Here is a 57,671-nt window from a genome sequence, read left to right as displayed (position 1 = left end):
CCACACCGATCCGGGCAAGGTCGTCCGGGTGGTGTTCGCGCTGAACGAGCGGGAGGACCGCGCCCGCCGCGAGGCGGCCTGGGACGCCGCCGGGGAGCGGGTCGCGGCGCTGCTGCGCGAGGCGGGCGAGGACGGCACCGTGGCGTTCGCCACCATCGGCGACCCCAATGTGTACTCGACCTTCACCTATCTGGCCCAGACGGTGCGGCAGGCCGTCCCGGACACCGTGGTGGAGACCGTCCCCGGCATCACCGCCATGCAGGACCTGGCCGCGCGCAGCGGCACCGTGCTGGCGGAGGGCGTCGAGCCGCTCACCCTGGTGCCGGTAACCGCCGGCGCCGCCGTACTGCGGCAGGCGCTGGCCGGGCCGGGCACCGTGGTGGCGTACAAGTTCGGCCGGATCGCCGCCGAGGTCGCCGCCGCGCTGCGGGAGACCGACCGCACCGAGGGCGCGGTGTGGGGCTCCTCGCTGGGCCTGCCGGAGGAGTCGATCCGCCCGGCCGCCGAGCTGGACGGCGCCCCGCAGCCGTATCTGTCCACCCTGATCTGCCCCGCCCGGCGGGACTCCCGAGGGGGAAAGCTGTGACCGGTACGACCAGCGGCAAGGTGACCTTCGTCGGCGCCGGTCCCGGGGCGGCCGACCTGCTGACCTTCCGGGCCGCCCGAGCGATCGGCGCGGCCGACGTGGTGGTCTGGGCGGCCAGCCTGGTGCAGGCCGAGGTGCTGGAGCACGCCCGCCCGGGGGCCCGGGTGCTGGACTCCTCGCTGGTGCCGATGGAGGACGTCCTCGCGGTGTACGAGGAGGCCGCCCGCGACGGCCTCCAGGTGGCCCGCATCCACTCCGGGGACCCGTCGCTCTGGGGCGCGGTGCAGGAGCAGCTGGAGCGCTGCCGGGAGCTGGGCCTGGAGACCGAGATCGTGCCCGGCGTGTCGTCGTTCTCGGCGGTGGCGGCCATCGCGCAGCGGGAGCTGACCGTGCCCGAGGTGGCCCAGTCGGTGATCCTGACCCGGCTCGGCGGCGGCAAGACGCCGATGCCGCCGGGCGAGGAGGTGCGGGAGTTCGCCCGGCACGGCACCACCATGGCGATCTTCCTGTCGGCGGCGCGCAGCGGCCAGCTGGCCGCCGAGCTGCGGGAGGGCGGCTACGCCGAGGAGACCCCGGTGGTGGTCGCGCACCAGGCGACCTGGCCGGAGGAGCTGGTGCTGCACTGCACGGTCGGCACCCTGGAGGCCACCGTCAAGGCGCACAAGCTGTGGAAGCACACCCTGTTCCTGGTCGGCCCGGCGCTGGGCGCCGAGGGCACCCGCTCGCACCTGTACCACCCGGGGCACTTCCACACCTTCCGCAAGGCCGACCGGCGGGCCCGGCGCACCCTGCGCACCGAGGGCGCCGCCGCCCCCGCCCAGCCGGAGAGCTGACCCCGCGCGCCCACACCTCCCGCGCGCCCGCACGCCCGTAGGCCGCACGCCCACCCCCGCCGCTCCCCCGAGAGGAGGGCCGCCCCCGCATGACCAGCCCACCCGCACCGCCCGGCCGCCGCACCGACCCGGGCGGCGGCGCGATCACCGTCCTCGGCCGGGGGCGCCACCCGCTGCCGCCCGAGGACACCGCCACGCTGGCGGCCGCGACCCTGGTCGCCGGTGCCCGCCGCCACCTGGCCGCCGCGCCGCTGCCGCCGGCGGCCCGCCGGGTGGTGCTCGGCCCGCTGGCCCCGGCGCTGGACGCCGTCGCCGCCGAGCTGGCCCGGGGCGGCCGGCCGGTGGTGCTGGCCTCCGGCGACCCCGGGTTCTTCGGGGTCGTACGGGCGCTGGCGGAGCGGTTCGGCCCGGAGCGGCTGGAGGTGCGCCCCGACACCTCGTCGGTGGCGGAGGCGTTCGCCCGGCTCGGGCTTCCCTGGGACGACGCGGTGGTGGTCAGCGCGCACGGCAGGGCCCCGCACACCGCGTACAACGTCTGCCGGGCGCACCGCAAGACGGCCGTGCTGACCGCACCCGGCGCCGGGCCCGCCGAACTCGCCGCCGCGCTGCTGCGCACCCCCGGCATCGAGCGGCGGCTGATCGTCGCCTCGGACCTGGGCGGCCCCGGTGAGGCGGTCGAGGAGCTGGACCCGGCCGAGGCCGCCGCCCGCGACTGGCCGGCCGTCAACCTGGTGCTCTGCCTGGCCCCCGGCGGCGGGCTGGGCCCGATGCGCGCGCTGGCCGGGGCACCAGGCACGCCGGACGGCTGGGCGCTGCCGGAGGCGGCGTTCGAGCACCGCGACTCGATGGTCACCAAGGCGGAGGTCCGGGCGCTGGCGCTGGCCCGGCTGGGGCCGCGCACCGGCGAGCTGGTCTGGGACGTCGGCGCGGGCAGCGGCTCGGTGGCGGTGGAGTGCGCCCGGTTCGGCGCCGCCGCCGTCGCGGTGGAGCAGGACGCCGACGGGGTGGCCCGCATCCGGGCCAACGCCCGCGCGCACGGCGTGGACGTCTCGGTGGTGCACGGCCGGGCGCCTGGGGCGCTGGCCGGGCTGCCCGCCCCGGACGCGGTCTTCGTCGGCGGCGGCGGTGGCGACCTGCCCGCCGTGGTCGCCGCCTGCGCCAGCCGGGCCCGCCGCACCGTCGTCGTCACGCTGGCCGCGCTCGACCGGGTGCCCGCCGTACGGGAGGCGCTGACCGCCGCCGGGCTGACCTGCGACGGCGTCCTGCTCCAGGCCTCCCGGCTGGCGCCGCTGCCCGGCGGGGTCAGCCGGCTGGCTGCGGCCAACCCGGTCTTCGTGCTCTGGGGCCGCCGCCCCGCCACCGACCCGCACCCCCACCCCCGACCCGCCGCCGAGCGCGGGCACCACCCCGCCCCAGGAGGCACCCACCCGTGATCGGACTGATCGCCGCCACCGCCGCCGGCCGCCGCGCCGCCGCCGAGCTGGCCGCCGCGTGGCCCGGCCGCACCACCGCGTACGACGGCCCGGTGGCCGACGCCGTGCGCGCCGCCTTCGCCGAGTGCGAGCAGTTGGTGTGCTTCCTGGCCACCGGCGCGACCGTACGGCTGGTCGCCCCGCTGCTGGCCGGGAAGGCCGCCGACCCCGGCGTGGTCTGCGTGGACGAGGGCCGCCGCTTCGCGGTGGCGCTGCTGGGCGGCCACGGCGGCGGGGCCAACGCGCTGGCCGGTGAGGTCGCCGGGGTGCTCGGCGGGCAGCCGGTGGTGACCACGGCCACCGACGCCACCGGCGTCCCGGGGCTGGACACCCTGGGGCTGCCGGTGGAGGGCGCGGTGGCGGCGGTCTCCCGGGCGATCCTGGACGGCTCCCCGGTACGGCTGGCCGCCGACCGCCCGTACCCGCTGCCCGCGCTGCCGCCCTGCGTCCGCGCCGACGCGCCCGCCGACGCGCCCGTGCTGCGGATCAGCGACACGGTCGCGGCCCCCGGCGGCTCCCCCGCCGCCGTACTGCGGCCCGCCTCGCTGGTGGTCGGGGTGGGCGCCAGCCGGGGCGTACCGGCCGAGGAGGTATACGACCTGGTCATGGCGGCGCTCACCGACGCGGGGCTGTCCGCCGCCTCGGTGGCGCAGCTGTCCACCGTGGACGCCAAGGCCGACGAGGCGGGCATCCTGGCAGCCGCCCGCCGGCTCGGCGTACCGGTGGTGACCCACCCCGCCGAGGTACTGGCCGCCGTCGAGGTGCCCAACCCCTCCGCCGCGCCGCTGGCCGCCGTCGGCACGCCGAGCGTCGCGGAGGCCGCCGCGCTGACCGACGCGCCCGGCGGCGAACTGCTCGTCCCCAAGCGCAGGTCGAGCCCCGGGGGCCGCGCCGCGATGTGCACCGTGGCCGTCGCCCGGCGCGCGGTGCGCGGCCGGCTGGCGCTGGTCGGCCTGGGCCCCGGCGCCCGGGACCTGCTGACCCCGCGCGCCCGCGCCGAGCTGCGCCGCGCCTCGGTGGTGGTCGGCCTGGACCAGTACGTCGACCAGATCCGCGACCTGCTGCGGCCCGGCACCCGGGTCGAGGAGTCCGGCCTGGGCGCGGAGGAGGAGCGGGCCCGCAGCGCGGTGCGGCTGGCCCGCGCGGGCCTGGCGGTGGCGCTGATCGGCAGCGGCGACGCCGGGGTGTACGCCATGGCGTCGCCCGCGCTGGCCGAGGCCGGCGACGACATCGACGTGGTGGGCGTGCCCGGGGTGACCGCCGCGCTGGCCGCCGCCGCGCTGCTGGGCGCCCCGCTGGGCCACGACCATGTGTCGATCAGCCTCTCCGACCTGCACACCCCGTGGGAGGTCATCGAGCGGCGGGTGCGGGCCGCCGCCGAAGCCGACCTGGTGGTGACCTTCTACAACCCGCGCAGCCGGGGCCGCCACTGGCAGCTGCCCAAGGCGCTGGACCTGCTGGCCGCGCACCGCACCCCCGACACCCCGGTCGGCGTCGCCCACGGCGTCTCGCGGCCCGACGAGTGGCACACGGTCACCACGCTGGCCGCGCTGGACGTCGCCACCGTCGACATGACCACCGTGGTGACCGTCGGCAACACCGCGACCCGCCGGGTCGGCGGCCGCATGGTCACCCCGCGCGGCTACCGCTGGCAGCAGTGACCGCCACCGCCCGTACGCACCGTCCCCCTCCCCCTCATCCCCGGAGACCCCACGTGACCTCGCCCCAGCCGCCCGCACTGCTCCTCGTCGGACACGGCACCCGTGACGACGCCGGCGCCGAGGCGTTCCGCACCTTCGTCGACGGCCTGCGCGGGCGGCTGCCCGGGGTGCCGGTGGGCGGCGGCTTCATCGAGCTGTCGCCGCCGCCGCTGGCGGACGCGGTGGCGGAGCTGGTCGCAGCCGGTGCCCGCCGGTTCGCGGCGGTGCCGCTGGTGCTGGTCTCCGCCGGGCACGCCAAGGGGGACATCCCGGCGGCGCTGGTGCGGGAGAAGGAGCGCCACCAGGGCACCGCCTTCTCGTACGGCCGCCCGCTGGGGCCGCACCCGGCGCTGCTGACCGTCCTGGAGCGGCGGCTGGACGAGGTGCTGGACCCGGCGGACCGGGCGGAGACCACCGTGCTGCTGGTCGGCCGGGGGTCCACCGACCCGGACGCCAACGCCGAGGTGCTCAAGGTCGCCCGGCTGCTCTGGGAGGGGCGGGGCCTGGCCGGGGTGGAGGCCGCGTTCGTCTCGCTGGCGGACCCGGACGTTCCGGCCGGGCTGGAGCGCTGCCGTCGGCTCGGCGCCGGTCGGATCGTCGTACTGCCGTACTTCCTGTTCACCGGCATACTCCCGGACCGGGTCGACCAGCAGGCCGCCGAGTGGGCCGCCGCGCACCCCGAGGTCGAGGTGCGGCGCGCCGGGGTGATGGGCGCCACCGAGGAGCTGGCCGAACTGGTCCTGGAGCGCTACCGCGAGGCGCTGGCCGGCGACCTGCGGATGAACTGCGACACCTGCGTGTACCGGGTCGCCATGCCCGGCTTCGAGGACAAGGTCGGCGCCGAGCAGCGCCCGCACCACCACCCGGACGACCCGGGCCACAGCCACGGGCACGGGCACCAGCACGGGCACAGCCATGCGCACTGACCCGGCGGCGGCCGCCGAACCCGACCTGCGCCACCACGGCGACGCCGAGGTGCGGTCCGGCGGCCTGGTCGACCTGGCCGTCAACGTCCGCACCGGCACCCCGCCCGGCTGGCTGCGCGACCGGCTCGCCGCCACCCTGGACGACCTGGCCGCCTACCCCGACGGCGGCCCGGCCCGCGCGGCGGTCGCCGCCCGGCACGGCAGGCCGGTCGGGGAGGTGCTGCTGACCTCGGGCGCCGCCGAGGCGTTCGTCCTGCTGGCCCGTACGCTGCGGCCACGCCGGGCCGTGGTGGTGCACCCGCAGTTCACCGAGCCGGAAGCGGCCCTGCGGGACGCCGGGCACGCCGTGGAGCGGGTGCTGCTGCGGGCCGGGGACGGCTTCCGGCTGGACCCGGCCGCCGTACCGGACGACGCCGACCTGGTGGTGGTCGGCAACCCCACCAACCCCACCTCGGTCCTGCACCCGGCGGGGGTGCTGGCCGCGCTGGCCCGGCCGGGGCGCACCCTGGTGGTGGACGAGGCGTTCGCGGACACCGTCCCCGGCGAGGCCGAGAGCCTGGCCGGGCGCGGCGGCCTGCCGGGGCTGGTGGTGCTGCGCAGCCTCACCAAGACCTGGGGGCTGGCCGGGCTGCGGATCGGGTACGTGCTGGCGGCGGCGCCGCTGCTCGCCGAGCTGTCCCGCAGCCAGCCGCTGTGGCCGGTCTCCACCCCGGCGCTGGCCGCCGCCGAGGCCTGCTGCTCGCCGCGCGCCCTGGCCGAGGCCGAGCAGGCCGCCCGTACCACCGCCGAGCACCGCGCCCAGCTGCTGGCCGGGCTGGCGGCGCTGCCATCGGTCCGGGTGCACGGGGAGCCGGCGGCCTCCTTCGTGCTGGTGGAGCTGCCCGACGCGGCGGCGGTCCGCTCCCGGCTGCGGGACGCCGGCTACGCCGTCCGCCGGGGCGACACCTTCCCCGGCCTCGGCCCGGACTGGCTCCGCATCGCCGTCCGCCCCCCGACCATCACCGACCCCTTCCTCACCGCCCTCGCCGCCGCGCTGAGCCCCTGAACGGGCTGCGGCGGCTGTGCGCTGCGGGGGCGCTGGGTGCTCCACGTCCGTGGGTGGCGGGTCGCGCAGTCCCCGCACCCCTGACGGGGGCGCACCCGCCGGCCGAGCCGAGGGGCGCCGGGGGTGGCTGGGCGTACCGCGGTGCCCGTCGGACGATCCATCCGACGGGCACCGGGTGTTCGGGGGGGTCAGACCTGCTCGGCGCGGTCCAGGGCGGTGCAGCAGGTGTCGACGATCAGCCGGGTGACGACGTACGGGTCGACGTTGGCGTTGGGCCGCCGGTCCTCGATGTAGCCCTTCTTCTCGACCTCGACCTGCCAGGGGATGCGGACCGAGGCGCCACGGTCGGAGACGCCGTAGCTGTACTCGTTCCACGGGGCGGTCTCGTGCAGGCCGGTGAGGCGGCTCTCGATGCCGAAGCCGTAGTGCTTGACGTGCTCCAGCGGCTTGTCGCCCTGGCCCAGCGCCTCGCAGGCGGTGATGATCGGGTCGTAGCCCTCGCGCATCGCCCGGGTGGAGAAGTTGGTGTGCGCGCCGGCGCCGTTCCAGTCGCCCTTGGCCGGCTTGGCGTCCAGGGTGGCGGAGACGCCGAAGTCCTCGGCGGTGCGGTAGAGCAGCCAGCGGGCCATCCACAGCTGGTCGGAGACCTCCAGCGGGGAGAGCGGGCCGACCTGGAACTCCCACTGGCCGGGCATGACCTCGGCGTTGATGCCGCAGATGCCGAGCCCGGCGGCGAGGCAGTTGTCGAGGTGCTTCTCGACGATCTCCCGGCCGAAGATCTCGTCGGCGCCGACGCCGCAGTAGTAGCCGCCCTGCGGGGCCGGGTAGCCGTTCTCCGGGAAGCCCAGCGGGCGGCTGCCCTCGAAGAAGGTGTACTCCTGCTCGATGCCGAAGATCGGCTCCTGGGCGGCGAACTTCTCGGCCACCGGGCGGAGCAGGGCGCGGGTGTTGCTCTCGTGCGGGGTGCCGTCGGTGTTGTACACCTCGCAGAGCACCAGGACGTGGTCACCGCCACGGATCGGGTCGGGGCAGGAGAACGCGGGCTTGAGGACGCGGTCCGAGGCGTGGCCCACGGCCTGGTTGGTGCTGGAGCCGTCGAAGCCCCAGTCCGGGAGGGGGGCGCCGTCGGCGAGAATCCTGGTCTTGGAGCGCAGCTTGGCGGTCGGCTGGGTGCCGTCGATCCAGATGTACTCGGCCTTGTAGCTCACGGCTGGCTTCCCTTGCGTCCGGGCGGGGTGTTCGGTGCGACTGGGGGAAGCTTGGCAAGACGCCGTTTCCCGGTTGTTCCCCTTATGTGAACAGCAGGTGAACCGGCTGTCATCCGGACGCGCGCCGGGCCGCCCGCTGCTGCCCGATGAACACCGCCAGCCCGTCCAGCAGCCGCCGCAGGCCGAACTCGAACAGCGAGTCGGTGTCCATCGCCACGTCCTCGCCCTGGGTGAAGCGGGCCAGCTCGGGGAAGCCGCCGTCCGCCATCAGCCGCTCCCAGTACGGGTCCTGCCGCTCCAGCCACTCCTGGTCGGTCAGGCCGGTCTCCCGCCGGGCCTCCGCCTCCGCCTCCAGGCTGACGGCGGTCCCCCGCACATAGCCGATCACGGTGATGGCCGCATGCAGCACCGCGTCGTGCGGCAGCCCGCTGCCCGCCAGCGCGGCCAGCGCCATCTCGGTGTGCCGCATGCCCTTGAGCAGCGGCTGCGGCCTGGTCATCGAGATCACCGTCGCCAGCCAGGGGTGGCGCCGGTAGGCCGCCCACTGGAGCCGGGCCAGCAGCTCCAGCTGCGCCCGCCAGCCCGGCGGCGGGGTGTCCGGCAGCCGCTCCTCACCCAGCGCGGCGTCGGCCATCAGCAGCACCAACTCGTCCTTGCTCGGCACATAGTGGTAGAGCGTCATGGTAGCGACGCCGAACTCGGCCGCCACCCGCCGCATGGAGAGCGCCGCCAGGCCCTCCGCGTCGGCGCACTCGATCGCGACGCGCACGATGCGCTCCCGGGTGACCTCCGGTCCGCCGCCGGGCCGCTCCCGGCGGCGGGCGGGCGGCGCGGACCCGGCGGCCACGACCGTACCCACCCCGGGCACCGCCCGTACCAGCCCCTCCTGCCGCAGCGCGGCCAGCACCTTGCCGGCGGTGGCCATCGCCACGCCCCACTCCCGGGTGATCTGCCGGGTCGACGGCACCCGGTCGCCCGGTGCCAGCTCCCCCGTCTCGATGCGCTGCCGGATCTGCTGGGCGATCCGGGTGTACGGCGAGTCGGACGGTACGTCGGACCGGCTCACGGCCACCTCCATGCGTACTAGTGCACTGGACGGGGCGAGGCTAGCAGAACCGGCAGCTCAGGGCAGGGTGTACCGGCTGGTGCACTAGGCATGGCGGCCGGTGAACAGCGGATTGCTTCCGCCGTACGCCGGGTTCCTCGTACGGTGTGCGGTGTCCGGGTTCGTACGCCGTACAGACAGGAGAAGCCATGGACGACAGCGCAGTCGGCGGCCCGCTCGCGGGACGCCGGGAGTGGATCGGGCTGGGGGTGCTGCTGCTGCCGTTGCTGCTGGCCACGATGGATGTGTCGGTGCTGTACTTCGCGGTGCCGTTCATCAGCCGGGACCTGGAGCCCAGCGGCACCGAGCAGCTGTGGATGTTCGACATCTACGGTTTCGTACTGGCCGGGCTGCTGATCACCATGGGATCGCTGGGCGACCGGATCGGCCGCCGACGGCTGCTGACGATCGGTGCGACGGCGTTCGGCGCGGCGTCGGTCGCGGCCGCGTACGCCACCAGCGCGGAGATGCTGATCGGCTGCCGGGCGCTGCTCGGCATCGGCGGGGCCACCCTGATGCCCTCCACGCTGGCGCTGATCCGCAACATGTTCCACAACGCGCGGCAGCGCGGCACCGCCGTCGCCGTCTGGACGGCGGTCTCGGCGGCCGGGGTCTCGCTGGGGCCGGTGCTCAGCGGGCTGCTGCTGAACCACTTCTGGTGGGGGTCGGTCTTCCTGGTCAACACGCCGTTCATGGTGCTGCTGCTGGTGCTGGCCCCGCTGCTGGTGCCGGAGTCCCGCAATCCGGCGGCGGGCCGGTTCGACCTGTTCGGCGCGGCGCTGTCGCTGGCGGCGGTGCTGCCGGCGGTGTGGGGGCTCAAGGAGCTGGCGGCGGACGGGATCGGCGCTGCTCCGGTCGCCGCCGTCGTGGCCGGGCTGGCGGTCGGCGTGGTCTTCCTGCACCGCCAGCGCACCCGGCCGGAGCCGATGATCGAGCTGGCGCTCTTCCGGGACCGGGGGTTCAGCGGGTCGATCACCGTCAACGCGGTGGCGATGTTCGCCCTGGTCGGCTTCACCGTCTTCTCGATGCAGTACCTCCAGTCGGTGCTCGACCTGAGCCCGCTGACGGCCGCGCTGTGGTGCCTGGTGCCGTCGGTCGGCGTCGGCGCGGTGGCACCGGTCGCGGCGGTGCTCGGCCGGCGGGTGGACCGGGCGCTGCTGATCGGCGGCGGGTTCCTGCTGGCGGCCGGGGGCTATGTGCTGATGACCGTACTGCGGCCGGACACCGCGCTCTGGGTGGTACTGCTCGGCGCCGGGGTGGCCGCCGTGGGCATCGTCACCGCGATGACGCTGGTGAGCGATCTGTTCCTGGGGAGCGTGCCGCCGGAGCGCGCGGGGGCCGCTTCGGCGCTGCTGGAGACCGGTCAGGAGTTCGGCGGTGCGCTGGGCATGGCCGTCCTGGGCAGCATCGGCACCGCCGTGTACCGGCACGATGTGGTGCGGGCGGCGCCGTCCGGGCTGTCCGGCCCGACCCTGGACACCGTCCGCGAGACGCTGGGCGGCGCACTGGCGGCGGCGGGCGGGCTGCCGGGGCGGACCGGGGGCGCCGTCCTGGCCGCCGCCCGGGACGCCTTCTGCTCCGGGCTGCACGCCGCCGCCATCGGCGCCGCCGTGCTGCTGACCGTGGCCGGGGTGCTCGCCGCGATCCTGCTGCGGCGGCTGCCGGGGGCGCCGGGCGTTCCGGCCGAGGTGCCCGCGCCGGACCGTACGTCGATGCCGACCGGCTGAGGCCGTGGTCCGCCCGCCGCCTCCCCTCCAGGGCGACGGGCGGACCCGATGCTCAGCCCCGGGCCTTGCGGCCCTTGCGGCGGCGGGCCACCAGCAGCGAGCCGACGCCCGCCGCGACCAGCGCGGCGGCGCCGCCGGCCATCAGCGGGGTGCCGCTGCTGCCGGTCTCGGCCAGGCCGGCGCCGCTGGACTGCGGGCCGGTCGGCGCACCGCCGGTCTGCTGGCCGCCGGTCTGCTGGCCCCCGGTCGTACCGCCTGCGGTCGGGCCGCCGGAGGAGGCGCCGGACGTCGCACCTGCGGACGAGCCGGAGGTCGTACCGGCCGTCGAGCCTGCGGAAGACCCGGCGGTGGAACCAGCCGAGGAACCGGCCGTCGAACCGGAGGTGGAACCGGCCGAGGAACCGGCCGTCGAGCCAGCCGTCGAACCGGCAGTGGAACCGGAGGTGGAACCGGCCGAGGAACCAGCCGTCGACCCGGCGGTGGACCCGGCCGTCGAACCAGCCGTCGACCCGGCAGTGGAACCGGAGGTGGAACCGGCCGTCGAACCAGCCGTCGACCCGGCGGTGGACCCGGCAGTGGAACCGGAGGTCGAACCAGCCGTGGAGCCGGCGGTGGAGCCCTCCGAGGTCGACCCCGGCGCAGTCGACGTGGACGGCGACGGCGTCGGGTGGCCGGTGGGCGGCGGCGTGGCGGGGGTGCCGGGCTTCTGGCAGCTCGCGGCGGCCACCGTGACCCGCCCGGTGACCTCCGCGACGTTCAGCTTGAGCGGGTTGACCGAGACCGTCAGCTCCAGCGCGGTCGCGGCGGCGGTGGTCGAGGTGGTGGACCGCTTGGACAGCTCGAGCGAGACCTCGCCGACCCCGGGCACCGTCACCTGGGTGGCACCGGCGGTGGAGAGCGTGACCTTGCGACCCAGGACGGTGACCGTACCCAGCAGGTTCGACGCGGCGGTGGGCGCTCCGTGCACCGGGCAGTCGACCGAGGACTCGACCGTCCGCAGGCCGAGCAGCGAGGTGAAGGGCAGACCCGGCACATGGACGTCGGCGTCGACCAGCCGGACCGAGGCCCGAGCGCCGGACGCGTCCACGGTGGCCCGGGTGTCACCGACGGCGGCCTTGACCAGGGTCAGCGGGGCGCCCTGCGAGACGCCGTCGACCCGGGCGGTGAGCAGGGTGCCGCCGCTCTGGCCGGGCGCGGTGACCTTGTTGAGCGAGACGTTCACCGGGATGTCGATGCCCTTGTTGAGCAGGTTGACGTCCAGCTGCACATCGGCGGCGACGGCCGAGGCGTGCCCGGACGGCGTGCCGGTGGCACCGGCGGTGGCCGGCAGGCCGGCCACGACGAGCCCGGCGGCGAGCGCGGCCACCGCGCCAGAGCGGCGGCCGGGTATGACGGAGAAGACGGAAGACAAGAGGAAAACCCCCACAGATGGCGTTGAGACCCCGCCGGCCGTAGGCATCACTGCTGCGGCGGGGCTTCGGCCATCCTGATCGAACACGCCGTCACCGCGTCACCACGCAGCGTCAGTTCACCCTTACGAGTGATGTTTTCCCCGGAGTCACACCTGTCACGGCAGTGGCCGGTCTATCGGCTCAGCGGCCCGGCTGGGGCGGGCCGACGCGCAAGCCGAAGAGGTCAGTAGACGAGTGCGGCCGGGAGGCTGCGGATGCGCAGGGCGGCCGGTGCGGGGCCGGGGAGGGCGTAGGCGGCGGCGTGGGAGGAGACGGGTGCGAGGTCGGCGATGTGCCAGCCCTGGGGGGTGGGGGCAAGGCCGGTGGTGCCGAGGTAGTCGGTGGACAGGCCACGGGCGAGTCCGGTGCCCAGGGCCTTGAGGTAGGCCTCCTTGCGGGACCAGAGGCGGGCGAAGGCGGCGGCCGGGTCCGCGTCCGGTGGGAGGGCGGCGAATTCGGTCTGCTCGGCCGGGTGGAGCGCGCGCAGCATCCCCTTGAGGCGAAGGCCCGAGGGGAACGGCTGCACATCCACCCCGATCGGCCGGTCGGCCAGGCCGACCAGGACGAAGTCACCCCCGTGGGAGAGGGAGAAGTGCACCTCGGCCGACGGCCGCAGCACCGCAGGACGGCCGTGCGGGCCGGCGCAGAGCGGGCACGGCTCGCGGGTGAAGGCCAGAGAGCGGGCGTCCGTGCCGATCCGGCGGGCGAGCAGGCGGCGCAGGGCGATGTGAGCCACCGTGAAGCGGCGGCGGTCACCGCTGCGCAGCAGGCTCCGTCGGCGGGTGTGCTCCTCCTCGTCCAGGACGCAGGTGTCGAGGCGGGTCCCGTCGACCGTCCGCAGGTCGAGGAGGCAGAGGTCCACGCCCGCCCGAGGGGTGGCCGTCACCGGCGGCGGCGCTCCGGTCAGCCGTCGGGTCACGGCGGTGAGCGCGTCGGCGTCCGGCCGGTCGGGCTGCGGCTCGGCGGGGACGGAACGCCGGGAGGCGGAAGCTTCCAACGGGGCCTCTCTTCGCGACGGTTCGCCAGGTCGGGGGGCCGCAGGGGAGCCGCCGGTCCGGGTCCGGCTTGCGGCGTCCCGCTCAACCAAATCCCGCGTCCGGTGCCAGGTCAAGAGGCCCCGGGTGGTCTGCATCGGACGGACCGGAGCGGTCGCGGCGCCACCACGGGTTTCTCACTGTCAGTCGTGCGTCAGCTCTGTGTCAGGGCGGCGGCGAAGAATCGTGGCGTAATCAGACCTGCTCTTCTCTGGAGGCCACATGTCCGCCACGGATCGCGCCGCGAAGCTGAACGACGAGCAGCGCGCGCAGATCAAGGAGATCGTCTGCGAGATCCTGGAGATCGAGCCCGCCGAGGTGACCTGGACCAGCCTGTTCAAGGACCACGGCGCCGACTCCCTCGGGGCCATCGAGATCCTCTCCTCCTTGGAGCGCACCTTCAACGTCGAGATCGACCAGAGCGAGCTCACCCGCATGGTCAATCTGGAGGGTGTCGTGGCCGTCGTCGAGGACGCGTCCGCCAATTAGCCGACGCCGATCGGACGCGGAGGAAGGGGACACACCGTGGATCACACCGTGGATCACACCGGGGATCAGACGGTGAGCGGCGGGCACGGGCCGCACCGGGTGGTCGTCACCGGAATCGGGGTGGTCACCAGCATCGGCATCGGGGTGACGGAGTTCCTGGAGGGTCTGCGCTCCGGCCGCAGCCGGGTCAAGCCGATCACCGCGTTCGACACCAGCGGATTCGCCCATGCCAACGGCTGCGAGATCGACGACTTCGATCCGTCGCGGTGGATCGAGGTGCTGGACCCGGAGGAGCTCGGCCGGGCGAGCCAGTTCTCGGTCGCGGCGGCCCGCATGGCCGTCGACGACGCGGGGCTGGGCCTGGACGAGCTGCGCAGCCGCGCGGTGCTGGTCTCCGTCGGCACCACCGACGGGGAGTCCAGGGACCTGGACGAGCTGGTGGCGCGGCAGCTCGCCGGGGAGCCCGTCGACGGGCGGGTGGCGCGCCGGGCCTCGGCCGGCGCACTCTCCAGCGGCATCGTGCGCGAACTCGAACTGGTCGACGCGGAGGCCGTCACCATCCCGACCGCCTGCGCGGCCGGCAACTACGCCATCGGGTCGGGCTACGACGCCATCCGGGCGGGTGAGGTCGACATGGCGCTGTGCGGCGGCGCCGACGCGGTCTGCCGGAAGACCTTCACCGGCTTCTACCGGCTGGGGACCATCGCACCGGATGTCTGCCGCCCGTTCGACAGCGACCGGAAGGGCATCCTCACCGGTGAAGGCGGCGGCATCCTGCTGCTGGAGAGCCTGGAGTCCGCCCGGCGGCGCGGCGCCCGCATCTACGCGGAGGTGCTGGGCTACGGCCTGAACTGCGACGCCAGCCATCCGGTCGCACCGGACCGGGACAGCCTCGCCCGCTGCATGGAGCTCGCCCACCGCAACGCCGGGGTGAAGCCGGAGCAGATCGACTTCATCTCCGCGCACGGCACCGGGACCAAGGCCAATGACGTCACTGAGGCCGGGGCGATCCGGCAGGTCTTCAGCGACGCGCCGCCGACCGTCTCGGTGAAGGGAATGCTCGGGCACACCATGGGCGCGGCCAGTGCGCTGGCCTCGGCCGCGTGCGCGCTGGCCATCACGGAGGGGTTCATCCCGCCGACCATCAACCACCGGACGACGGACGAGGAGTGCGGTATCGACCCGGTGCCCAACCAGGCGCGCCAGGCCGATGTCCGCATCGTGCAGAACAACGCCCTGGCCTTCGCGGGCAACAACGCGGTGCTGATCCTCGGCCGCTACGAGCCGGAACGGTGAGTCGGCCCGGCCGTGACGCCTGGGGTCGCGCACTGCGACGGGCGGCGGGAGCAGGTGCCCGGCCCCGCCGGGTCCTGCTGCTGCACGGCCTGGGCGGCAATCCCGCCGTGTGGGACCGGATGATCACACACCTGGACGAGGACCACGAGGTCTGGGACGCCGAACTGCCCTGGGCCGGCGGCCTGCGCCGGAGCGGCTGGGGCCAGGACACGGCCGCGCCGGCCGATGCGCTGGCCGAGCTGGTGCGGCGACCCGCCAAGCCCTCGGGAGCGCCCTTCGACGCGGTCGTCGCGCACTCCTACGCGGCCAACCTGCTCCTGGAGGCTCTCGCGTCGCGGCTGATCGCGCCGGTTCCCACCGTCCTGCTTAGCCCCTTCTACCGGTCCAGCCCGGACGACTTCGACTGGCCGACCATCAGCCACTACCTCAACGACTTCCACCAGACCTTCGCGGAGGCCCTGGAGGTCGGCGTGACCGGCCGCCACCCGAGGGCACGCCGCGACTGGCTGGCCCGGTGCCTGCGCGACCAGATAGGGCCGTACGGCTGGATGCGGTTCTTCGAGACCTATCTGCGGACCCCGTTCCTCGACCTGCCGGCGGTCACGGCCCCGACGCTCGTCGTCGCGGGCGGGCGGGACCGGGTGGCCCCGGCCGCGGAGGGCCGGGCCCTGGCCGTGCGGCTGCCCGGTGGCCGTCACGCCCCGCTCCCTGACGGGGGGCACTTCCCCATGGTCGAACAGCCGGACCTGGTCGCCGGGCTGGTCTCCGGCTTCCTCCGGGACGCGTACGACAGCGACGACAGCGACGACAGCGACGACAGTGCGGCCGGAGCGCACTGGTCCCAGACATACAGCGAGAAGGACTTCTGATGAGCCAGAGCACCGTCACCGCAGCGGAACCGATCACCACGACGGAACTCCGCCCCCGCTACGAAGGCTCGAACATCTGCACCTGGATCGGGTTCAAGCACGTCAACTACATGGTCGAAGAGGCGATCTACGACCACCTGCGCCAGCAGGGCCATCCGGCCGGCGCGCTCTACGAGCGGTTCGGCATCGGCACCGACATCACCCGGATCGACACCAAGATCCTGACCGCCTTCCACATCGATGACGTCGCCTCCGCCACCGTCCGGCGGGTGCCGGGCGACGAGCTGCGGTTCGCCGTGGAGCTGACCGTGGACCGCGATGGCGAGCGGATCAGGGCCGTGGTCTCCAAGGCCACCGTGCAGCTGCGGCTCGACCCCCGGGGCCACGCGGCCGAGCAGCCGCCGGCGCAGCTGGCGCCCTATGTGGTCGACCGGCTGGGGACCGACGAGCAGGCGGAGTCGGCCGAGGTGACCGGTGCCGACCCGCTCGCGCAGCTGGTCGAGGGCCAGAACGCCTTCGGCTGGTCCTGGCGGATGCCGTACTTCTACTGCCACTTCACCGAGCGGGTGCAGATGTCGGGCTATCTGCGCCTGATGGAGGAGGTCGTGGACCTCTTCCTCCAGGACCGGGGCGTCTCCATCAAGACGCTGCTCGACGAGCAGGACTGGATACCGGTCGTCCCGCACTCGCGGATCGAGATCCTCGACGAGGCGCGCATGGAGGAGACCGTCCACACCGTCTTCACCGTGGAGAACGTCTTCAAGCGGTACACCTACACCGCGCGGATGGACTGCTACGTCGTACGCGACGGCAGGCTGGTGCAGACGGCGACCGGGAAGATCACCCACGGCTGGGCCGTCATCGGCAACCGCCGTGACTGGAGCCTGGTCGACTTCGACGACCGCCTGACCGACGCCCTGCACGGGAAGGCCGGGCGGATCACCGGCCGGGGCAACCGGTGACGGCGGCGGCCCCCTCGGCGCCGCCGGTCGGCGGCGCCGAGGGGCGTGCGACGGCCCGGCTGGTGCTCACCGCCTGGTCCGCCGTCACCCCGTACGGCGTGGGCGGCGCGGCCTTCGGCGCCGGCGTGCTGGCGGGCCGCAGCGCCCTGGCGGAGCTGGGCCCGGGGCCGCTCCCCGGCGTCCCGGGGCGCGGTGGGGTGGTGCCGGGCTTCAGCGCCGCCGAAGCGCTCGGCCGCAAGGGCACCCGCACCATGGACCGGGTCACCGCGCTGGCGGTGACGGCGGTGGACCGGCTGCTCACCGACTGCGGTCCGCAGCTGCTGGTTCGGCCGGAGCGGGTCGGGCTGGTGCTGGGGACCGGCCACGGCAGCGTCCAGAGCATCATGGACTTCACCGAGTCCGCGCTGACCGGGGAGAAGCCCTACCACGTGGACCCGGCCCGCTTTCCCAACACGGTGATGAACCGCGCCGCCGGCCAGAGCGCGATCTGGCACGGCATCAAGGGACCGAACAGCACCGTGGCCGGGGGCAGCCTGACCGGTCTGCACGTCCTCGGGTACGCCTCCCGGCTCTACCGGGGCGGCCACTGCGAGCAGGTGATCTGCGGAGCGGCCGAGGAGTACTCGGTGCGGCGCCACCGGCTGGAGGAGGCCGCGGCGGCGGAACCCCGGGTGCTCGGCGAAGCCGCGGCGGTCGCCCTCCTGGAGGCCGAGGAGACGACGCCGACGACCGGCCGCAGGCCCTCGGCGCGCCTGCTCGGCGTGCGGTTCCGCGCCCACCACCGGCCGGGCGGGGCGGCGCAGGCGCTGACGGAGTGCGTACGCTCGGCCCTCGACCGGGCCGGTGTCGCGGCGGACCGCGTCCGGCTGCTCGCCCCGCTGGACGCGGAGACGGAGACGGCGGCCGTGGCCGCCGCGCTGGGAGCCGCGCCGTCCCGGGTACTGGACTGCCGCGACCTGCTCGGCGACACCTCGGCCGCCTCCACGGCCGTCCAGGTGGCCGCCGTGCTCGCCGCCGCCGACCAGGGGGTCCTGGCCCCCGGTGAGGTGGCGCTGGTGACCGGCATCGACCGCGACGGGATGGTCGGCTGTGCGGTCCTGGCCGGCTGACGCGGGGCAGCGGGCCGCCGTACCGGTGCCGCCGCTGGACCGGCTGGAGCCGGCGGAGACCGACGGCCGGACGGTCCTGCGCGGCGCCGGAGCGGTGGGGCCGGACGATGCCGTCCAGGCCGGTCACTACCCCGGGTTCGCCCTGGTCCCAGGACTCTTCATGGTCCAGCGGGTGCACACCCTGCTGTGCCGGTCGCTCGGGCGGGAGCCGGAGCAGCCGCTGCTGCTGGAGCGGGCCAGATTCCTGGCGCCGGTGCGTCCGCAGGAGCGGCTCCGGCTGGAGGCCGTGGTCGAGGAGACCGAGGGCGGCACCCGGGCCGCCGTCCGACTCGACGGCCCGCACGGACCGGTGGCGAAGCTGCGCATCGTCTATCCGCCCAGCCTCTCTCCGCCCAGCGCCTGTCCGGGCGTCGTCTCTCCGGGCGTTGTTTCTTCGGGCGTTGTTTCTTCGGGCGTTGTTTCTTCGGGGGAGGGCCCGTGATCGGCGTCGCCGAGATCCGGCGGGTGGTGCCGCACCGCCACCCGGTCCTGCTGGTGGACCAGGTGGTCGAGGTGGAACCGGGCACGCGGCTGCGCGCACGCAAGGCGGTCAGCGCGGCGGAGCCCTGCTACGCGGGCATCGAGGAGGACGCGGCCCCCGGCCGCCATGCCTACCCGACGGGCTGGCTGCTGGAGTCCTGGGCTCAGGCGGCGGTGCTGCTGGTCTGCTGGGAGCGGCCCAACCCGGATGTGCTCACCGGCACGGTCGCACTGCTGGCCGGCCTGAAGGGGGTCCGGGTGAGCGGCGCGGCCTGGCCGGGGCAGCTGGTGGAGCACGAGGTCCGGCTCCTCCGCGACCTGGGTGGCACCGCGATCCTGACCGGCGAGACCCGCTGCGAGGGCCGGCTGCTGCTGGAGATCGACGAGATGACCATAGCGCTGCGCCCGGCGGAGACGCTGCGCGGCGACGGGCCGGACGATGCGTACGGTGCCTCGGGCGCGTCGGTCGGGCAAGGAGAGGAGAACTGATGGCATCCCAGGGAGAGCGCCCGGTCGCACTCATCACGGGCGGATCACGCGGGATAGGGCGCAGTGTGGCGGCCCGACTCGCACAGGACGGCTATGACATCGCCTTCTGCTACCGGGCGGACGAAGCGGCCGCGGAGGCCGCCGCGAAGGAGTTCGCGGCCTTCGGAGCCTCGGTGCTCGCCTGCCGGGTGGACGTGGCGCAGGCCGCCGAGGTGGACGCCTTCGTCAAGCGGACCGAGCGGGAGCTCGGGCCGGTGCACGTGGCGGTCCCCAACGCCGGGCTGGTGCGCGACAATCCGCTGGTCCTGCTGCCGGAGGCGGACTGGTCGGCGGTGCTGCGCACCAACCTCGACGGGACCTACCACGTCTGCCGCTCGGCGGTGTTCGCGATGATGAAGCGCCGCACCGGGGCGCTGATCACGATGTCCTCGATCGCCGGCGTCCACGGGCACGCCACCCAGTCGAACTACTCGGCCTCCAAGGCGGGGATCATCGGCTTCACCAAAGCGCTGGCCAAGGAGGTCGGCCCACGGGGCATCCGGGCCAATGTGGTGGCGCCCGGCTTCATCGACACCGACATGACCGCCTCCCTGTCGCCGGACCACGTCGGCAGGATGACCGAGCGGATTCCCCTCGGCCGCTTCGGACGGCCCGAGGAGGTCGCGGACCTGGTGTCCTTCCTCGCCTCCGACCGCGCCTCCTACATCACCGGCCAGGTCTTCGGCGTGGATGGCGGGTTGGTGCTCTGATGGGCAGGAAGCCGAGGCAGCCGCGCTACTACTTCTCGCTGCGCAGTCCCTACTCCTGGCTGGCGCACCGGGAGTTGCTGGAGCACCACCCCGATGTCGCGGAGCAGGTGGAGTGGCGGCCCTTCTGGGAGCCGGACGAGAAGAGTGCCGCCCGGCTCATCGAGCTGGGGGGCGCCTTCCCCTATGTGCCGATGTCGCGTGCCAAGCACCTCTACATCCTCCAGGACGTCGGCCGGCTCGCGGAGCGGCTGGGCCGGCGGGTGGTGTGGCCCGTCGACCGGGAGCCGGTCTGGGAGGTTCCGCACCTCGCCTACCTGGTCGCCCGCAGGGAGGGTCTGGGCCGGGAGTTCGTGGCCGCCGCCTACCGGGCCCGCTGGGAGGAGGGCCGCAACATCTGCGATCCGGCGGTGGTCGGTGAGCTCGGGGCCGAACTCGGCCTCGACCCCGAGGAGACCGCCGGGGCCGCGACCGACCCGGACCTGCGCGAGCAGGGCGCCGGGCTGCTGCTCGATCTCTGCCGGGACGGGGTCTTCGGGGTGCCCTTCTTCGTTCAGGGGTTCAACCGCTTCTGGGGGTGGGACCGCCTGCCGGACTTCGTCGCGCATCTGCGCGCGCAGACACCCGGCGCGGAGTCACTGCCCGTACCGTCCGGCCCCGGCTCCGTCGGCCCCTCCTCCGAAGAGGGACACGCCGGCGGCTGCGGCTGAACCGAGGAGGAGACGTGCCGGAACTCGACGGACCCCTGACCGCGCTGCGCGGGCAGTTCCGGGAGTGGGGGCGGGACTTCCGCGCCCGAGCGCTGGAGCTGGACCGCGACCCCGCGGCGGTGCGCGGCTGGTTCGACCTGCCCGCCGTCCGCTACCTCGCCACCATGGGCATCCCGGCGGAGTACGGGAACGACCCCGAGCCGATCGCCGGGCACCGCTTCCACGGCACCCGGGCCGTGGAACGCGCGGTCATCATGGAGGAGCTGTCCTGCGCCGACGCCGGTGTCCTGGTCGCCTCCCCGGGGCCGCTGCTGGCCGGCGTCCTGGTGGGGCTGCTGGCGGACAAGCAGCAGAAGGAGTGGTTCTACGGGCGGATGCTCGCCGAGCCCCTGTGGACCTTCTTCGCGCTCACCGAGCCCGACAACGGCTCGGACGCCAGCGCCATGCGGACCGCCCTGCGTCCCGCCGGTGACGGCGGGGCGCTGCTGACCGGGGCCAAGCGCTTCGTCGGCAACGCGGCCCGAGCGCAGCTCGGCGTGGTCTTCGCCCGCAACCGGCCGGGGCCGCTGGGCGTGGTCGCGGTGCTCACCGAGACGGCGGTGCCGGGCTACCGGGCCGAGGTCCTGCCGACCATCGGGCTGCGCGGAGCGTGTATCAGCGCGGTGGAGCTGGACGGCGTGGAGATCCCCGAGGAGCGGCTGCTCGGCCGCCACCTCCCGCCGAGCCGCCGTGGCACCTGGGCCTTCATCCAGACCTTCAACCGGCTGCGGCCGGGGGTGGCGGCGATCGGCGTGGGCATGGCCCGCGCCGCGCTGGAGTACGTCCGCGCCCATCGCGGCCCGCTCCGCACGGGCGAGCACGACCGGCTGGAGCAGTTGGAGCGGCGGGTCGACGCCACCCGGCGGCTGGTCCACCGGGCCGCCGCCGCGGTGGACGCGGGCGGCCCCGACGGCGGGCCGCTCGCCTCCGCGGCCAAACTGCGGGCGAGCGCGCTGGCGGAGGATGCCACCCTGGCGGCGTGCGGTCTCTTCGGGCCGGGTGCGCGGCTCGACCATCCGCTGTTGGACAAGCTGGCCCGGGACGCGCGGTCGCTGGAGTTCATCGAGGGGACCAGCGCGATGCAGCGTCTCAACGTCTACCAGGGCTTCGCCAGCGGCAAGCTCACCTGAGCGGCGGCGCTGCCGGTACGCGGGAGCGTCCCTGCCCGGTCCGTCGCAACCGCGCCGGGCCGGGCGGGGAGGGTTGGTCGTCCCGCTCTCACTGCCGGTCCAGGACCGGGTCGTGCGTCAGGATCGAGTGGTAGACGCCGGAGAGCCGATGGCCGGGCTCCAGGCCCAGTTCCCGCACCAGCCAGCTGCGGGTGCGGTGGAAGACGTCCAGCGCCTCGGTCTGCCGGCCGTCGCGGTACAGGGCCTGCATCAGCTGCTCGCTGAACCGCTCCCGGCCCGGGTGCAGCTGGGTGAGCTGGCGCAGCTCGGGGATGACGCTGCGGATTCGCCCCACCGCCAGCTTGGCGGCGATCAGGTCCTCCCGGACGCTCAGCCGCTGCTCGTCGAGGTGGTGGGCCTCCAGCTGGAGCCGGGGGCTGTCGTAGAGGTCGAAGAGTGCCGGGCCGCGCCACAGGCGCAGCGCCTGTTCCAGCAGGGCTATGGCCTCCTCGTGGCTGGTGCCGACCTCCATCGCGCCGCGTTCGGCCAGGGAGAGGAAGAGATGGGAGTCCACCGCCTCTGGCGGCAGCTCCAGCACATAGCTCTCGCTGAGGGTGCGGACCACCCGGCCGGTGCCGCTGTCCGTGATCGACTCCAGGAACCGGCGCAGTCGGCCGATGTTGGCCTGGAGGGCGTTGCGGGAGTTCCCCATCCGCCGGTCCGGCCAGAGTTGGTCGATGAGGTGGTCGACGCCCACCGGCTCGCCGGGCGTCAGGGCGAGCAGGGCGAGGACGGTGCGTACGCGTTTGGAGGGCAGCCGGTACAGCTGATCCCCCGACTGCACCGCCAGCGAACCGAGTATCTGTACCTCCATGGACAGGCTTCCCCTTCGGAGCGGACGGACTCGGCGGGCTCAGGGCATCGACACGTGCACGGTGCAGTCCACGCCGGGCCGGTGCCGGCTGACCCGTGGGCCGCCCTCCGCCGTCCACGTGGGCTCGGCCGCCGCCCCGACCGGCTGACGTGCGATCAGATACTGGTCGTCCGCCTCGAAGGTGGCCGGGGGGTGGTCCTGCTGTGAGCAGGATCACCCCCCGGTCTATGGAAGACATATAATCGACATCAGGTCAGTCGACCCGCCCGCTCGGACCGGTCTCGTTCAGATACGCCTCCGCCAGCAGCTCCGAGAGGTAGGCGGCGTGTCCGGGCCCTTCGGCCAGGTAGCCACGGGCGCCCAGCAAGCGAACCTGGGCCCGGTCGGTGACGGTGAGCTGGCGGTGCAGGTCGCCCAGCGTGCCCGCGTCCAGCGGGTCGGCGCCTGCGGCCTCCAGGGTCTCCCGCAGCTCCAGGTGCTCCCCGACGGTGTCCGCGATCGCGCCCTTGACGAGCTGCTGCCGCAGCAGCGGGGCGCCGCCGACGTTGCGGGTCGCGAGGTAGGCCATCACCTGCCGGCAGAGCCACTGCGAGAGGCCGAGCCGCAGCCAGGCCAGCCCCTGGGTGAACCCCTCCGGCGCGGGTGGCGGCGGGTCCGCTGCCCCGTCACGCAGGCGCAGCAGTGTCACCGACCCGCCGGGCAGCGGCACCGTGTCCAGCACCGTGGCGCCGTCGGGCAGCGGAGCGACGTCCGTGCCGGGCAGCACCGCATGGCCGCGTGGTCCGTACGGCGGGCCGGCCGGGCCCTGCGGCGCGCAGAGCAGGGCCAACGCGGGGGCCAGTCCCTCCTCGCGGGCCGCGGTGTGGACCCGGGACCAGAGGTCCGGGCCGTTCACGCCGAGTCCGGCGTCGGCCGGAGCAGGCAGATCGCCAGGTCCCCGCTGTCCGGGTCCCGGTCGATCAGAGCCGCCGGGCGGCGCAGCGGCAGTTCCGCCGAGGCCGCGAGGTCGGCCCAGAGGCCGACGGCCGGGAAGCCCGTGGCGGAGCGGTGCGCCGCCGACCCGGCGGGCAGGTCGCGGTCCGGGTCGATGCCCGGCCCGACCAGCAGGGTGGTGGGACCGATGTCCGCCAGTTGCTCGGCCAGCGTGTCGCGGACCCGCTCGGCGGCGACGCCGGGGAGCACCCTCGGCTCGGGCACGGCGAGCGTCCCGGTCCGGTTGAGCAGCAGCGCGATGCCCGCGTCACCGGCGAGCCGCCGCCCCGTCTCGTACGGCAGCGTCGCCTGGTCCAGCAGGAGGACCAGGGCCCGCTCCAGTCCGTGCCGCGCGGCGTACGCCTGGGCCAGCCGGAGTGCGGTGAGCGGGGTGCAGCAGCCCTGCTCGGAGACGCCGAAGGCGAGCGGCCCGGCCGGCCACGCGTCGGAGAGGTAGGTGGTCGCGGCCGATCGGCAGTCCAGGTCCGGGGTCACATGGCCGACCACGGCCACCTGGATCTCGGCGGCGTCGGGGCCCAGGGCCTCCACCAGTTCACGGGACATCGTCGCGAAGGTGTTGCCCGTACCCCCCGGGGCGAGGTCCGGCCGGTAGTCCCGGCCGTAGGCCCCGGCGATGTCGGTGAAGTGCCGGGTGGAGAACTCGTCGTCGATGCGGGACTCACCCGGGCCGAACGCGCGGTGGACGACCCGCGCCAGGCGCAGCGGTGCGGAGTGCTGTGTGTCGGTCCCGGACGGCGTCAGCAGCGGTGCGGTTGCCTGATACATCGTCAGCTGCTCATCTCCGCGAGCAGGAAGTCCGCCAGGGAGCCGAGGCTCTCGAAGTGCCGCATCTCCAGGTTGTCGGTGTCCAGCTCGATGCCGAGGGCTTCCTCCAGCTCCATCAGCAGCTCGAAGACGCCGTTGGAGTCCAGGCCGACCTGGTCGAAGAGGCGGGACTCCTCGGTGAGGGCGGGCAGTCCGTCGCCGAGGACGACGACGAGGGAGCGGCCGATGACGCCGATCACCTCGGCGCGGTCGGGGGTGTGGGTGCTGGTCTCGGTCATGGCGGTGTCTCCGGTTCTCGGTGGGTGTGCGGGTGTGTGCGGCGGCGCCGGCTCGGTGCCTCGCCGGTGGGGACGGCGCCGGTCAGCCGGCCGGGCTCGCGGTGAGGTCGGCCGGCTCACCGAGGTCGGCGAGCTGCTGCCGGTCCAGCAGGTCCTCCGCCCGGTCCCGTCGGCGGACCAGGTGGGCGCGGCCCCGCCAGACCAGGACCTCCGCCGGGTGGCCGTGGCTGAGGAAGAGGACCGGCGAGGCGCTGGGCCCGTAGGCGCCCGAGCGCCCCACGCCGATCAGGTCGCCGGCCCGGAGCGGCGGGAGCAGCGCCCGCTTGCCCAGGGTGTCGCTGGGGGTGCACAGCGGACCGGTGATGTTCCACAGCTCGGTCGGCGGCTCGTCCAGCCGGTTGAGCACGGCCAGCGGGAAGTTGCGCTTGATGAAGGAGCCGATGCCCACGGCCGCCATGTGGTGGTTGGTGCCGCCGTCGGCCACCGCGAACCGCTGGCCCATGGACTCCTTCACATAGCGCACCCGGGTGACATAGGTGCCCGCCTCCGCCGTCAGGTAGCGGCCGAGCTCCATCACCAGCCGGACCCCGGGGTGCCGGTCCGCGAACGCCGCGATCAACGGGTTGATCCCGGTGGCCAGTTCGGCCGGGTCCAGGTCCTCCTCCCCCTCGAAGTACGCCACGCCCAGGCCGCCGCCGACGTCCACCAGCTCCAGCGGGAAGCCCAGCCGGGTCGAGACGCGCTCCGCCAGCGCGAGAATCCGCTCGGTGTTCTCCACCACCGCACCGGCGGCGAGGATTCTGGTTCCCATATAGGTCTGGATGCCCACCAGCCGGACGTGCCGGTGGCGGTCGGCCAGGTCGGACGCGGCCAGCAACTGGGCCTCGTCGATGCCGAACTGCCGTGGCTTGCCGCCCATGGTCAGTCCCGACCCCTTCACCGCGAACTCGGGGTTGACCCGCAGCGCGACCCGGGCGACGATCCCCCGCCGGGCGGCCAGCTCGTCGATGAGGGCCAGTTCGCCGAAGGACTCGCAGACGATCGCGAAGACGCCCTCGTCCAGGCAGGCTTCCAACTCCTCGACGCTCTTGCCGGGGCCCAGGAAGAGGATGTCCTCCGGCGCCACCCCGGCCGCCCGCGCGGTGCGCAGCTCGACCAGCGAGGAGATCTCGGCGTTGGCGCCGAACGTGTGGAGCAGCGCGCAGACCGAGACGTTGGGATTGGCCTTGAGCGAGTAGAAGATCTCCAGCCGGGGATGGAGCAGCGCGCGGAGCGAGCTGACCCGGTCCCGCAGGGCCTCGCCGTCGTAGAGGTACAGCGGGGTGCCGAACTCCTCGGCGATATCGGTGATCACGAGGCCCTGGACCTCGAATTCAGCGGGCACCGGCTACTCCTTCCGCCGCGAGTCGGGCGCTCACGCCCTCGTCGATCTCGGTCAGTTCGGCGGCCGAGCCGGCCACCACCATGGCGTACAGGCGGCCGTCGAAGGACTCGCCCGGCCGGAGGTCCCGGCCGGCGTTGACGGTCGCGAAGTTGTTGACCAGCAGGCCGGTGCCGCCCGGCCGGTCCAGCACCAGCCCGTCCAGCACGGTGCGGAGCCGGTCGAAGCCCAGCTCCGCGTCGAGGCGCAGCGGGTAGTGCCGGGCGAGGGCCACCTGGTCCGGCCCCAGCAGCTCCTCCTGGAGGCGGGCCTGATAGGTGGACATGTTGTTGCGGGCGTTGATCTCGACCACGGGCAGGACGCCCCCGTCGGCGGTGAGCAGGGCGTCCACGCCCACCACTCCGTGGTAGCCGTCGGCGGCCAGCAGCGGGCCGAGCAGGGTCGCCACCTCGACGATCGCGGCCGACTGCGGGTCGGTCAGCCGGGCCGGGAAGCGGTGGCCCTTGTGCACACCGCCCTCGGTCAGCGCCTGCTTGACGAAGTCGAAGTGGACCGATCCGTCCTTGCCCACGGTGAACTGGTAGTTGAGGTCGCCGAGGTTCTCGACCCACTCCTCCACCACGAAGGCGATCCGGTCGCGCCCCGAGCGGCGTGCCTGGGCGGCGACCATGGTCAGGATCCGGTCCATCCGGCGTTCGCTGTCAAGCATGGTGATGCCCTTGCCGGAGACCCCGAACGCCTCCTTGACCACGGTGCGGCGGCCCTCGCCCAGCAGCTTGCGGGCGTGCTCGAAGGCCTGGGCCAGCTCGTCGAGGGTCTCGCAGGCCCAGCCGGGGGCGAGCCGCAGGCCCAGCTGCTCGGCCAGCCGGCGGCTGTAGATCTTGCTGTTGACGCGTTTGCAGAGCTCGGCGCCGGGCGTCGCCAGCGGCAGGCCGGCGCGCTCGGCGAGCCGTTTCTCCGCCGCAGAGGTACCGTGCGGCAGCAGCCGCGCCCCGGAGCGGCCCAGCGAGCCGAGCCGCTCCAGCAGCTCCGGATCGTCGAGGGCGTCGAGGGTGACGGTCCGCTCCGGTCGGCGGCAGTGCTCCGCCACCGCATGGATCTGCGGCAGCTGAAGCCCCAGGGCGGTCAGATAGGCGAGGTAGGCCGGGTCGGGGGCCGACTTGAGGACCACATGGTCCTGCTCGCCCGCGAGCAGGAGCGTGAACTCGTCCATCCGGTTGACCACGGCGGCGCCGGAGTCCGCCGAGAAGCGCGGCAGGGTGAGTTCCTCGGCTGACCAGGCCTCCTCGACCTCGAAGTTGCCCAGCAGCACCAGCGGTGCCCCTGGGGCGCCCAGCGCGGTCCTGAGCCGGTCGGTGAAGCGGGGGAAGCGGGCGGCCCGGCTGACGGTGTCGGTCATCGTCCCTCCTACGTTCAGTGCTGCAGGACCATGGCCGCGAACGCCTGTCCCAGCCCGGCAGAGGTCATCAGGTACCGGTCGCCCGGCTGGAGCCGGCCCAGCTCTCGTGCGCTCCGGTGGTTGATGAAGGGATCGGCGCAGAAGCAGTGCCCCGTGGCGGCGATGTTGTCCAGGAAGAGCTTCTCCTGCGGCAGGCCGAGCCGGTCCCCGGCGACCGTCCAGGAGACCCGGTTGACGTTGTGCGGCAGCACGAGGTCCAGATCGTCCACGGTGATCCCGGCCTGCTCGCAGGCGGCCTGCACGACCTCCGCCAAGGCGTCCTGGTAGATCTTCCGGGCCTGCTTGGCGAGGTCCGGGGTCATGTCGATCTGACCGTCCGGGCGGCCGTGGATCCGGCTCGCGTAGCCGAGGATGCGGTCCCGGGTGCCACCGGCCGCGACCAGGGCCACGGCGACGCCCTCGCCCATGATGGAGACGTCGGCCACCCACTGGGAGAACGGGGTCAGCGTCTTGTCCCCGAGGAGCACCAGCGCCAGGGCGTCCGGGTCGCCGTCCTGCGCCAGCAGCGTCGCGGCCACGTCCAGGGCGAGCAGCCCCGTCGCGCAGCCGTGGTCCTCCACCGCGAAGGTCCGGGCGCGGGAGAGGCCCATCACCTGCCGGAACTCCTGCACGGGGTTGCGCGGATAGGGCGCGGTGGTACGCAACCCCTTGGCCCGGACGATGTAGCGCACGTCCTCCTCGCGGCCGGCCAGTTCGTCCAGCTTGCCGGCGGCGGCGACCAGCAGGTCGACCTCCGACGCGGCGGACTGGCAGATCCGGTCCAGGCCGTAGAGCCGGGTGAACCGGCGCACCTGCTGATCGCTCAGCGCCAACCGGTCCTGGAGCCCGGAGACCGGGATGGTCTCCGGGAGATGGCTGGAGATCGCCAGCAGCGCTGGCGATCCCGGGGCACCGGGCTGTTTCATGGACGACCTCCGCCTCCGACCGCATGGTTCGGCCCTGACCGGCAGGCTAGGCGGCCGGGCTGACCGCGCCCTGACGGCGGACTGACTCGCGGCGGACTGACTCGCGGCGGACCGACTCGCGGCCGACTGGCCGGTGGCGGAGGTCAGTTGCCCGTCAGTGTGCCGTCAGCGGCGGCACCAAGGATGAGTCGCAGTCGATCCTCACCCGGCAGGAGAGCAGAATGACGCAAGCCCCCTCCCTTGTGCTGCCGCTCTCCGCCGGGCAGGCGGACATCTGGTTCGACGAGAAGCTCGGCGGGGCCGGCGCCCACTACAACACCGCCGGCTACCTGGACATCCGTGGTCCGCTGCGCATCGACGCCTTCCGCCGCGCGGTGGCCGGGCTGGTCCAGGAGGCGGAGTGCATGCGGGCCCGGATCGTCGAGGTGGACGGGGCACTGCGGCAGGTGGTGGAACCGGTCACCGAACTCCCCTTCCGCACCGCCGAGCTGCCGGACGAGGAGGCGGCGCACGCGTGGATGCGCGACGACCTCGCCACGCCCTTCGACCGGGAGCACGGCCCGCTGGTCCGCTTCGCGCTGATCCACTGCGGCGAACAGCGCTCCTTCTTCTACATGTGCATCCACCACCTGCTCTGCGACGGCTACAGCCAGGTGCTCTTCTGGGACAGGCTGACCGAGCTGTATGAGGCCGAGCTGTATGAGGCCGAGCCGGACGGGGCCGAGCCGGACGGGGCCCCGGGGGGCGACGGCGGGAAGCGCCTGCCTCCCCTGCGGCAACTGCTCGACAGGGAGGCCGCCTACCAGGGCTCGGCCCACCAGGCACGGGACCTGGCCTACTGGCGTCGCCGCTTCCCGCAGCCCCCGGAGCCGGTGAGTCTGGCCGCGCCGGGCGGCACGGCCGGCGCGGGCTTCCTGCGCAGCCGCTGCGAACTGCCGCCCGAGGTGGCCGACCGGCTGCGCGCCCTGGCCCGGGAGGCCGCGGTCACCTGGCCGACCGTGGTGATGGCCGCCGTCGCCGTCTACACCTGGAAGTACACCGGGCGGCGCGACGTCCTGCTGACCGTTCCGGCCACCGCCCGGGTCGGCGCGACGATGCGCGCGGTGCCCGGGATGGTCGCGAACACGCTGCCGCTGGGGCTGCGCATCGACGACCGGAGCACCCGCCGTGAGCTGCTCTCCCAGGTCTCGCGCGAGTTCAACGCGCTGATCACGCACCAGCGGCTGCGGGTGAGCCGCATCCGCCGTGAGATCGGGCTGCGCAGTGACGACCACCGCCCGTTCGGGCCGCTGGTGAACATCCTGCCGCAGCGGACCGAACTGCGCCTCGGTGACTGCGAGGTGACGGTACACAACCTGTCGACCGGCCTGATCGACGACTTCGAGCTCACCCTCGTCCAGGCACCCGGGGGCGGCCTGACGATCCATCTCAGCGGCAACGACGGCCGTCACGACCAGGCCGCGATGGACGCCCACGCGCGCCGACTGGCCGAACTGCTCACCCGGTTCGCCGGGCCGGACGCGGCGGCGCCGCTCGCGCGGCTCCGCGTCGACGAGCCGGCCCGCGACGCGCGGCCGACCGCGGTGGGCCCCCGGGTCGAGGAGAGCGGCGGGCACCTGGTGGAGCGCGTACGACTGACCGCCGCCGCCTACCCCGACGCGATCGCCGTCGTGGCCCCGGAGGGAGAGCTGACCTACGCCGCCCTGGTGCGCCGGGCGGGAGCACTCTCCCGCTCCCTGGGCACGGGCGGACCGGCCGACGGGGCGCACCGCCGTCCCGGCCTGGTCGCCGTGCTGGCCCGGCCCGGCCTGGACTTCATCACCGCCGTGTGCGGTGTGCTCGGGGCGGGCGGGGTCTACCTCCCGTTCGACGTCGACGCCCCCGAGGCCCGGCTGGTCCCGATGCTGTCGCGCAGCGGCGCCGGTTCGATCCTCGCCGACCGGGAGCACCTGGCGCAGGCCCGCGCCCTGGCCCGGGAGGCCGGCGGCGGGGTCCGGGTGATCCTCCTGGACGGCGCCGAACTGCCCGAGGACGAGCTGCCCGCACCGTGCGGCGCGGCCGACGAGCCGGCCTACGTCATCCACACCTCCGGCTCCACCGGCCGGCCCAAGGGTGCGATGGTCCACCACGCGGGCATGCTCAACCACCTGCTGGCCAAGGTCGATGCGCTGGAGCTGACCGAGGCGGACACCGTCGTCCAGAACGCACCCGTGACCTTTGACGTCTCCGTCTGGCAGATGCTCGCCCCGCTGCTGGTGGGGGCCCGGGTCCGGGTCGTGGACCGGGACACCGCCGCCGACCCCGAGCTGCTCTTCCCGCTGACCGCCGGCGAGCCCTTGACCGTGCTGGAGGTCGTCCCCTCCCTGCTGCGTGCCGCCCTGGACGCCTGGGACGAGACCGGCGCCGCACCGGCACTGGGCCGACTGCGATACCTGGTGGTCACCGGCGAGGCGCTGCCCTCGGACCTGGTGGTCCGGTGGACGCGGCGCTATCCGGACATCCCGCTGCTCAACGCCTACGGCCCCACCGAGTGCTCGGACGACGTGACGCACGCCCTGCTCACGGGCGAGTCCGAACTCCCGGGGCCCACCGCGCCGATCGGCCTGCCGCTGCGCAACACCACGCTCTACGTGCTGGACGACGACCTGCGCCCGGTCCCGCCGGGCCGGCCGGGAGAGCTCCATGTCGCCGGTACCGGCGTCGGTCTCGGCTACCTCGACGATCCGGGCCGGACCGCGGTCTCCTTCCTGGCCGACCCCTTCGGCCCGCCCGGCAGCCGGATGTACCGCACCGGTGACCGCGTCGTCCAACTGCCCGACGGCCGCCTCCGGTTCCTCGACCGGGGCGACCGGCAGGTGAAGATCCGTGGCCACCGGATCGAGCCGGGCGAGGTCGAGGCGGCGCTACGCGGCCTGCCCGATGTGGCGGACGCCGTGGTCCGCGTGGTCGACGACGCCGGGGGCCGCAGGCAACTGGCCGGCTGGGTGGTGCCCGTCGCGGACGCCTCGCCCGACCCCGCCGGACTGCGGCTCCGCCTCGCCGCACTGCTTCCCGCGTACCTGCTCCCGGCTCAGCTGGCGGTGCTCCCGGAGTTCCCGCTCACCGCACACGGCAAGGTCGACCGCATGGCGCTGTCCCTGCCGGGCCCGGCGGCACCGCCCCCCGCAAGGGTCGCGCGCAGCCGCTACGAGGACGTCCTGTGCACCGTGCTCGCCGAGGTCCTGGGTGTGCCGGAGGTGGGCGCGGAGGAGAGCTTCTTCCAGCTCGGCGGCGACAGTATCAGCTCCATCCAGGTGGTCAGCCGCGCCCGCCTGGCCGGTCTGGCGATCACCGCCCGTGACGTCTTCGACTACCGCACACCCCGGGCCATCGCGGAGGTGGCCGAAGCCGTCCCGGGCGGGCCGGCACCGCAGCCGGCCGACGCCGGGCGCGAGGTCGGGGCCGACACCGAGGAGACCGTGGGCGAGCTCGAACTCCTGCCGATCGTGCACCAACTGCGCGAGACGCTGACGGGGGCCGACTCCCGCACCGTGGCCGAGTACAGCCAGCACGTCGTGGTCCGGCTGCCCGACGCGGTCGACGCCGCGCGGCTGACGGTCGCGCTCCAGGCACTGATCGACCGGCATCCCGCCTTGCGGCAGCGGTTGACCGTCCCGGCCGAGGGGCTGTGGACGCTGGAGACGCTGCCGGCCGCCGAGGTCCGCGCCGAGCGGCTGCTCACCGTCGCGGCGTCCGCCGACGGACCGGCCGCAGCCGCAGCGTCCGCCGACAGGCCGGCCGCAACGGCTGCGGAGCAGGAGCGGTCGCTCGCGCGGGCGCGCGCCCTGCTGGACCCGGAGTCCGGCGTCGTACTGCGCGCGGTCCTGCTGCCCCGGACCGAGGACCGGCCCGCCCGGCTGCTGCTGGTCGGCCACCACCTGGCCGTGGACGGGGTCTCCTGGCGGGTCCTGCTCAGCGACCTGCGGACCGTCTGGGAGGACATCGCAGCGGGACGGGTTCCGCGCACCGCGCCCGTACCCACCTCGCCGCACCGATGGGCGGCCGCCCTGGGAAGGGAGGCACGCACCCGGGCCCGCTTGGGCGAACTCCCGCTCTGGCGTGAGCAGTCGGCGGCCGGACCGGTCCTCTTCGGTGATCGGGTGCTCGATCCGGCCGCCGACCTGCGGGCCACGGCGGTCCGGCATCGCGTCGAGCTGCCCACCGCGCTGACGGCGGAACTGCTCACCGCCGTGCCCACCGCGTTCCACGCCGAGGTCAACGACGTGCTGTTGGCCGGGCTGGTCCTGGCGGCGGCCGAGTGGCGCGGCCGCCGTGGGCTGCCTGCGGCGGACCTGCTGGTCGAGGTCGAGGGCCACGGGCGCGAACAGCTCCCCGACGGCCTGGACCTGTCGCGCACCGTCGGCTGGCTGACCAGCGCGTTCCCGATCAGGCTCGGCGCGGGGGAGGTGACCGCCGGGGCGAGCGCGGTGCTCAAGAGCGTCAAGGAGCGGCTGCGGGCCCTGCCCGACCACGGGCTCGGCTTCGGCCTGCTGCGCCACCTCAACCCGCAGACCCAGCCGGTGCTGGCGCGGGGCGCGGTGCCACCGGTCGGCTTCAACTACCTCGGCCGCTTCGCCACCAGCGCTGCGGGCGACTGGGCTCCGGTCGGCGGGGCGGGGCAGGTCGGCGGGGAGGCGGCGGTCGGCCTGGGCGCGGCCCCGACCACCCCGCTGCGCCACCTGGTCGAGCTCTCCTCGGTGACCGAGGACCGGACCGAGGGCCCGGTCCTCGTGACGGAGTGGGAGTGGGCCGGGCGGCTGCTGGACCGCGCGGAGGTCGAGGAGCTGGCCGCCTGCTGGACCGCCGCCCTGGAGGCCCTGGCCGCCCAGGCCCGCGCCGGCGGCGACGGCGGCCGCACCCCCTCCGACTTCCCGCTGCTGCGCCTGGCACAGGCCGAGGTGGAGCGGTTCCAGCGGGCGGTCGGCCCGCTCACCGACGTACTGCCGACCACCCCGTTGCAGCAGGGCCTGTACTTCCAGGCCGGCTTCGACCGGGAGGGCCTTGACCCGTACACCCTCCAGATCGCGGTGGACGTCGAGGGCCGGCTCGACACGGCGCTGCTGCGGCGCTGCGCCGAGGCGCTGCTGCGCCGGCACCCGAATCTGCGCGGGGCCTTCCTGAAGGGCGACGACGGCGAACCGCTGCTGGTGGTGCCGGAACGGGTGCGCCTGCCCTGGGCGGAGAGCGACCTCCGCGCCCTCGGCCCCGACGGACGGCGCGCCGCGCTCCGGGAGGCGACCGAGCAGGAGCTCTGCCGCCGCTTCGACCTGGACGCGCCACCGCTGATCCGGTTCCGGGTGCTGCGCCTGGGAGCCGAGCGGTACCGGCTGATGTGGAGCGTCCACCACGCCCTGGTGGACGGCTGGTCCATGGCGCTGTTCGCGCAGGAGCTGTTCACCCTGTACGCGGCCGGCGCCGACCCGGCGTCCCTGCCGCCCGCCGTGCCCTACGGCGACTACGCCGCCTGGCTGGCCACCGCCGACGACGAGGCCGGACGGGCGGCCTGGCAGGCCGCGCTGGCCGGCGTGGAGGAGCCGAGCCTGCTGCTCCCGGCCGACCGCAGCGGTCCGGCCCGGCTGCCGCGTCAGCTCTCCACCCAGGTGGACGAGGAGCTCTCGGCACGGCTGGCGGCCTGGGCCCGCAGCCACGGGCTCACCCTCAACACCGTCTTCCAGGGCGCGTGGGCGCTGGTGCTGGGCGACCTGACCGGCCGCCGGGACGTGATCTTCGGCGCGGTCAACTCCGGCCGCCCCGCCGAGCTGCCCGGCGTGGAGGCGATCGTCGGCTCCTTCCTCAACACGCTGCCGGTGCGGGTCCGCCTGGAACCGGGGTGCACGGCGGTGGAGCTGCTGCGCGCGCTACAGGAGCGCCAGTTCGAGCTGGCGGACCACCAGGAGACCGGGCTGGCGGAGATCCAGCAGCTCGCGGGGGTGGGCGACCTGTTCGACACCGTGGTGAACTTCAACAACTACCCCCTGGCCGATGTGAGCAGCCTTGCGGGGCTGGTGCCCGGTCTGCGCTTCCTGAGCGGGGAGACCCAGGTCGTCGCCTCGTACCCGTTCGCACTGTCCGTCCACCCGGGGACGGCGCTCCGGCTCCAGGTGCAGTACCGGCCCGGGGCGCTGGACGATGACGCCGCCGAGCGGATCACCGATCGCCTCGTACGCATGCTGGCCGCGCTGGTGGACCACCCGGACACTCCGCTCCGGGAGCTGTCGGCGCTCACCGAGCGGGAGCGGGAAGCCGTCCTCGGCGGCTGGGCCGGCCGCGCCGCCGACGCGCCGGCGACGACCGTCCCCGCGCTGTTCGAGCGCTGGGCGGCCAGGCGCCCCGAAGCGCCCGCCGTGCTGTTCCGGGGGGAGGCCATGAGCTATGCGCGGCTCGACGCGCGGGCCGACCGGCTCGCCGCGCTGCTGGAGGAGCACGGCGTCGGGCCCGGACGGATCGTCGCGATCGCGCTGCCCAGGACGCCGGAGACGGTCGTCGCCATGCTGGCCGTCCACAAGGCCGGAGCCGCCTTCGTCCCGATCGACGCCGGCTACCCGTCGGAGCGCATCGGCTATCTGCTCTCCGACGCGCGACCGCAGTTGCTGCTCACCGCCGAGACGCTGACGGAGGCCCTGCCACGGACCGAGGTGCCGGTGCTCGTCCTGGACGCCCCGGCCACGGCGGCCCGACTCGACGGCGACCCGGCCGGGGGGCCCGCGCGACGCGGACGCGCCGAGCGGCTCGACCCACGGCTCCCCGCCTACCTCATCCACACCTCCGGATCGACCGGGCGGCCCAAGGGCGTCCTGGTGGACCACCGGGGCCTGGCCGCGATGGTCGCCGCGCTCAGCGAGCGGTTCGGGTTGGACCACGGGACCCGGGTGCTGCAGTTCGCCTCCTACGCCTTCGACGCCGCCGTGTGGGAACTCGGCCTGGCGCTGGGCAACGGCGGGACGCTGGTGGTCGCCGAGGACGAGTGCCGGGGCCCCGGCAAGCCGCTGGTGGACCTGATCGACTCGGCCGGGGTCACCCTGGCCGGCCTGCCGCCCATGGTGCTGGCCGGACTGCCCGAGGACGCGGTGCTGCCCGCCGAGCTGACCGTCGCGGTGGCCGGCGAAGCCTGCCCGCCGGAGGTCGTGGAGCGCTGGGCCGACCGGGTGCGGCTGTACAACGGCTACGGGCCCACCGAGGCCGTGGTGGCCGCGACCGTGGCCGGTCCGCTGTCCACGTCCGCCGAACGGCCGCCGATCGGCCGGCCGACCACGGCCCATCGGGTGCACGTCCTGGACGCGGCGCTGCGCCCGGTGCTCCCCGGGGTGCCGGGGGAACTGTACCTGGGCGGCGGGCTGGCCCTCGGCTACCTGGGCCGCCCGGGGCTCACCGCGTCGCGCTTCGTGGCCGACCCCTTCGGCGCCCCCGGCGAGCGGCTCTACCGCACCGGCGACCTGGTGCGCTGGCTCCCCGACGGTCAGCTCGACTTCCTCGGCCGCAGCGACCATCAGGTGCAGTTGCGCGGCTTCCGGATCGAGCCGGGAGAGGTGCAGGCGGCCGTCGGCGCCCACCCTGCGGTCCGCAGCTGCCTGGTGTCGGTCCACCAGGACGCTGCGGGCGAACGGCGGCTGGTGGCGCACGCGGTCACCGAACCGTCCGCCGGTCCCGGGCTGGCCGAGGAGCTGCACCGCCTGGCGGCCGGGACGCTGCCCGAGCACCTGGTGCCCGCCGCCTTCGTCCTGCTGGACGCATGGCCGCTGACCCCGCAGGGCAAGATCGACCGCGCGGCGCTCCCCGCGCCGGACTTCGCCCGGCACGCGGCCGGCAGGAGCCCGCGCAGCCAGCTGGAGGAAATCCTCTGCGGCGTCATCGCCGACGTGCTCGGCCTGGACCGGGTAGGCGCCGACGACGACTTCTTCGCCCTGGGCGGCCACTCACTGCTGGCCACCCGCGTCATCGGACGGGTCCGTACGCTGCTCGGCGTCGAGCTGCCGATCCGGGCGCTGTTCGAGGAGCGCAGCGCCGCCGGGCTGGCCCGCCGAGCGGCCGGCGCCGAGCCCACCCGGCCGGTCGGCCGCCCACGGCCGCGCCAGCACACCGGCGTCGGTCCCCGGGCGCCGCTCTCCCACGCCCAGCACCGGCTCTGGTCCGGCAACCGGGCGGAGTCGAGGGAGAAGACCGGACGCGGCAGCCGGCACGTCCCCCTCGCGCTGCGGATCACCGGGCCGCTGGACGTGGACGCGTTGCAGTCCGCGTTGCGTGACGTGGTGCAGCGGCACGAGGTGCTCCGCTCGGTCTTCCCGGCGCGGCGGGACGTGCCCCACCAGCGCGTGCTGGAGGCCCCGGCGGGCGACCCGCTGCTGGAGCTGACCGAGCTGCCGGAGGAGGAGCTGGCCGCCGCCCTCACCACGGAGGCGCGGCGCGGCTTCGACCTCACCGCCGAGCCCCCGCTGCGGACCCGGCTCTTCGACCTCGGCAGCCACCGCTATGTGCTGGCGCTGACCCTCCACCGGATCGCCTTCGACGGCTGGTCGACCGCCCCACTGCTGCGCGATCTGAGCCTGGCCTACCAGGCACGGACCTCCGGTCTGCCGCCGCGTTGGGCGCCGCTCCCGGTGCAGTACGCGGACTTCTCCACATGGCAGCGGGACGTGCTCGGGACGGCCGCCGACCCCGACAGCGTGCTGTCCCATCAGCTCGCCTACTGGACCGGGGCCCTGGCCGGCCTGCCGGAGCAGCTGGCCCTGCCCACGGACTCGCCCCGGCCCGCCGTCAGCAGCCACAACGCGCAGCGCGTCGACTTCGACGTGGAGCCGGCGCTCTACGCGGCCCTGTCCGCGCTGGCCCGGGAGTCCGGCAGCACCGTGTTCATGGTGGTGCAGGCGGCCCTCTCCGTGCTGCTGGGCAGGCTCGGGGCGGGTGACGACATCCCCCTGGGGAGCCCGGTCTCGGGTCGGACCGATGAGGCACTGGACGGTCTGGTCGGCAACTTCGGCAACACCCTGGTGCTGCGCACCGATCTCGGCGGGGACCCCACCTTCCGGGCGCTGCTGGAGCGGGTGCGCAAGACGGACCTCGCCGCCTACGCGCATCAGGACCTCCCCTTCGAACACCTCGTGGAAGCCCTCGACCCGCCGCGCTCGCCGGGCCGGCACCCGCTGTGCCAGGTGATGCTGGTGCTGCGGAGCGCTGCGGAGCCGCCGGCCGTGCTCCCCGGCCTGGCGGTCCGGGGCGAGCCGGTGGCGTCCGGGGTCACCGAGTTCGACCTGCGGCTCCGGTTCGACGAGGAGTACGCCGACGGGCGGCCGTCGGGACTGCGCGGCCTGCTGGAGTACGCCACCGACCTCTACACCGAGGGCACCGCCCGCCGCCTCACCCGGCAGCTGCTGTCCGTGCTGCGGAGCGTCACGGCCGATCCGGACGCCCGGCTCTCGGCGGTCGGCCTGGCGCAGCCGGGCGAGGCGGCGGCGACGGCACCGCGCATGGCCGACCTGGACCCGTTCGCCACCGTCCTGACGCTGAAGCCGAGCGGGGACCGGCCGCCGCTCTTCTGCGTCCACAGCGGTGTCGGCCTCAGCCTGCCCTACCTCGGGCTGGCCCGGCACATCGGCGCCGAGTACCCGGTCTACGGCCTCCAGTCACCGAGCGTCACGGAACTTGCGCCACCGGCGGGGAGCCTGGGCGAGCTGGCCGCCGAGTACGTCCGGATCATCCGCACGGTCCGCCCGGAGGGTCCCTACCACCTGCTGGGCTGGTCCTTCGGCGGAGCGCTGGCCCACGAGATCGCGGTGCGGCTCCAGGACGCCGGGGCCACGGTCGGCCTGCTGGCCAACCTCGACTCCTACCCGCGCACGGCGGCGGCGGCGGAGGACGACGACCGGTCGCTGCTCGGCCGGCTGGTCGAACCGCTGGGCCGGGACGGGGCGGCCTTCGCGGGCCGGGAGCCGACCCCGGCGGAGGTGGTCGACGCGCTCAGGCGCGGCAACGGCCCGCTGGCGGCGATGGGCGAGGAGCGGGTGCTCGCGATGCTCCGCTCGATGCGGCACCACGGCAGCTTGCTGAACGCCTTCCGACCGCGCACCTTCAAGGGGCGCATGCAGCTCTTCGTGGCCTCGGCGGACCTCGCTGAGGAGCAGGTCGAGCAGCGGGCGGCCCGGTGGCGGCCGCACGTCGCCGGTGGCGTGGACGTGCACCAGGTGCCGTGCGGCCGTGACCGCATGATGCACCGGGACGCGCCGGCGCTGATCGGTAACACCGTCGCCGCGGAGTTGCAGCGGCTCCACATGGCGGCCACCGTCCGGGACGGGGGCCGACCGTGAACCACCTGCCGACCGTGAACCACCTGCCGACCGTGAACCACCTGCCGACCGAGGTGCCGACCGGCCTCCGGTCGGCCCCTCAGGCGGTGGCCAGCAGCTCGGACTGCCCGGCTGCGACCTCATCGAGGGCGTTCAGCAGCCGCCTGCCGAGTGCGTGACTGCGACAGCGGCGGACCAGCTCCTCGGCGTCCATCCGGCTGCCGGGCGACGGCGCCGAGGCGGACCCGGCGGCCGTCCGCAGCAGTCGTATCAGCATGTCACCGGGCTGGTCCGCCTGCCGCGACCCGGGGTCGGTGTGGCCGGCACGGGGCACCGGCACCGGCACCGGGTGGAGCGGGACGGCGGCGGCTCGGCTGCTCGGCCCGCGCGGCGGCTCCGACTCCCCGGCCAGGATCGCCTGGTAGGTGGAGCGCAGGGGTTCCCCGGGGTCCACACCGAGCTGCTCGGCCAGCACCCGGCGGCCCTGGTGGTAGGTCAAGAGGGCGTCGGCCTGCCGGCCGCAGCGGAACAGCGCCGTCATCAGCTGCGCACGCATCCGCTCGCGCATCGGGTGCTCGGCCACCAGCCGGGTCAGCTCGGGCAGCGTCTGCTCATGCTCACCGAGGGCCAGGTCGCTCTGAATCCGGTTCTCCAGCGCGAGCAGCCGGGCCTCCTCCAGCCGGGGCGCCTCCACCTCGCGCAGGAACTCCGTCGTGTTGGCCAGGGCCGGCCCGCGCCACAGGTCGAGGGCCTCGCGCAGCCGCGCCGAGGCGTACTCGAACCGGCCCTCCCGCAGCGCCTCGTGGCCTTGGCGCGCCAGCGTGTCGAAGGTGACGGCGTCAAGGGCGAGTCCGGCTGTCTGGAGCCGGTAGCCGGCTTGGCTGCGGAGGATGAGCGTCTCCGGCCCGAGTTGCTTCCGCAGCTGCGAGACATAGGAGTAGATCTGGGCCCTGGCGGTGCCGGGCGGATTCCCGCCCCAGAGCAGTGCGCCCATGCTGCCGTCCGTGACCGTCCGGCGGTTCGCCAGGAGCAGCACCGCCAGGACGGTGTTCGTCTTCTCCCCGGGGAAGGAGACCACGGTCGATTCGCGCCTGACCTCCAACGGCCCCAGTACGCGGAATTCCACCCGGTCCCCCGATCCGTCGCCGAGTACCTGAACGCTTACGTGAGCATGGAGGGGTTCAGCATGCGGCAGGGAGTTATCGGGGCGTTATCGAAGCAGCGCCGACCGCGCTGACGCCACTTCGGCCAGGCGGCGACGCGGCGGGCGGTGCGGGTGCTGGCTAACGGACCGTACGGCGCTCCAGCTCCTCCCGGTCCACGGGTCGGCCCGGTCCCCTGCCCAGAAGGTAGTCCATCAGCGCGTCCACCCGCCGTAGCCAGGCGTCCGCGTGGAGTGCCCGGAAGGTGCCGCGAGCGGAGTGGAGCCGGTGCAGGGCCCCGTCGTCGCCCGCCAGGGCGGCCACGCATCCCAGGTGGGCTTCGATCCGAGCCTGGAGCAGACGGTCTCCGGTCCGCTGCGCGATGGCGAGCGCCTGTTCCAACCGGCGCCGGGAGTCCGGCAGGCGACCGCGCCGCCAGTCGATCTGACCGAGCCCGTACAGCGCATGGGCCAGGCCCCCGGGATCGCGGTAGGCCTCGGTCAGGGCCTGCACCTCCCGCAGCGCGGTGGCGGCCTGTTCCAGGTCGCCCTGGCGCAGCAGGGCCGCCGCCAGCCGGTAGGTGCTCTGCGCCTCGCAGCGCACCGTGCCCGCCTTGCGGCTCAGGCCGATCGCCGAGTGGCTGAGCTCGACGCTCTGCTCGACATCGCCGCAGTCCAGTTCGATCCGGGCGAGGCAGGCCAGCGAGGCCGCCTCACCCGCGAGGTCACCGATCTCCCGGAAGCCCTCGACCGACGCCCGGCAGTGCTCGCGCGCGGCCGCGAGGTCGCCACGGAGACGCGCGCAGCCGGCCAGCAACCGCTGGGCCGTCGAGCGCCCGCCGACCTCCGCGCACTCCTCCAGCCGGCGGACGGCCGCCGGCAGCCTGACCTCCGCCTCGGTGTAGTCGTTGCGGTGGACGGCCAGGGCACCCAAGGAGCTCAGCATCATCCCCTCGCCCAGGCCGTCACCGGCCAGGCGCACTGCCGCCAGGGACAGCCCGGCGCACTTGGCCCAGACGTCCAGCTGGCCGCGCGCCTCCCACAGCGGGCTGCACAGGCGGGTGAGCTGCCAGGCGTGCGTGGCGCGGCCGGTGCCGGCGGCCTGGCGGACGGTGTCGGTCGCAGCGGTGCGCTCCGACTCCAGCCACTCCAGCGGGTCGTGGAGCATCCGGTCCTGCATCGACCGGGGCAGCCGCAGCCGGTACCGGGCGTGGACCGGCGTGGAGTCCCGTCCGTTGAAGTACCGGTAGGCGTGGCCGGCGAGTCCGAGCCAGGCGTCGAAGACCCGGTCGAGCGCCGCCTCGCGCTGCTCCTCGCTCTCGTCCGCCCCGGCCCGCTCGCGGGCGAACAGGCGCAGCAGGTCCTGGAAGCGGTAGCGGGGTCCGTGCGCCGGCCCGGTGGCGGAGTCGACCTCCAGCAGGTCCGCCTCCACCAGCTGGTCGATGAGGAGTTCGGCCTCCGCCGGGTCGGTGTCGAGCAGGGCGGCCCCCACCCAGGGGGAGAAGTGCGGCACGGCGAGCAGGCCGAGTCGGCGGTACATCTGCTGCGCCCGGGGTGACAGGCCACGGTAGGTCAGCCGGAAGCCGGCCCGGACCCCGCCGGTCTGCGGGCTGAGCTCGTCCAGTCGGGTGCGCTGGTCCTCCAGCCGGCTCACCATGCCCTGCACCGACCAGTGGGCCCGGTTGGCGAGCCGGGCACCGGCGATGCGAAGGGCCAGCGGGAGCCGGTCGCAGAGCGTGCCCAGCCGGGCTGCGGCAGCCGGTTCCGCGTCGATCCGGTCCGCGCCGACGACCTTCGCCAGCAGGGCCGACGCCTCCTCGGGGCTCATCGCCTTCAGCCTGATCGGCACCACCCGGTAGTCGCCGATCAGGTCGTCCGCCAGGTCCCGTCCGGTGATCACCACACAGGAGCCGCCCGCACCCGGCAGCAGCGGCCGGACCTGGTCGGCGGAGCTCGCGTTGTCCAGCACGATGAGCATCCGGCGGGCGCTGAGCACGCTGCGGAAGAGGGCCGCCCGGTCGCTCGGCTCCGCCGGTATCGAGGGGCCGGGTACGCCGAGGGCGCGTAGGAAGCGGTCGAGTACGGACGCCGGGGACAGCGGTTCATGCCGTTCGTCGAACCCACAGAGGTCGACGAAGAGTTGGCCGTCGGGAAACCGCTCGGCCACGTGGTGCGCCCAGTGCACGGCGAGGGTCGACTTGCCGACGCCGGAGACGCCGCTGATCGCCGCGATGGTCAACGGCGGCCGGGCGGGCCGCTGGTGCAGCAGCAGGTCCAGCGCGGCCAGTTCCTGCCGTCGGCCGGTGAACGCCGCCACCGGGGCGGGTAACTGGGCGGGCACGGACGTGGCGGCGGGAGCGCCGGCGGCGGTCGTGGCCGGGGCCGCAGCGGTGCTGGGGGCGGTGGGCGCGACGGCGAGTTCCGGCGCATCCCGCAGCACCAGGTCATGCAGCTGCCGGAGCGGCGGACCCGGCTCGATCCCGAGTTCCTCGACCAGAATCCGGCGCCCCTCCCGGTACACCGCCAGCGCCTCGGCCCGCCGTCCCAGCCGGTACTGAGCGAGCATCAGGTGGGCGCGGGCCTGCTCGCGCAGCGGGTTGTCGCGCAGGACGCCGGTGAGTTCGCCCACCACACGCTGGTTGTCGCCCACCAGCAGCAGCAGCGCGGCGTGTTCTTCCACCGCGTTCATCCGGAGTTCCTGGAGCCGGGTCGCCTCCTGCTCGAAGAGGGGACCGGTCAGCCCGTCCAACACGGAGCCGCGCCAGAGCCGCAGGCCCTCCCGGAACCGCAGGCACGCCTCGGCGGCCTGGCCGCCGCGCAGCGCAGCGCGGGCCTGCTGCACCTGCTTCTCGAACTCCACCGCGTCGATGCGGTGTTCCCGGGAACGGAGCACATACCCCGGGCGGACGGTGGCGATCAGGTCGTCGAGCCCGGTGCCGCTCTTGAAGATCCGGCGGAGGCCGGCGACGCAGATGGAGATCTGGGTGCGCGCCGTGCTGGGCCCGCCCTCGGGCCATACCGCCTCGATCAGGGTGTCCACCGGGACCACGCGGCCCGGTGCGAGCAGCAGGGCGCCCAGGACGGCCCGCTGCCGGGTGCCGCCGAGGGCCAGGGAGACGTCGCCCGCCTGGACGTCCAGCGGCCCTAACAGGTTGAAGCGCACCGGACGTACGAGCGCGGTCTCCTCTGCGGCCATGACTCTCCTCTGCCGATGCCCCGCCTGGATGCCCCCGTCCATCCTTGACCGAATCCGGCTCGTTCACTAGCGGGCGGTAGCAGTGACCTGTGGCTACTTGAGAGTCGCCGCTGAAGTGCGGCCCGGCACCGGGATGTCGGCGGGCCGCCCGCGCCAGGTGATGCCGGTGTCGACGCGAGGCCCCGCCGTGCCTAGGGCAGCCGCCAGTCCACCGGCTCCGCGCCCTGCTGCACCAGCAGCTCATTGGCCCGGCTGAACGGCCGCGACCCGAAGAACCCCCGGTCGGCGGACATCGGGCTGGGGTGCGCGGACTCGATGGCGGGCAGTTGGCCCAGCAGCGGCCGCAGATTGCGTGCGTCACGCCCCCACAGGATCGCCACCAGCGGCTTGCCGCGCGCCGCCAGTGCCCGGATCGCCTGGTCGGTGACCTCTTCCCAGCCCTTGCCCCGGTGCGCGGCGGGCTTGCGCGGGGCGGTGGTCAGCGCCCGGTTGAGCAGCAGGACGCCCTGCCTGGTCCAGGGCGTCAGATCGCCGTTGGACGGCGGTGGGAAGCCCAGGTCGCGCCCGTACTCCTGGAAGATGTTCAGCAGGCTGCCGGGCAGCGGCCGGACCTCGGGCGCCACCGAGAAGCTCAGGCCGACCGCGTGGCCGGGGGTGGGATAGGGGTCCTGACCGACGATCAGCACCCGTACGTCGTCGAAGGGCTGGGTGAAGGCGCGCAGCACGGCACCCCCGGCCGGCAGGTAGGTGCGCCCGGCGGCGACCTCCGCCCGCAGGAAGTCCCCCATGGCGGCGACCCGCCCTGCCACCGGGTCCAGGGCCTTCGCCCAGCCGGCCTCGACGATCTCGTTCAGCGGACGTGGAGCCATGGCCCTCACCCTAACGGCGCACGGCACGGCCCGTCACCGCGCTCCCGTCCCGGCAGCTCATACCGGTCACGCACCCCTTGCCGATCACGCACCCCGTACCGGTCACGCACCCCTTGCCGATCACGCACCCCTTGCCGATCACACCATCCGGCCGCGCAACACCACCGCCTGCGGGTCCGCCAGCACCCGGACGTCGGCGCGCGGGTCCTCCGCGTACACCACCAGGTCCGCCGAGGCCCCCTCCACCAGCCCGTCGCGGCCCAGCCACTCCCGGGCACCCCAGCTGGCGGCGGAGAGCGCCGCCGCCGGGGGCAGCCCCGCCCGGACCAGCTCCGCGACCTCCTGGGCCACCAGCCCGTGCGGCAGCGAGCCGCCCGCGTCGGTGCCCACGAAGACCGGCACCCCGGCCTCGTACGCCGCCCCCACCGTGGCGTACCGGCGCTCGTGCAGCCGCCGCAGGTGCGCGGCCCAGCGGGGGAACTTGGCCTCGCCGCCGTCCGCCAGCCCGGGGAAGGTCGCGATGTTCACCAGCGTCGGCACGATCGCCACCGACCGCTCCGCGAAGACCGGCAGCAGCTCCTCGGTGAGCCCGGTGGCGTGCTCGACGCAGTCGATCCCGGCGGCCACCAGGTCCGGCAGCGACTCGGCCGAGAAGCAGTGCGCGGTGACCCGGGCGCCCTCGGCGTGCGCCGCCGCGATGGCCGCCGCCAGCGCCTCGCGCGGCCAGCAGGGCGCCAGGTCGCCGCGCTCCCGGTCGATCCAGTCGCCGACCAGCTTCACCCAGCCGTCGCCGCGCCGGGCTTCGCGGGCGGCGTACTCGGGCAGCCGGTCCGGCTCGATCTCATGGGCGTAGTTGCGGATGTAGCGGCGGGTGCGGGCGATGTGCCGCCCGGCGCGGATGATCCTCGGCAGGTCCGCGCGGTCGTCCACCCAGCGGGTGTCGGCGGGCGACCCGGCGTCGCGGAGCAGCAGCGCCCCGGCGTCGCGGTCGGTCAGCGCCTGCCGCTCGCTGGTGGCGTCGTCCACCGCGCCGTGCGCGTCCAGGCCGACGTGGCAGTGGGCGTCCACCAGGCCGGGCAGCGCCCAGCCGCGCACCGTCGTCACGTCCCGGGCGAGGGCGGGGCGGTCGAAGCTGACCCGGCCGTCCACCACCCACAGCTCGTCGCGGACGTCCTCCGGCCCGACCAGGACCCGTCCCGTGATGTGCAGCACCGCGCGATCTCCCATGCCCCGCACCCTACGACCACCCCGCACCCCGCGACCCGGGCCGCCGGGCGGGTCAGCCGCGCAGCGCGGCGAGGTCGACGGCGGCGGCCAGTGCGGTGTAGCCCGCCGCGCCGGGGTGCAGGTGGTCGCCCCGGTCGTAGGACGGGCGGTAGCGGGCCGGGTGGGCCGGGTCGCGGATCGCCCGGTCGAAGTCGGCCACGCTGTCGAACTCGCCGCCGGTGCGAATCCACTTGTTCACCTGCTGCCGGACGTGCTCACCGGCGGCGCTGTAGCGGGAGTCGCCCTGGAAGGGGGTGACGGTGCCGCCGTGCACCGCCGCGCCGACCGCGCGGGCCTGCCGGATCAGCGTGCGGTAGCCGGCGATCAGCGCGGCGGCGGTGAGCGGGCCGCCGGCGCCGTCCTTGCCCTGGCGGATGTCGTTGATCCCCTCCAGCACGATCACATCCGTCAGGCCGGTCTGCTCCAGGGCGTCCTGGCGGAAGCGGTTCAGCCCGGAGCGGCCGGCCGTGGTGCCGGAGTTGTCGGTCAGCAGCATGTTGGCGGCGATGCCGAGGTCCACCACGCCGAGCGGGCGGTCCGGCCGGGCCTTGGCGATCCGGGTGGCCAGCGCGTCGGACCAGCGGCCGCCGACCTGGGTGAGGCTGGGGGCGGCGCCGTCGGTGATGGAGTCCCCGAAGCAGACCACGGTGCCGGTCGCCACCGGCGAGACCAGGTCGAGGCCGCTGAGGTAGAACCAGCCGGTCTGCGCGTCGGTGAACCGCCGACCGCTGCCGTCCTCGGTCCGGTCGCCCGGCGCGATGTGGGTGGCGTCCTGCGAGCGGGGATGCCAGGTGGCCGGCCCGGTGGGGCCCGGCAGGTACAGGCTGACCAGCAGCGCGTCCCGGGCGGCGATCGGCCGGCGGATCGCGATCGGGTCGCTCAGCAGCTCGCCGCCGCGCGGCACCACCGCCCGGTGCGAGCCGCCGAAGAACACCCGGCTCAGGCTGCCGGAGACCGCCGAGGAGTCCTTGGCGCGCACCCCGATGGTGGCCGACTCGACCAGCAGCGGGCCGGTGCCGCTCAGGTTGGAGAGCCGGATGCGCGGCGCGGTGCCGCCGACCGAGGTCCGTACGACCATCCGTACGGTGCACTCGGTGAAGCCCAGCGCGGGCCGGCCGCTGTCGCCCGCGACGGGGGCCGCCGCCCAGGCCCCGACCCGGGTCGGCCCGGTCACCAGGCCCTGCATGGTGCTGCGCAGGCCGATCGGCGGGGGTGCGGCCGGGCCGGTGCCGCTCGCGGCCGGTGCGGCGCCGGCCACCGGGTGGCGGGCCCGGTCGGCGGCACGGCTGCCGAGCACGGTGGTCATCCCCAGCGCGGTCGCGCCGCCGAACAGCTTCAGCGCATGACGCCGCGGCAGGGATGAGGGCATGCTGTCCACCTCTGGTCGGTCCGGGGCCGGGCCGCCGCAGCGCGACTCCCGCGCGGCGGCCGGCGATCAGGATACGGAGTGCGCCCGAGCGCCCCGCTCGGGCGCGGCGGGCCGGTCGGCCTCAGCCGCACGGGACGGCGGGCGCCCTGGGATCGGCGGGGGCGGTGGGTGTCGTGCCGACCGGTCGCGGCACACGGCGCACGGCTGCGGACATGCTTCCCCCCGGTACGGCCCGGACGACCGGCCCCCCGTGGGCGCGGGGCACCGTACGCGGCACCCCCGGCGGTCGTGGCCGGGGTACAGGATACGGACCGAGATCGAATGTCTGTACACCACCTCCCCCGGTGGTCACGTCGGCGGGCCGCCGGGACCGTCGGCGACCGGGCGTCCGGCAGACTGTTCGGCGGCGCCGCGCCGCCGAACCACCTGCACTCTCCGGAAGGCCCCTCACGTGACCGCGAACCAGCCCTCGGCCGACCCCCGTACCGCCCACCCGCTGCTCGACCTGCCGCCGCTCACCGCGCGGCGCTTCGCCGCGATCGAGGACCGGGTGGCCGCGCTGCTGCGCACCGAGCACTCGGTGATCATCACCCAGGGCGAGGCGCTGCTGCCGCTGGAGGCGGCCATCCGCGGCGCGGTACGGCCCGGCAGTTGCGCGCTCAACGTGGTCACCGGCCCGTACGGCGAGACCTTCGGCGGCTGGCTGCGCTCCTGCGGGGCCCGGGTGGTGGACCTGGTCGTCCCGTTCCACACGGCGGTCGGCGCCGAGCAGGTCGCGGAGGCGCTGGCGGCGCACCCGGAGGTCGAGTTCGTCAGCCTGGTGCACGCCGAGGCGGCCACCGGCAACACCAACCCGGTGGCGGAGATCGGCGCCGTGGTACGGGAGCACGGCGCGCTGCTGATGCTGGACGCGGTGGCGTCGGTCGCGGCGGAGCCGCTGCTCACCGACGCGTGGGGGGTCGACCTGTGCGTGGTCGGCGGGCAGAAGGCGATGGGCGGTCCGGCGGGCGTCTCGGCGGTCGCGGTCAGCGACCGGGCGTGGCAGCGGATCGCGGCCAACCCGCAGGCACCGCGCCGCTCGTACCTGTCGCTGCTGGACTGGAAGGAGCGCTGGACCGACGCCGGGCGCACCGTGCTGCCGCACGCCCCCGCGCAGTTGGAGATGCTCGCGCTGGAAGCCTGCCTGGACCGCATCGACGCCGACGGACTGGACGCCACCGCCGCCCGGCACCGCGCCGCCGCCGCGGCCACCCGGGCCGGGGTCCGCGCGCTGGGCACGCTCTCCTGCTACGTGGTGCGCGACCAGGACGCCGCGCCGGTGGCCACCACCGTGCGCACCCCGGACGGCGTGGACGCCCGCGAGGTGGCCGCCGCCGCGCTGCTGGCCGACCCGGCGGTGCCGCTCCAGGCGGCGGGCGGCGCGCTGGCCGACCGGATGCTCCGGGTCAACCACTACGGCCCGGCCGCCGACCGGGACACGGTGCCGGCCGCCCTGGCCGCGCTGGCCGCCGCGCTGCACTCGCTCGGGCTGCCCGCCGACGCCCCTGCCGCCGCCGCTGCGGCCGACGCCGCCTGGCGGGCGGCCTGACCCTCCGGCCGACCGGGCCGGCGGTCGGTACGGGCGGCGGCTGGTCCAGGCGAAGCGGGGGCCGGCCAGGGCGGCGGCGGTCCCGGCCCCGGCCCTGGTCCACGGCATCGGCCCCGGTTCATGGCATCGGCCGGGCCGGCCGCACACGAGGGCCCGGCCGGGCCGACCCTCAGCCGGTGCCGAACAGCGGCGCCAGCGCCGTCCGGCGGCCCCGCTCGACCAGCGGGGCCGCCCGGCGGGCGGCCAGCGTGAGCGGCAGGGCCACCAGTACGCCGAGCAGGGCGCCGGCCAGCACGTCATGGGGGTAGTGGACGCCGATCCAGACCCGGGAGGCGGCCATGGCCAGCGCCGCGACCAGCGCGACCCGGCCGAGGGTGCGGTGCACCAGCAGCAGGGCCGTCGCGGCGGCGAAGGCGATGACGCTGTGGTTGCTGGGGAAGGACCAGTCCCCGGCGCCGGGGCAGGTCTCCAGCGTGAAGGCGCCGGAGAGCGACCGGCACGGCCGGACCTCCTCAACCAGCCGCTTGACGACCGAGTTCACCCCGTACGCCAGGACGACGACCAGCGGCACGGCGAGCGCCCGCGCGGCCAGGGCCGCCCCCTGCCGCCGGGACAGCCACCAGGCGGCGAGCATCAGCACGGCGAACACCACCAGGCCGTAGTTCGACCAGGCCAGGATCGTCTGGTCCAGCCAGTGCGGGGCGCGGTGCGCGGCGTCGGTGACATCGGTGTAGAGGCCGCCGTCGATACCGCTGCCGTCGAAGGCGGCGAACCGCTGCGGGGAGGCGTCGAGGAGGGCGGCCGCCGGAGCGGCGAGGGGCGCGGACAAGGCGGGCGGACTCCCACTGCTGGTGCTGGTCACGGAGGTACGAGCCGAAGGGCGGCGGTGGCCACCCGACCGGCCCTACGGTACTGCCGTCCGGGCACTGCGCGACGCCGCCGCCGCGCGGACTCGGGCCTGGCAGCATGGCCCGGAGTTCCGCACGGTCCGCGAGGAGAGGCAGCGCCCACCCATGCCAGAGCGCCAGATCACCGTGGTCGGCGAGTGCGTCGCCGACGCCTTCACCATGCCGGGCGGCGCGGCCCCCGGCGAACTGGCGCTGCGGGTGCTGCCGGGCGGCGGCCCGGCCAACACCGCGGCGGCGCTGGGGCGGCTGGGGACGCCGGTGCGGTTCCTGGCCCGGCTGTCCGGCGACGCGTTCGGCCGGCTGTTCCGCGCGCACCTGGCGGCGTCCGGGGTCGACCTGTCCGGCTGCCCGGACGCGGCCGAGCCCAGCACCCTGGCGGTGGCCGACCTGGACGCCGCCGGGCGCGCCGACTGGTCCTTCCACGCCGAGGGGACCGCCGACTGGCAGTGGACGGACCAGGAGCTGGCCGCCGTCCCGCTCGACGCCACCGACTGCGTACACACCGGTTCGCTCGCCCTGGTCCGGCCGCCGGGCGGCGCCCGCATCGAGGACCTGCTCGACCGGGTACGGGACCGGGCCACCGTCTCCATCGACCCCAATGTCCGCCCGCTGCTGGTCCCGCCCGCCGCCTACCGGGCCCGGCTGCCCCGCTGGTGCGCGCTGGCCGACATCCTGCGGCTGAGCGAGGACGATCTGTCGCTGCTGCTGCCCGGTACCTCCGCCGAACGGGCCTGCGACGACTGGCACCGGGCCGGAGTACGGCTGGTGGTGGTCACCCTGGGCGACCGGGGCGCCCTCGCCTCGCTGGACGGCCGCCGGGTGACGGTGCCCGCCGCGCCCGCCACCGTGGTGGACACCGTCGCGGCGGGCGACTCCTTCACCGCCGGCCTGCTGCACCTGCTGCGTACGCGCGGCCTGCTCGGCGGCCGGCTGGACGCGGTCACCCTCCAGGACGTGGCCGACGCCTGCCGGTTCGCCGCCCGGGTCGCCGCCCTGACCTGCTCCACCGCCGGCCCCAACCCGCCCTGGGCCCACCAGCTCCAGGCCGCCCCCGCCCCGGCCGCGGACTGACCCCGGCCCGCACGACCACTCCCCACCACCAACCCCGCCCCCCGCACCCACCGCCCCCTCCCCGGCGGACCCCACCACCTCACGACTCCCCCGGCACGCCCCACACCGTGCTCGCACAGCCGCACCCCGCCAACCCCACCCCACCCACCACTTCGCACAGCCACCCCCACCCCAACAGACCCCCCACCACCACACAGCTCCCCCCACACCCCCACCCCACCAACCCCACCCCACCCACCACTTCGCACAGCCACCCCCACCCCAACAGACCCCCCACCACCACACGACTCCCCCCACACCCCCAACCCCACCAACCCCACCCCACCCACCACTTCGCACCGCCACCCCCACCCCAACAGACCCCCCACCACCACACGACTCCCCCCACACCCCACCCACCACTTCGCACCGCCACCCCCACCCCAACAGACCCCCCACCACCACACAGCTCCCCCCACACCCCCAGCCCCACCAACCCCACCCCACCCACCACTTCGCACAGCCACATCTTGTTCGGAAGAAGTTGCGCAAGGTCGATGGCAGCAACCCCCCGAGCGCCTACGCTGGCACAGCCGCGGCCGACGCGGCGGGCGGCGGAGGCGGTCGGCCGGTCCCGCACGCCCATACGCGGCCACGCGGGTCCCGGGAGTCGACGAGGGAGGTCGGCATGCGGCAGACAGCACGGCTCGCACACCGGGCGGGGGACACGGCACACGGCACCGCCGAGCCGGACGCACGGACGGTCGCCGAAGCCCGGGAGCAGACCCTGTCCGGGGAGTCCCCGGGCGCCGCCCCGCGCGCGGTGATCGGGGAGTCCTGGGGCCGGATGCTCCGGCTCGGTCTGGACCCCGACGAGGGCCAGGACCCCCGGCCGCTGGACGCCGCCGAGGTGGAGCACCGCCGCCGCGACACCGGCCTGGCCGAGGTGATCGCCACCCTGCGCGGCACCCTCACCCAGCTGTCCGGCGACGACCGGCACGTCCTGGTGGTCACCGACGCCGAGGGCCGGGTGCTGTGGCGGGAGGGCAGCCCCCGGCTGCGCCGGGAGGCCGACCGGCTGGGCTTCGACCTGGGCGCCTGCTGGGCCGAGGACGTGGTCGGCACCAACGCCATCGGCACCGCGCTCGCCGCCCGGCGGCCGATCCAGGTGCACTCCGCCGAGCACTTCGTCCGCACCCACCACTCCTGGACCTGCGCCAGCGCCCCGCTGCACGACCCACGCAGCGGCCGGCTGATCGGCACCGTGGACCTCAGCGGCCCGGCCGCCTCCTTCCACCCGCACACCCTGGCGCTGGTCTCGGCCGCCGCCCGGCTGGCCGAGGCCGAACTGCGCGCGGCCCATCTGGAGGCGCTGCACCGGCTCCGTACGGTGGCCGCGCCCGTACTGGCCCGGCTGCCCGGACCGGCCCTGGTGGTGGACCGCAGCGGCTGGCCCGCCGCCGCCAGCGGCATCGCCCCGGCCGGCCGGCTGCTGCTACCGCGCAGCCCGGCCGGGCCCCGGGTGCCGCTGCCCACCCTCGGTGAGTGCGCCGTCGAGCCGCTGGCCGGGGGCTGGCTGGTCCGGCCGTGCGCGGCGGGCGGCGACGACGCCGATCCGGCCGGGCGGAGCACGGCGGTGCTGGACCTGACCCGGCCCGGCCACACCGAACTGGTGGTGGACGGCGCGGCCGGCACCTGGTCGCACGCGCTGAGCCCGCGCCACGCGGAGGTGCTGCTGCTGCTCGCGGTGCACCGGGAGGGCCGCAGCGCGGCGCAGCTGGCCGACGACCTGTTCGGTGACCCCGGGCGGCGGGTGACGGTGCGCGCCGAGCTGTCCCGGCTGCGCCGCCATGTCGGCGGTGTGTTGGAGCACCGGCCGTACCGGTTCGCGGAGGCGATCCGGGTGGAGTTACGGCCGCCCGGCGACCCGGCGCAGTTGCTGCCGTACTCCGAGGCGCCGGCCGTGCGGCGGCTGCGCGGCGGGCCGATCGTGGCGGCCCGGGGTGCTCAGCCGCCGGTCAGCCGGGCCAGCTCCTCGTCCGAGGGCAGGGCGCTGACCTCGCTGCCGGGCGGTACGACGGCGTAGCTGCGTTCCAACAGCTGCCGCAGGTCGGCGGTGACGGCCTCCAGTACGGCGGAGCCGTGCGGGGACTCCAGGGCGATGGTCACCACGGCGCCGTGCTCGGGGCAGTGCGAGGGCCAGAGCCTGATGTCGCCCTCGCCGGACGGCCCGCGCAGCCCGTCCGCCAGCAGCTCCCTGGCGAACACCCACTCGGCCTCGTCGTACTCGTCGGCGTGGAAGGCCAGCCGGACGGCGAAGGGCTCGGCGGCGTCGTAGCGGAACCGGGTGGGCACCTCGGCGACCCGGTCGCCGTCGAAGACCATGTGCAGGGTGAGCAGGCTCTCCACCTGCCCGGACAGTGGGTGGCGCACGGCTGGGGGCGTCGGCTCCGGGTCGGCGGGGGGCCGTTCGCGCGGGCGGTCCGCCAGGTCGGGCGGGAGCGCGGCGCCGTGGGGTGCTGCGGTGCCGGAAGGCAGCGGTTCGCGCGGCATGGGGAGTTCTCTCCGTGCGGGGAACTGCGGATGCTGCCCACTGTGATCCTCCTGCCACGCGGCGGCAACGGTTGCAGGGGGTTGCTTACCGGCGTGCGCCCCGCCGCGCGCCGGTAACGCGCCCCCCAGGCGCCCCGTCAGTTCCCTTGGCGGCCAAGGGGTCCACCGCTGCCAACTCGTTCTGCGACCGCCCGGTCACAGCATCGGTCGCCGCTGATACTCTCTTGCCCCTGCCGATGCAGGTGCGCGCACGTTCGGGCCCTGAGGGGGCGCGAAGTCGCGCCCGCTGCCATCGGAGGCACGGAGGGAGTTCGGTGGTTCCCCAGGAGGACACCGCCCAGGCGCGCTCGCGCTCCGGGGCAGCGCGGCACCGCGGCGGACGGCCCGGTCCCGAGCACACCGGAGGCTCACGCCCGGCCACGGCCGGAGCACCCGGCCGACACGGGCAGCGCCGACGGCGTACCGGGCCGCTGCGGCTGCCCCGCATCCGGTTCTCCGGTGCCGCGATGGCGATGTCGACGGTGGTCGGCATCAGTGTGGCCACCACCTGGATCGTCAGCGTGCAGGGCGGCATGCAACCGTCCCTGCGCGTCTCCGACCTGGGCTCCTCCTCCGCCCCGGACGCGAGCGGGCCCGACGGCGTCCCGGACGGCGAACCACCGACGGACGACACCGGTACGCCGCCGGCGCTGGCGGGGCGCGGCGGCACCCGGGAGTCCGCCGCCTCGCGGGGCCGGGGTTCCAGCGGCGGCCCGGTGGCGACCGCCTCGACCGCGAGCACACCCCGGTCCGATCGCACCGCGTCCCCGGCCGAGGGCGGCCGGGCGACCGGGACGGCGTCGCCGCAGTCGTCCGGTACGACCGCCCCGGCGACGCCCGGCAGCTCGTTAGGCGGTGCCCGGCCGTCCTCCGGCACCCCGGTGGCCGACTCCGACCAGGCGTTGCACGGCACGGCCACGGTGGACACCGCCGACCCCTACGCCTCGCGGAACTCGCTGCTGCTCACGGTGGACGAGTCGCTGACCGCCCTGGAGGTGGAGGTGCGGGTGGAGCGCTCGGCGGCGGCGACCGACAGCGGCGCCTGGTCGACCATGCCGGGGGTCACCGTCTCCGTCGAGCGGTCGGCCGCGGCGCTGGTGTACCGGTTCGCCCTCCAGTCCGGCGGCACGGTACCGCCCGGCCAGTACTCCTTCACCGTGCAGTACAGCCATCCGAACGGCGCCCACGACACCGCCCGGGACAGCTGGCTCGCCTCCGCCTTCGGTGTGGACCACCCCCGCGCCGTGGCCGTCCGGGGTGACTTCGGCTGATCAGGGGGCCGCATCGGGCCGAGCGGGCGCCCGCCGACGCGCGGGGGCGTGAGAACGCATCCCGCTTCTCCTTCGTTAGTGTGTCCGACGGGGGCGCGCAGCAGTCGTACCACGCCCCTACCGCCGGGCGCGGCGAAGCCGGACGCGACGAGGAGGACCACCTTGACCACGGCCCTGATCCAGGGCGGGAACGCCCCGCTGCCTGTCCCCCGGGTGACGGTGGAGGTGACGGCGCCGAAGCAGCTTGACGTCTCCGGGCTGCTGCTCACCGCGAACGGCAAGGTCCGCTCCGACGCGGACTTCGTCTTCTTCAACGCACCGCAGGGCCCCGGGGTGGCCCACCGCCCGGCGGCCGGCGGCGCCGCCGACGCGATCACGGTGGACACCGGCGCGGTCCCGGCGGAGATCGACAAGGTGGTGGTCACCGCCAGTCTGGACGACGCGGCCGCGACCTTCGCCGGTACCGAGCCCACCGCGACCGTACGCGACGCCGACACCGGTGAGGCGCTGATCACCTTCACCCCGCCCCGGCTGACGCTGGAGACGGCCCTGGTCGTGGTGGAGGTCTACCGGCGGGCCGGGGCGTGGAAGGTCCGCGCGGTCGGCCAGGGCTACGCCAACGGCCTGGCGGGCATCGCCACCGACTTCGGCGTCTCGGTGGACGACCCCGGCCCGGCCGCCCCACCGACCCCGGTTGCCCCGCCGACCCCGGTTGCCCCGCCGGCGCCGCCCACCGGGCAGCCGGTCCAGGGCATCCCCGCCCCCGTCCACAGCGACGACGACTGGACGCTCACCCCGCCGCAGCCCCCCACCGCGCCCTCGGCACCCCCGGCACCGCCCGCGCCCCCGGCCGGACCGCCCAAGGTCACCCTGGACAAGGGCCGGGTGAACCTGGTCAAGGGCGGCTCGGTCTCGCTGGAGAAGAACGGCAGGCCGTTCCTCTCCTCCGTCCGGATGGGCCTGGGCTGGGAGCCCGCGCAGCGCGGCCGCAACATCGACCTGGACGCCTCCTGCATCGCCTTCGACGCCCGGCGCAAGAAGATCGAGACGGTCTGGTTCATGAAGCTGGCCGTCTTCAACGGCGCCATCCAGCACTCCGGTGACAACCTCACCGGCCAGGGCGGCGGCGACGACGAGCAGATCACCGTCCACCTGGACGGCCTGCCGCCGGAGGTCACCGGCCTGGTCTTCACCGTCAACTCCTTCTCCGGCCAGAAGTTCACCGAGGTCACCGGCGCCTACTGCCGCCTGCTGGACGCCGCCACCGGCGACGAACTGGTCCGCTTCGACCTCACCGGCGCCGAACCCCGCACCGGCGTCCTGATGTGCAAGCTGGTCCGGCAGTTCTCCGGCGAGTGGGTGATGACCGCCCTCGGCGAGTACGCGGACGCCAAGACGGTCCGCAAGATGGTCGACCCCGCCGCCGCCCTGCTCTGAGCCGCGCGCCCACCGCCCCGGCGTGCCACGATCGAGTGATGCCGCCCCGGTTTCACCCGGGGCGGCCCCGACGGTCTCCTATCGTGACCTTGACGTGAGGAAGGGGTGCGCCGTGAGCGCCATGGCACAAGAGCCACAGCCCTCGGAAGACAGCCTCCTGGAGAGCTTCCTGGGCCTGCAGACCCCCGAAGGCACCCGCGCCGAGCTGCTTGAGGGGGAGATCGTCGTGACACCGCCGCCGGACGGCAACCACGAGGACTACATCAGCCGTGTGATCAAGCAGGTGATCCGCAGGTCCGCGACCGATATGGACGTCTCCGGCAACAAGGGCCTGCGGCTCGCCAGGGGCGGGCGCTGCCCCAAGAACCACGCCATCCCGGACGCCACCTTCGCGCCGTCCACCCTGCGGCTTTTCCGAGATGCCGAACCGTGGATGCCCCCCGAGGGCGTCGCCCTGGTCGTGGAGGTCACCTCCACCCGGCCCGACCGGGACCGCGAGGCCAAGCGCCACTGCTACGCCCGGGGCGGCATCCCGCTCTATCTGCTGATCGACCGCGACCGGGGCCGCACCTCCCTGTTCAGCAACCCCGACGGCGACGAGTACACGGATGTGCACCTGGCCCCGTTCGGCAAGGAGGTCGACCTCCCGGCGCCGTTCTCGTTCGCCCTGGAGACCGCCGACTTCTGACCCGGGGCCGGCCCCCGGGCCCGGTGGGTCAGCCCCGGGTGGCCATCGCGCGCAGGAAGAACCCCAGGTTGGCCGGGCGCTCCGCCAGCCGGCGCATGAAGTAGCCGTACCACTCCTGGCCGTAGGGGAGGTAGACCCGCATGGTGGCGCCGGACTCGGCCAGCCGCAGCTGCTCCTCGGGGCGGATGCCGTACAGCATCTGGTACTCGAAGGAGTCGGCCTTGCGGCCGTTCCACTCCGCCAGCTGCCCGGCGATCCGCACCATGCGCGGGTCGTGCGAGGCGATCATCGGGTAGCCCTCGCCCGCCATCAGCACCTTGAGGCAGCGGACGTAGGCGCGGTCCACCTCGTCCTTCTTCTGGAAGGCGACCGACGCGGGCTCCTGGTAGGCGCCCTTGCACAGCCGCACCCGGGAGCCCGGCCCGGAGAAGTCGCGGCAGTCGGCCTCGGTGCGGCGCAGATACGCCTGGAGCACCACGCCCAGCCACGGGAAGTCCGCGCGCAGCTCGCGGGCGATGCCGAGGGTGGAGTCGGTGGTGGTGTGGTCCTCCATGTCCAGGGTGACCGTGGTGCCGGCGTCGGCGGCGGCCCGGCAGATCCGGCGGGCGTTCTCCAGCGCGACCCGCTCACCGTCCTGCGGCAGGAACTGCCCGACGGCGGAGAGCTTGACGGAGACCTCGGCGTGCTTGGCCAGGCCGGTCTCCTTCAGCGCGGTCAGCAGCTGCTCGTACGCGGCGGCGGTGGCGGCGGCCTGCGCGGCGTCGCGGGTGTCCTCGCCCAGGTGGTCGAGGGTGACGCGGCGGCCGGTGGCGGCCAGCTCGTCGCTGGCGGCCAGCGCGGCGTCCAGGGGCTCACCGGCGACGAAGCGGTCCACGATGGCGCGGGTCGGCGGCAGCTTCTCCACGACGGTGCGGACCTGCGGGGAGCGGGACGCGGCGAGAAGCGCGGAACGGAGCACGGCAACTCCAGGGGATCACGGGCCGCGCCGGGGAGGTCGGGGGCGGCGGAAAGCGGTGGTGGAAGGTAGGGCGGGCGCGCCGTCGGGGGGGATCGGCGCGCCCGCCGGGCATGCCCGCGCGGGCCGGCCGGGGGGAGGCCGGCGGCGCCTGGCACGCCGGGTGCCGCGCAGGGGGTGGCGCGGCACGCTCTGGGGGTCGGACCGCTGACAGGTCCGGCCGTAGGGGCGTCTGCCCGCCTCCACCCGGCCCTAACCCGGGCCCGGGTGGAGGATTGACGGGCGGTCAGTCCATGTGGGGGTAGCGGTAGTCGGTGTGGGGGGTGAAGGTTTCCTTGATGGCGCGGGTGGAGGTCCAGCGCAGGAGGTTCTGGGCGGAGCCGGCCTTGTCGTTGGTGCCGGAGGCGCGGCCGCCGCCGAAGGGCTGCTGGCCGACGACGGCGCCGGTGGGCTTGTCGTTGATGTAGAAGTTGCCGGCGGCGAACCGCAGTGTGTCCATGGCGTGGGCGATGGCGGTGCGGTCCTGGGCGATCACGGCGCCGGTCAGGGCGTAGGGGGAGGCCGACTCCAGCTGGGTGAGGACCTGCTCGTAGCGGGCGTCGTCGTAGACGTGGACGGCCAGGATGGGGCCGAAGTACTCGTCGCGGAAGTACTCGCTGCCGGGGTCGGAGCAGAGCAGCACGGTGGGGCGGACGAAGTAGCCGGTGCTGTCGTCGCAGGTGCCGCCGGCGATGACCTGGACGGTCGGGTCGGCGTGGGCGCGGTCGATGGCGGCCTTGCACGTGGCGAAGGCGCGGGCGTCGATGACGGCGCCCATGAAGTTCGCCAGGTCGGTGACGTCGCCCATGGTGAGCCGCTCGACCTCCTCGCGGAAGCCGTCCGCGATCCGCTCCCAGAGGGAGGCGGGGACGTAGGCGCGGGACGCGGCGGAGCACTTCTGGCCCTG

General features: G+C 74.9%; 44 protein-coding genes (1 of these 44 running past the window's edge). 24 read left to right on the top strand and 20 right to left on the bottom strand.

Annotated features, from left to right (window positions below):
- From cobI to cobC, 6 genes are all read left to right on the top strand, one after another.
- Window positions 1-586 carry the 3' portion of a precorrin-2 C(20)-methyltransferase gene (gene cobI / locus ACIQGZ_RS20980; protein ID WP_402603754.1) on the top strand. It extends 152 nt beyond the left edge of the window, so the window shows 586 of its 738 coding nt (coding positions 153-738); its start codon lies beyond the left edge, outside the window; it ends in the stop codon at window positions 584-586.
- Window positions 583-1,419, top strand: coding sequence for a precorrin-4 C(11)-methyltransferase (cobM, locus tag ACIQGZ_RS20975; protein WP_402603752.1), 837 nt, complete (start codon window positions 583-585; stop codon window positions 1,417-1,419). Before cobI ends, cobM begins: the two co-directional genes overlap by 4 nt.
- 89 nt (window positions 1,420-1,508) lie before the next feature.
- Window positions 1,509-2,852, top strand: coding sequence for a precorrin-6y C5,15-methyltransferase (decarboxylating) subunit CbiE (gene cbiE / locus ACIQGZ_RS20970; RefSeq protein ID WP_402603751.1), 1,344 nt, complete (start codon window positions 1,509-1,511; stop codon window positions 2,850-2,852).
- Window positions 2,849-4,552, top strand: a complete 1,704-nt coding sequence (cobJ, locus tag ACIQGZ_RS20965; protein WP_402603748.1) for a precorrin-3B C(17)-methyltransferase — start codon at window positions 2,849-2,851, stop codon at window positions 4,550-4,552. The genes cbiE and cobJ overlap by 4 nt, the downstream gene beginning before the upstream one ends.
- Window positions 4,553-4,605: 53 nt before the next feature.
- Window positions 4,606-5,517, top strand: coding sequence for a sirohydrochlorin chelatase (locus tag ACIQGZ_RS20960; RefSeq protein ID WP_402603746.1), 912 nt, complete (start codon window positions 4,606-4,608; stop codon window positions 5,515-5,517).
- Window positions 5,507-6,562 carry an Rv2231c family pyridoxal phosphate-dependent protein CobC gene (gene cobC / locus ACIQGZ_RS20955; RefSeq protein WP_402603743.1) on the top strand — a complete coding sequence of 352 codons (1,056 nt, stop codon included), beginning with the start codon at window positions 5,507-5,509 and terminating at the stop codon, window positions 6,560-6,562. The genes ACIQGZ_RS20960 and cobC overlap by 11 nt, the downstream gene beginning before the upstream one ends.
- 188 nt (window positions 6,563-6,750) lie before the next feature.
- On the opposite strand, the gene glnII is transcribed toward cobC, so the two are convergent.
- A complete protein-coding gene (glnII, locus tag ACIQGZ_RS20950) occupies window positions 6,751-7,770 on the bottom strand; it encodes a glutamine synthetase (protein WP_402603741.1) in 1,020 nt (339 codons plus the stop codon).
- A 109-nt stretch (window positions 7,771-7,879) separates the two neighbouring features.
- Entirely contained in the window at window positions 7,880-8,836 is a 957-nt protein-coding gene (locus ACIQGZ_RS20945) for a TetR/AcrR family transcriptional regulator C-terminal domain-containing protein (RefSeq protein ID WP_402603740.1), read from the bottom strand.
- 188 nt (window positions 8,837-9,024) lie between these two features.
- Here ACIQGZ_RS20945 and ACIQGZ_RS20940 point away from each other — a divergent pair, with 188 nt between their 5' ends.
- Window positions 9,025-10,602, top strand: coding sequence for an MFS transporter (locus tag ACIQGZ_RS20940; protein ID WP_402603738.1), 1,578 nt, complete (start codon window positions 9,025-9,027; stop codon window positions 10,600-10,602).
- A 52-nt stretch (window positions 10,603-10,654) separates the two neighbouring features.
- Here the strand turns inward: ACIQGZ_RS20940 and ACIQGZ_RS20935 are convergent, their stop codons facing one another.
- Window positions 10,655-12,013, bottom strand: coding sequence for an SCO1860 family LAETG-anchored protein (locus tag ACIQGZ_RS20935; protein ID WP_402603736.1), 1,359 nt, complete (start codon window positions 12,011-12,013; stop codon window positions 10,655-10,657).
- Between the two features lie 224 nt (window positions 12,014-12,237).
- Entirely contained in the window at window positions 12,238-13,050 is an 813-nt protein-coding gene (locus ACIQGZ_RS20930) for a 4'-phosphopantetheinyl transferase family protein (RefSeq protein ID WP_402603734.1), read from the bottom strand.
- A 259-nt stretch (window positions 13,051-13,309) separates the two neighbouring features.
- On the opposite strand from ACIQGZ_RS20930, the gene ACIQGZ_RS20925 reads away from it, so the two are divergent.
- Genes ACIQGZ_RS20925 through ACIQGZ_RS20880 form a run of 10 tightly spaced genes read left to right on the top strand, consistent with a single transcriptional unit; the run spans window position 13,310 to window position 21,445 of the window.
- Window positions 13,310-13,576 carry an acyl carrier protein gene (locus ACIQGZ_RS20925; RefSeq protein WP_402603731.1) on the top strand — a complete coding sequence of 89 codons (267 nt, stop codon included), beginning with the start codon at window positions 13,310-13,312 and terminating at the stop codon, window positions 13,574-13,576.
- Window positions 13,577-13,612: 36 nt separating this feature from the next.
- Window positions 13,613-14,872 carry a beta-ketoacyl-[acyl-carrier-protein] synthase family protein gene (locus ACIQGZ_RS20920; RefSeq protein ID WP_402603729.1) on the top strand — a complete coding sequence of 420 codons (1,260 nt, stop codon included), beginning with the start codon at window positions 13,613-13,615 and terminating at the stop codon, window positions 14,870-14,872.
- A 32-nt stretch (window positions 14,873-14,904) separates the two neighbouring features.
- Window positions 14,905-15,741, top strand: coding sequence for an alpha/beta fold hydrolase (locus ACIQGZ_RS20915; RefSeq protein WP_402604033.1), 837 nt, complete (start codon window positions 14,905-14,907; stop codon window positions 15,739-15,741).
- Window positions 15,741-16,703 carry a thioesterase family protein gene (locus tag ACIQGZ_RS20910; RefSeq protein ID WP_402603727.1) on the top strand — a complete coding sequence of 321 codons (963 nt, stop codon included), beginning with the start codon at window positions 15,741-15,743 and terminating at the stop codon, window positions 16,701-16,703. Before ACIQGZ_RS20915 ends, ACIQGZ_RS20910 begins: the two co-directional genes overlap by 1 nt.
- The gene (locus ACIQGZ_RS20905; RefSeq protein ID WP_402603725.1) at window positions 16,700-17,812 is read left to right on the top strand and encodes a beta-ketoacyl synthase N-terminal-like domain-containing protein; all 1,113 of its coding nucleotides are present in this window, start codon (window positions 16,700-16,702) and stop codon (window positions 17,810-17,812) included. Before ACIQGZ_RS20910 ends, ACIQGZ_RS20905 begins: the two co-directional genes overlap by 4 nt.
- Window positions 17,793-18,293: a hypothetical protein gene (locus ACIQGZ_RS20900; protein WP_402603723.1), complete on the top strand. Its 501-nt coding sequence runs from the start codon at window positions 17,793-17,795 to the stop codon at window positions 18,291-18,293. The genes ACIQGZ_RS20905 and ACIQGZ_RS20900 overlap by 20 nt, the downstream gene beginning before the upstream one ends.
- Entirely contained in the window at window positions 18,290-18,820 is a 531-nt protein-coding gene (locus ACIQGZ_RS20895) for a 3-hydroxyacyl-ACP dehydratase FabZ family protein (protein ID WP_402603721.1), read from the top strand. The genes ACIQGZ_RS20900 and ACIQGZ_RS20895 overlap by 4 nt, the downstream gene beginning before the upstream one ends.
- A complete protein-coding gene (gene fabG / locus ACIQGZ_RS20890) occupies window positions 18,820-19,569 on the top strand; it encodes a 3-oxoacyl-[acyl-carrier-protein] reductase (protein WP_402603719.1) in 750 nt (249 codons plus the stop codon). The genes ACIQGZ_RS20895 and fabG overlap by 1 nt, the downstream gene beginning before the upstream one ends.
- Entirely contained in the window at window positions 19,569-20,276 is a 708-nt protein-coding gene (locus tag ACIQGZ_RS20885; RefSeq protein WP_402603717.1) for a 2-hydroxychromene-2-carboxylate isomerase, read from the top strand. Before fabG ends, ACIQGZ_RS20885 begins: the two co-directional genes overlap by 1 nt.
- A gap of 14 nt (window positions 20,277-20,290) precedes the next feature.
- A complete protein-coding gene (locus ACIQGZ_RS20880) occupies window positions 20,291-21,445 on the top strand; it encodes an acyl-CoA dehydrogenase family protein (RefSeq protein WP_402603714.1) in 1,155 nt (384 codons plus the stop codon).
- An 88-nt stretch (window positions 21,446-21,533) separates the two neighbouring features.
- On the opposite strand, the gene ACIQGZ_RS20875 is transcribed toward ACIQGZ_RS20880, so the two are convergent.
- The 7 genes from ACIQGZ_RS20875 to ACIQGZ_RS20845 all read right to left on the bottom strand — a co-directional run bounded on the left by ACIQGZ_RS20875 (window position 21,534) and on the right by ACIQGZ_RS20845 (window position 28,079).
- Entirely contained in the window at window positions 21,534-22,298 is a 765-nt protein-coding gene (locus tag ACIQGZ_RS20875; RefSeq protein WP_402603712.1) for a BTAD domain-containing putative transcriptional regulator, read from the bottom strand.
- A gap of 253 nt (window positions 22,299-22,551) precedes the next feature.
- A complete protein-coding gene (locus tag ACIQGZ_RS20870; protein WP_402603710.1) occupies window positions 22,552-23,193 on the bottom strand; it encodes a hypothetical protein in 642 nt (213 codons plus the stop codon).
- Window positions 23,190-24,056: a hypothetical protein gene (locus ACIQGZ_RS20865; protein WP_402603708.1), complete on the bottom strand. Its 867-nt coding sequence runs from the start codon at window positions 24,054-24,056 to the stop codon at window positions 23,190-23,192. Before ACIQGZ_RS20865 ends, ACIQGZ_RS20870 begins: the two co-directional genes overlap by 4 nt.
- A gap of 2 nt (window positions 24,057-24,058) precedes the next feature.
- Entirely contained in the window at window positions 24,059-24,334 is a 276-nt protein-coding gene (locus ACIQGZ_RS20860) for a phosphopantetheine-binding protein (RefSeq protein WP_402603705.1), read from the bottom strand.
- An 82-nt stretch (window positions 24,335-24,416) separates the two neighbouring features.
- Window positions 24,417-25,718, bottom strand: a complete 1,302-nt coding sequence (gene lysA / locus ACIQGZ_RS20855) for a diaminopimelate decarboxylase (RefSeq protein ID WP_402603703.1) — start codon at window positions 25,716-25,718, stop codon at window positions 24,417-24,419.
- Window positions 25,708-27,114, bottom strand: a complete 1,407-nt coding sequence (locus ACIQGZ_RS20850) for an ATP-grasp domain-containing protein (protein WP_402603700.1) — start codon at window positions 27,112-27,114, stop codon at window positions 25,708-25,710. The genes lysA and ACIQGZ_RS20850 overlap by 11 nt, the downstream gene beginning before the upstream one ends.
- Before the next feature lie 14 nt (window positions 27,115-27,128).
- On the bottom strand, window positions 27,129-28,079 hold the full coding sequence (locus tag ACIQGZ_RS20845; protein ID WP_402603698.1) for a 3-oxoacyl-[acyl-carrier-protein] synthase III C-terminal domain-containing protein: 951 nt from the start codon (window positions 28,077-28,079) through the stop codon (window positions 27,129-27,131).
- Between the two features lie 221 nt (window positions 28,080-28,300).
- On the opposite strand from ACIQGZ_RS20845, the gene ACIQGZ_RS20840 reads away from it, so the two are divergent.
- Window positions 28,301-38,416 carry an amino acid adenylation domain-containing protein gene (locus ACIQGZ_RS20840; protein ID WP_402603696.1) on the top strand — a complete coding sequence of 3,372 codons (10,116 nt, stop codon included), beginning with the start codon at window positions 28,301-28,303 and terminating at the stop codon, window positions 38,414-38,416.
- A gap of 79 nt (window positions 38,417-38,495) precedes the next feature.
- Here ACIQGZ_RS20840 and ACIQGZ_RS20835 read toward each other — a convergent pair whose 3' ends face one another.
- The 5 genes from ACIQGZ_RS20835 to ACIQGZ_RS20815 all read right to left on the bottom strand — a co-directional run bounded on the left by ACIQGZ_RS20835 (window position 38,496) and on the right by ACIQGZ_RS20815 (window position 46,236).
- Window positions 38,496-39,521: a BTAD domain-containing putative transcriptional regulator gene (locus ACIQGZ_RS20835; protein WP_402603694.1), complete on the bottom strand. Its 1,026-nt coding sequence runs from the start codon at window positions 39,519-39,521 to the stop codon at window positions 38,496-38,498.
- 157 nt (window positions 39,522-39,678) lie between these two features.
- Complete coding sequence (locus ACIQGZ_RS20830; protein WP_402603691.1) at window positions 39,679-42,732, bottom strand: BTAD domain-containing putative transcriptional regulator; 3,054 nt, start codon at window positions 42,730-42,732, stop codon at window positions 39,679-39,681.
- Window positions 42,733-42,923: 191 nt separating this feature from the next.
- Window positions 42,924-43,601 (bottom strand): uracil-DNA glycosylase, encoded by a 678-nt coding sequence (locus ACIQGZ_RS20825; protein WP_402603689.1) that lies wholly within the window; start codon window positions 43,599-43,601, stop codon window positions 42,924-42,926.
- Between the two features lie 138 nt (window positions 43,602-43,739).
- Window positions 43,740-44,828 (bottom strand): amidohydrolase family protein, encoded by a 1,089-nt coding sequence (locus ACIQGZ_RS20820; RefSeq protein WP_402603686.1) that lies wholly within the window; start codon window positions 44,826-44,828, stop codon window positions 43,740-43,742.
- 52 nt (window positions 44,829-44,880) lie between these two features.
- Window positions 44,881-46,236, bottom strand: coding sequence for a GDSL-type esterase/lipase family protein (locus tag ACIQGZ_RS20815; RefSeq protein WP_402603683.1), 1,356 nt, complete (start codon window positions 46,234-46,236; stop codon window positions 44,881-44,883).
- 451 nt (window positions 46,237-46,687) lie between these two features.
- Between ACIQGZ_RS20815 and ACIQGZ_RS20810 the strand changes: the two genes are divergently transcribed.
- Window positions 46,688-47,824: a pyridoxal-phosphate-dependent aminotransferase family protein gene (locus ACIQGZ_RS20810; RefSeq protein WP_402603681.1), complete on the top strand. Its 1,137-nt coding sequence runs from the start codon at window positions 46,688-46,690 to the stop codon at window positions 47,822-47,824.
- A 169-nt stretch (window positions 47,825-47,993) separates the two neighbouring features.
- Here ACIQGZ_RS20810 and ACIQGZ_RS20805 read toward each other — a convergent pair whose 3' ends face one another.
- On the bottom strand, window positions 47,994-48,572 hold the full coding sequence (locus tag ACIQGZ_RS20805) for a phosphatase PAP2 family protein (protein ID WP_402604031.1): 579 nt from the start codon (window positions 48,570-48,572) through the stop codon (window positions 47,994-47,996).
- Window positions 48,573-48,837: 265 nt separating this feature from the next.
- Here ACIQGZ_RS20805 and ACIQGZ_RS20800 point away from each other — a divergent pair, with 265 nt between their 5' ends.
- The gene (locus tag ACIQGZ_RS20800; RefSeq protein WP_402603678.1) at window positions 48,838-49,803 is read left to right on the top strand and encodes a carbohydrate kinase; all 966 of its coding nucleotides are present in this window, start codon (window positions 48,838-48,840) and stop codon (window positions 49,801-49,803) included.
- A gap of 667 nt (window positions 49,804-50,470) precedes the next feature.
- Complete coding sequence (locus tag ACIQGZ_RS20795; RefSeq protein ID WP_402603676.1) at window positions 50,471-51,868, top strand: GAF domain-containing protein; 1,398 nt, start codon at window positions 50,471-50,473, stop codon at window positions 51,866-51,868.
- Here the strand turns inward: ACIQGZ_RS20795 and ACIQGZ_RS20790 are convergent.
- Complete coding sequence (locus tag ACIQGZ_RS20790) at window positions 51,790-52,335, bottom strand: SsgA family sporulation/cell division regulator (RefSeq protein ID WP_402603673.1); 546 nt, start codon at window positions 52,333-52,335, stop codon at window positions 51,790-51,792. The genes ACIQGZ_RS20795 and ACIQGZ_RS20790 overlap by 79 nt on opposite strands.
- A 506-nt stretch (window positions 52,336-52,841) precedes the next feature.
- Here ACIQGZ_RS20790 and ACIQGZ_RS20785 point away from each other — a divergent pair.
- The 3 genes from ACIQGZ_RS20785 (at window position 52,842) to ACIQGZ_RS20775 (ending at window position 55,770) form a co-directional block, all read left to right on the top strand.
- Window positions 52,842-53,645 carry a hypothetical protein gene (locus ACIQGZ_RS20785; protein ID WP_402603670.1) on the top strand — a complete coding sequence of 268 codons (804 nt, stop codon included), beginning with the start codon at window positions 52,842-52,844 and terminating at the stop codon, window positions 53,643-53,645.
- 174 nt (window positions 53,646-53,819) lie between these two features.
- On the top strand, window positions 53,820-55,082 hold the full coding sequence (locus ACIQGZ_RS20780; RefSeq protein WP_402604028.1) for a TerD family protein: 1,263 nt from the start codon (window positions 53,820-53,822) through the stop codon (window positions 55,080-55,082).
- 121 nt (window positions 55,083-55,203) lie between these two features.
- Entirely contained in the window at window positions 55,204-55,770 is a 567-nt protein-coding gene (locus ACIQGZ_RS20775; RefSeq protein WP_402603667.1) for a Uma2 family endonuclease, read from the top strand.
- 28 nt (window positions 55,771-55,798) lie between these two features.
- On the opposite strand, the gene ACIQGZ_RS20770 is transcribed toward ACIQGZ_RS20775, so the two are convergent.
- Entirely contained in the window at window positions 55,799-56,728 is a 930-nt protein-coding gene (locus tag ACIQGZ_RS20770; RefSeq protein ID WP_402603664.1) for a proline dehydrogenase family protein, read from the bottom strand.
- 283 nt (window positions 56,729-57,011) lie between these two features.
- Window positions 57,012-57,671: aldehyde dehydrogenase family protein (locus tag ACIQGZ_RS20765; protein WP_402603662.1), on the bottom strand; the 660-nt coding region annotated here is incomplete at its 5' end.

The organism is Streptomyces sp. NPDC092296 (assembly GCF_044755465.1).
Taxonomy (GTDB): Bacteria; Actinomycetota; Actinomycetes; order Streptomycetales; family Streptomycetaceae; genus Peterkaempfera.
The sequence above is the reverse complement of the archived record's forward strand: the minus strand, read 5'-3'. Positions and strand labels throughout refer to the sequence as shown.

Coding starts and splice junctions, on each gene's coding strand:
- cbiE (WP_402603751.1), top strand. CDS start 1,509: ATGACCAGCCCACCCGCACCGCCCGGCCGCCGCACCGACCCGGGCGGC.
- cobC (WP_402603743.1), top strand. CDS start 5,507: ATGCGCACTGACCCGGCGGCGGCCGCCGAACCCGACCTGCGCCACCAC.
- ACIQGZ_RS20940 (WP_402603738.1), top strand. CDS start 9,025: ATGGACGACAGCGCAGTCGGCGGCCCGCTCGCGGGACGCCGGGAGTGG.
- ACIQGZ_RS20925 (WP_402603731.1), top strand. CDS start 13,310: ATGTCCGCCACGGATCGCGCCGCGAAGCTGAACGACGAGCAGCGCGCG.
- ACIQGZ_RS20910 (WP_402603727.1), top strand. CDS start 15,741: ATGAGCCAGAGCACCGTCACCGCAGCGGAACCGATCACCACGACGGAA.
- fabG (WP_402603719.1), top strand. CDS start 18,820: ATGGCATCCCAGGGAGAGCGCCCGGTCGCACTCATCACGGGCGGATCA.
- ACIQGZ_RS20885 (WP_402603717.1), top strand. CDS start 19,569: ATGGGCAGGAAGCCGAGGCAGCCGCGCTACTACTTCTCGCTGCGCAGT.
- ACIQGZ_RS20875 (WP_402603712.1), bottom strand. CDS start 22,298: ATGGAGGTACAGATACTCGGTTCGCTGGCGGTGCAGTCGGGGGATCAG.
- ACIQGZ_RS20865 (WP_402603708.1), bottom strand. CDS start 24,056: ATGTATCAGGCAACCGCACCGCTGCTGACGCCGTCCGGGACCGACACA.
- ACIQGZ_RS20860 (WP_402603705.1), bottom strand. CDS start 24,334: ATGACCGAGACCAGCACCCACACCCCCGACCGCGCCGAGGTGATCGGC.
- ACIQGZ_RS20850 (WP_402603700.1), bottom strand. CDS start 27,114: ATGACCGACACCGTCAGCCGGGCCGCCCGCTTCCCCCGCTTCACCGAC.
- ACIQGZ_RS20845 (WP_402603698.1), bottom strand. CDS start 28,079: ATGAAACAGCCCGGTGCCCCGGGATCGCCAGCGCTGCTGGCGATCTCC.
- ACIQGZ_RS20840 (WP_402603696.1), top strand. CDS start 28,301: ATGACGCAAGCCCCCTCCCTTGTGCTGCCGCTCTCCGCCGGGCAGGCG.
- ACIQGZ_RS20830 (WP_402603691.1), bottom strand. CDS start 42,732: ATGGCCGCAGAGGAGACCGCGCTCGTACGTCCGGTGCGCTTCAACCTG.
- ACIQGZ_RS20825 (WP_402603689.1), bottom strand. CDS start 43,601: ATGGCTCCACGTCCGCTGAACGAGATCGTCGAGGCCGGCTGGGCGAAG.
- ACIQGZ_RS20820 (WP_402603686.1), bottom strand. CDS start 44,828: ATGGGAGATCGCGCGGTGCTGCACATCACGGGACGGGTCCTGGTCGGG.
- ACIQGZ_RS20815 (WP_402603683.1), bottom strand. CDS start 46,236: ATGCCCTCATCCCTGCCGCGGCGTCATGCGCTGAAGCTGTTCGGCGGC.
- ACIQGZ_RS20800 (WP_402603678.1), top strand. CDS start 48,838: ATGCCAGAGCGCCAGATCACCGTGGTCGGCGAGTGCGTCGCCGACGCC.
- ACIQGZ_RS20795 (WP_402603676.1), top strand. CDS start 50,471: ATGCGGCAGACAGCACGGCTCGCACACCGGGCGGGGGACACGGCACAC.
- ACIQGZ_RS20790 (WP_402603673.1), bottom strand. CDS start 52,335: ATGCCGCGCGAACCGCTGCCTTCCGGCACCGCAGCACCCCACGGCGCC.
- ACIQGZ_RS20785 (WP_402603670.1), top strand. CDS start 52,842: ATGGCGATGTCGACGGTGGTCGGCATCAGTGTGGCCACCACCTGGATC.
- ACIQGZ_RS20775 (WP_402603667.1), top strand. CDS start 55,204: ATGGCACAAGAGCCACAGCCCTCGGAAGACAGCCTCCTGGAGAGCTTC.